At 61.1% G+C, this 55,455-nt stretch carries 59 protein-coding genes and 4 tRNA genes (1 of these 63 only partly in view); 54 read left to right on the top strand and 9 right to left on the bottom strand.

Annotated elements, in window-relative coordinates; all coding sequences use genetic code 11:
* Positions 1-243 precede the first annotated feature (243 nt).
* From BC443_RS04685 to rplQ, 45 genes are all read left to right on the top strand, one after another.
* A complete protein-coding gene (locus BC443_RS04685) occupies positions 244-1,224 on the top strand; it encodes a biotin--[acetyl-CoA-carboxylase] ligase (RefSeq protein WP_071230693.1) in 981 nt (326 codons plus the stop codon).
* Positions 1,225-1,398: 174 nt separating this feature from the next.
* Positions 1,399-1,482 (top strand) — tRNA-Tyr (locus tag BC443_RS04690).
* A 57-nt stretch (positions 1,483-1,539) separates the two neighbouring features.
* Positions 1,540-1,613, top strand: a tRNA-Gly gene (locus BC443_RS04695).
* 20 nt (positions 1,614-1,633) lie between these two features.
* Positions 1,634-1,708, top strand: a tRNA-Thr gene (locus BC443_RS04700).
* Positions 1,709-1,859: 151 nt separating this feature from the next.
* Positions 1,860-1,935, top strand: a tRNA-Trp gene (locus BC443_RS04705).
* A 71-nt stretch (positions 1,936-2,006) separates the two neighbouring features.
* Positions 2,007-2,375 carry a preprotein translocase subunit SecE gene (gene secE, locus BC443_RS04710; protein ID WP_071230694.1) on the top strand — a complete coding sequence of 123 codons (369 nt, stop codon included), beginning with the start codon at positions 2,007-2,009 and terminating at the stop codon, positions 2,373-2,375.
* 8 nt (positions 2,376-2,383) lie between these two features.
* Complete coding sequence (gene nusG / locus BC443_RS04715) at positions 2,384-2,917, top strand: transcription termination/antitermination protein NusG (RefSeq protein ID WP_071230695.1); 534 nt, start codon at positions 2,384-2,386, stop codon at positions 2,915-2,917.
* A gap of 115 nt (positions 2,918-3,032) precedes the next feature.
* Complete coding sequence (gene rplK / locus BC443_RS04720) at positions 3,033-3,464, top strand: 50S ribosomal protein L11 (RefSeq protein WP_071230696.1); 432 nt, start codon at positions 3,033-3,035, stop codon at positions 3,462-3,464.
* A gap of 2 nt (positions 3,465-3,466) precedes the next feature.
* Positions 3,467-4,159, top strand: a complete 693-nt coding sequence (gene rplA / locus BC443_RS04725) for a 50S ribosomal protein L1 (RefSeq protein WP_071230697.1) — start codon at positions 3,467-3,469, stop codon at positions 4,157-4,159.
* Between the two features lie 269 nt (positions 4,160-4,428).
* Complete coding sequence (rplJ, locus tag BC443_RS04730; protein WP_071230698.1) at positions 4,429-4,932, top strand: 50S ribosomal protein L10; 504 nt, start codon at positions 4,429-4,431, stop codon at positions 4,930-4,932.
* A gap of 93 nt (positions 4,933-5,025) precedes the next feature.
* Positions 5,026-5,397 (top strand): 50S ribosomal protein L7/L12, encoded by a 372-nt coding sequence (gene rplL, locus BC443_RS04735; protein ID WP_071230699.1) that lies wholly within the window; start codon positions 5,026-5,028, stop codon positions 5,395-5,397.
* Positions 5,398-5,668: 271 nt separating this feature from the next.
* Positions 5,669-9,745 (top strand): DNA-directed RNA polymerase subunit beta, encoded by a 4,077-nt coding sequence (gene rpoB, locus BC443_RS04740; protein WP_071230700.1) that lies wholly within the window; start codon positions 5,669-5,671, stop codon positions 9,743-9,745.
* A gap of 90 nt (positions 9,746-9,835) precedes the next feature.
* Positions 9,836-14,062 carry a DNA-directed RNA polymerase subunit beta' gene (gene rpoC / locus BC443_RS04745; RefSeq protein ID WP_071230701.1) on the top strand — a complete coding sequence of 1,409 codons (4,227 nt, stop codon included), beginning with the start codon at positions 9,836-9,838 and terminating at the stop codon, positions 14,060-14,062.
* A gap of 161 nt (positions 14,063-14,223) precedes the next feature.
* Positions 14,224-14,598 carry a 30S ribosomal protein S12 gene (gene rpsL / locus BC443_RS04750; protein ID WP_071230702.1) on the top strand — a complete coding sequence of 125 codons (375 nt, stop codon included), beginning with the start codon at positions 14,224-14,226 and terminating at the stop codon, positions 14,596-14,598.
* 118 nt (positions 14,599-14,716) lie between these two features.
* Positions 14,717-15,187: a 30S ribosomal protein S7 gene (rpsG, locus tag BC443_RS04755; protein ID WP_071230703.1), complete on the top strand. Its 471-nt coding sequence runs from the start codon at positions 14,717-14,719 to the stop codon at positions 15,185-15,187.
* Positions 15,188-15,205: 18 nt separating this feature from the next.
* A complete protein-coding gene (gene fusA / locus BC443_RS04760; RefSeq protein ID WP_071230704.1) occupies positions 15,206-17,326 on the top strand; it encodes an elongation factor G in 2,121 nt (706 codons plus the stop codon).
* Between the two features lie 29 nt (positions 17,327-17,355).
* The gene (gene tuf, locus BC443_RS04765; RefSeq protein ID WP_071230705.1) at positions 17,356-18,549 is read left to right on the top strand and encodes an elongation factor Tu; all 1,194 of its coding nucleotides are present in this window, start codon (positions 17,356-17,358) and stop codon (positions 18,547-18,549) included.
* A gap of 175 nt (positions 18,550-18,724) precedes the next feature.
* Positions 18,725-19,036 (top strand): 30S ribosomal protein S10, encoded by a 312-nt coding sequence (gene rpsJ, locus BC443_RS04770; protein ID WP_035470365.1) that lies wholly within the window; start codon positions 18,725-18,727, stop codon positions 19,034-19,036.
* 138 nt (positions 19,037-19,174) lie between these two features.
* Positions 19,175-19,813, top strand: a complete 639-nt coding sequence (gene rplC, locus BC443_RS04775; protein ID WP_071230706.1) for a 50S ribosomal protein L3 — start codon at positions 19,175-19,177, stop codon at positions 19,811-19,813.
* A 14-nt stretch (positions 19,814-19,827) separates the two neighbouring features.
* Entirely contained in the window at positions 19,828-20,433 is a 606-nt protein-coding gene (rplD, locus tag BC443_RS04780) for a 50S ribosomal protein L4 (RefSeq protein ID WP_071230707.1), read from the top strand.
* Positions 20,430-20,726 carry a 50S ribosomal protein L23 gene (gene rplW / locus BC443_RS04785; protein ID WP_071230708.1) on the top strand — a complete coding sequence of 99 codons (297 nt, stop codon included), beginning with the start codon at positions 20,430-20,432 and terminating at the stop codon, positions 20,724-20,726. The genes rplD and rplW overlap by 4 nt, the downstream gene beginning before the upstream one ends.
* 16 nt (positions 20,727-20,742) lie before the next feature.
* On the top strand, positions 20,743-21,570 hold the full coding sequence (rplB, locus tag BC443_RS04790; protein ID WP_071230709.1) for a 50S ribosomal protein L2: 828 nt from the start codon (positions 20,743-20,745) through the stop codon (positions 21,568-21,570).
* 22 nt (positions 21,571-21,592) lie between these two features.
* Entirely contained in the window at positions 21,593-21,868 is a 276-nt protein-coding gene (rpsS, locus tag BC443_RS04795) for a 30S ribosomal protein S19 (RefSeq protein ID WP_071230710.1), read from the top strand.
* A 17-nt stretch (positions 21,869-21,885) separates the two neighbouring features.
* Complete coding sequence (gene rplV, locus BC443_RS04800; protein WP_035470378.1) at positions 21,886-22,218, top strand: 50S ribosomal protein L22; 333 nt, start codon at positions 21,886-21,888, stop codon at positions 22,216-22,218.
* Between the two features lie 11 nt (positions 22,219-22,229).
* A complete protein-coding gene (gene rpsC / locus BC443_RS04805; protein ID WP_071230711.1) occupies positions 22,230-22,931 on the top strand; it encodes a 30S ribosomal protein S3 in 702 nt (233 codons plus the stop codon).
* Positions 22,932-22,945: 14 nt separating this feature from the next.
* A complete protein-coding gene (rplP, locus tag BC443_RS04810; protein WP_071230712.1) occupies positions 22,946-23,359 on the top strand; it encodes a 50S ribosomal protein L16 in 414 nt (137 codons plus the stop codon).
* A complete protein-coding gene (rpmC, locus tag BC443_RS04815; RefSeq protein ID WP_071230713.1) occupies positions 23,359-23,553 on the top strand; it encodes a 50S ribosomal protein L29 in 195 nt (64 codons plus the stop codon). The genes rplP and rpmC overlap by 1 nt, the downstream gene beginning before the upstream one ends.
* Positions 23,553-23,813 (top strand): 30S ribosomal protein S17, encoded by a 261-nt coding sequence (rpsQ, locus tag BC443_RS04820; protein WP_071230714.1) that lies wholly within the window; start codon positions 23,553-23,555, stop codon positions 23,811-23,813. The genes rpmC and rpsQ overlap by 1 nt, the downstream gene beginning before the upstream one ends.
* Positions 23,814-23,867: 54 nt before the next feature.
* Positions 23,868-24,239: a 50S ribosomal protein L14 gene (gene rplN / locus BC443_RS04825; protein WP_071230715.1), complete on the top strand. Its 372-nt coding sequence runs from the start codon at positions 23,868-23,870 to the stop codon at positions 24,237-24,239.
* Positions 24,240-24,253: 14 nt separating this feature from the next.
* Positions 24,254-24,571, top strand: coding sequence for a 50S ribosomal protein L24 (gene rplX / locus BC443_RS04830; protein WP_071230716.1), 318 nt, complete (start codon positions 24,254-24,256; stop codon positions 24,569-24,571).
* 18 nt (positions 24,572-24,589) lie between these two features.
* On the top strand, positions 24,590-25,129 hold the full coding sequence (gene rplE / locus BC443_RS04835; protein WP_071230717.1) for a 50S ribosomal protein L5: 540 nt from the start codon (positions 24,590-24,592) through the stop codon (positions 25,127-25,129).
* A 10-nt stretch (positions 25,130-25,139) separates the two neighbouring features.
* Complete coding sequence (gene rpsN / locus BC443_RS04840) at positions 25,140-25,445, top strand: 30S ribosomal protein S14 (protein WP_071230718.1); 306 nt, start codon at positions 25,140-25,142, stop codon at positions 25,443-25,445.
* Positions 25,446-25,476: 31 nt separating this feature from the next.
* Positions 25,477-25,869 (top strand): 30S ribosomal protein S8, encoded by a 393-nt coding sequence (gene rpsH, locus BC443_RS04845; RefSeq protein WP_071230719.1) that lies wholly within the window; start codon positions 25,477-25,479, stop codon positions 25,867-25,869.
* Positions 25,870-25,878: 9 nt separating this feature from the next.
* On the top strand, positions 25,879-26,409 hold the full coding sequence (gene rplF, locus BC443_RS04850) for a 50S ribosomal protein L6 (protein ID WP_071230720.1): 531 nt from the start codon (positions 25,879-25,881) through the stop codon (positions 26,407-26,409).
* A gap of 9 nt (positions 26,410-26,418) precedes the next feature.
* Positions 26,419-26,769: a 50S ribosomal protein L18 gene (rplR, locus tag BC443_RS04855; protein ID WP_071230721.1), complete on the top strand. Its 351-nt coding sequence runs from the start codon at positions 26,419-26,421 to the stop codon at positions 26,767-26,769.
* Between the two features lie 11 nt (positions 26,770-26,780).
* Positions 26,781-27,281, top strand: coding sequence for a 30S ribosomal protein S5 (gene rpsE, locus BC443_RS04860; RefSeq protein WP_071230722.1), 501 nt, complete (start codon positions 26,781-26,783; stop codon positions 27,279-27,281).
* A 6-nt stretch (positions 27,282-27,287) separates the two neighbouring features.
* Complete coding sequence (rpmD, locus tag BC443_RS04865) at positions 27,288-27,470, top strand: 50S ribosomal protein L30 (RefSeq protein WP_071230723.1); 183 nt, start codon at positions 27,288-27,290, stop codon at positions 27,468-27,470.
* Between the two features lie 3 nt (positions 27,471-27,473).
* Positions 27,474-27,908, top strand: a complete 435-nt coding sequence (gene rplO / locus BC443_RS04870; RefSeq protein ID WP_071230724.1) for a 50S ribosomal protein L15 — start codon at positions 27,474-27,476, stop codon at positions 27,906-27,908.
* The gene (gene secY / locus BC443_RS04875) at positions 27,909-29,243 is read left to right on the top strand and encodes a preprotein translocase subunit SecY (protein ID WP_071230725.1); all 1,335 of its coding nucleotides are present in this window, start codon (positions 27,909-27,911) and stop codon (positions 29,241-29,243) included. It begins immediately after the preceding gene.
* A gap of 30 nt (positions 29,244-29,273) precedes the next feature.
* A complete protein-coding gene (gene rpmJ / locus BC443_RS18115) occupies positions 29,274-29,387 on the top strand; it encodes a 50S ribosomal protein L36 (RefSeq protein WP_031384759.1) in 114 nt (37 codons plus the stop codon).
* A 129-nt stretch (positions 29,388-29,516) separates the two neighbouring features.
* The gene (gene rpsM, locus BC443_RS04880) at positions 29,517-29,873 is read left to right on the top strand and encodes a 30S ribosomal protein S13 (RefSeq protein WP_071230726.1); all 357 of its coding nucleotides are present in this window, start codon (positions 29,517-29,519) and stop codon (positions 29,871-29,873) included.
* A 36-nt stretch (positions 29,874-29,909) separates the two neighbouring features.
* Complete coding sequence (gene rpsK, locus BC443_RS04885; protein ID WP_009723883.1) at positions 29,910-30,296, top strand: 30S ribosomal protein S11; 387 nt, start codon at positions 29,910-29,912, stop codon at positions 30,294-30,296.
* A gap of 12 nt (positions 30,297-30,308) precedes the next feature.
* A complete protein-coding gene (gene rpsD, locus BC443_RS04890; RefSeq protein WP_071230727.1) occupies positions 30,309-30,929 on the top strand; it encodes a 30S ribosomal protein S4 in 621 nt (206 codons plus the stop codon).
* Between the two features lie 80 nt (positions 30,930-31,009).
* On the top strand, positions 31,010-32,008 hold the full coding sequence (gene rpoA / locus BC443_RS04895) for a DNA-directed RNA polymerase subunit alpha (protein ID WP_071230728.1): 999 nt from the start codon (positions 31,010-31,012) through the stop codon (positions 32,006-32,008).
* Between the two features lie 95 nt (positions 32,009-32,103).
* Positions 32,104-32,490: a 50S ribosomal protein L17 gene (rplQ, locus tag BC443_RS04900; protein ID WP_071230729.1), complete on the top strand. Its 387-nt coding sequence runs from the start codon at positions 32,104-32,106 to the stop codon at positions 32,488-32,490.
* Between the two features lie 162 nt (positions 32,491-32,652).
* Here the strand turns inward: rplQ and uvrA are convergent, their stop codons facing one another.
* Positions 32,653-35,505: an excinuclease ABC subunit UvrA gene (uvrA, locus tag BC443_RS04905; RefSeq protein ID WP_071230730.1), complete on the bottom strand. Its 2,853-nt coding sequence runs from the start codon at positions 35,503-35,505 to the stop codon at positions 32,653-32,655.
* A 162-nt stretch (positions 35,506-35,667) separates the two neighbouring features.
* Between uvrA and BC443_RS04910 the strand changes: the two genes are divergently transcribed.
* The 3 genes from BC443_RS04910 to BC443_RS04920 all read left to right on the top strand — a co-directional run bounded on the left by BC443_RS04910 (position 35,668) and on the right by BC443_RS04920 (position 40,070).
* Positions 35,668-37,050 (top strand): MFS transporter, encoded by a 1,383-nt coding sequence (locus tag BC443_RS04910; RefSeq protein ID WP_071230731.1) that lies wholly within the window; start codon positions 35,668-35,670, stop codon positions 37,048-37,050.
* Positions 37,051-37,084: 34 nt separating this feature from the next.
* Positions 37,085-37,678, top strand: a complete 594-nt coding sequence (locus tag BC443_RS04915; protein WP_071230732.1) for a single-stranded DNA-binding protein — start codon at positions 37,085-37,087, stop codon at positions 37,676-37,678.
* 304 nt (positions 37,679-37,982) lie between these two features.
* Entirely contained in the window at positions 37,983-40,070 is a 2,088-nt protein-coding gene (locus BC443_RS04920) for an oligopeptide transporter, OPT family (RefSeq protein WP_071230733.1), read from the top strand.
* A gap of 8 nt (positions 40,071-40,078) precedes the next feature.
* Here BC443_RS04920 and BC443_RS04925 read toward each other — a convergent pair whose 3' ends face one another.
* Complete coding sequence (locus BC443_RS04925) at positions 40,079-40,960, bottom strand: SMP-30/gluconolactonase/LRE family protein (protein WP_071230734.1); 882 nt, start codon at positions 40,958-40,960, stop codon at positions 40,079-40,081.
* Between the two features lie 196 nt (positions 40,961-41,156).
* Here BC443_RS04925 and BC443_RS04930 point away from each other — a divergent pair, with 196 nt between their 5' ends.
* Complete coding sequence (locus tag BC443_RS04930) at positions 41,157-42,071, top strand: sugar nucleotide-binding protein (RefSeq protein WP_083387222.1); 915 nt, start codon at positions 41,157-41,159, stop codon at positions 42,069-42,071.
* The gene (locus tag BC443_RS04935) at positions 42,068-42,826 is read left to right on the top strand and encodes a lysophospholipid acyltransferase family protein (protein WP_071230736.1); all 759 of its coding nucleotides are present in this window, start codon (positions 42,068-42,070) and stop codon (positions 42,824-42,826) included. Before BC443_RS04930 ends, BC443_RS04935 begins: the two co-directional genes overlap by 4 nt.
* A gap of 86 nt (positions 42,827-42,912) precedes the next feature.
* Here BC443_RS04935 and fabB read toward each other — a convergent pair whose 3' ends face one another.
* On the bottom strand, positions 42,913-44,130 hold the full coding sequence (gene fabB / locus BC443_RS04940; protein WP_071230737.1) for a beta-ketoacyl-ACP synthase I: 1,218 nt from the start codon (positions 44,128-44,130) through the stop codon (positions 42,913-42,915).
* A 13-nt stretch (positions 44,131-44,143) separates the two neighbouring features.
* Entirely contained in the window at positions 44,144-44,659 is a 516-nt protein-coding gene (gene fabA, locus BC443_RS04945; RefSeq protein WP_071230738.1) for a 3-hydroxyacyl-[acyl-carrier-protein] dehydratase FabA, read from the bottom strand.
* A gap of 234 nt (positions 44,660-44,893) precedes the next feature.
* On the opposite strand from fabA, the gene BC443_RS04950 reads away from it, so the two are divergent.
* Complete coding sequence (locus BC443_RS04950) at positions 44,894-46,729, top strand: GGDEF domain-containing phosphodiesterase (protein ID WP_071230739.1); 1,836 nt, start codon at positions 44,894-44,896, stop codon at positions 46,727-46,729.
* A 101-nt stretch (positions 46,730-46,830) separates the two neighbouring features.
* Here the strand turns inward: BC443_RS04950 and phrB are convergent, their stop codons facing one another.
* The 3 genes from phrB to BC443_RS04965 all read right to left on the bottom strand — a co-directional run bounded on the left by phrB (position 46,831) and on the right by BC443_RS04965 (position 49,989).
* Complete coding sequence (gene phrB, locus BC443_RS04955; RefSeq protein ID WP_071230740.1) at positions 46,831-48,267, bottom strand: deoxyribodipyrimidine photo-lyase; 1,437 nt, start codon at positions 48,265-48,267, stop codon at positions 46,831-46,833.
* Between the two features lie 112 nt (positions 48,268-48,379).
* A complete protein-coding gene (locus BC443_RS04960) occupies positions 48,380-49,297 on the bottom strand; it encodes a MerR family transcriptional regulator (protein WP_071230741.1) in 918 nt (305 codons plus the stop codon).
* Positions 49,298-49,617: 320 nt separating this feature from the next.
* A complete protein-coding gene (locus tag BC443_RS04965; RefSeq protein WP_071230742.1) occupies positions 49,618-49,989 on the bottom strand; it encodes a CbiX/SirB N-terminal domain-containing protein in 372 nt (123 codons plus the stop codon).
* Between the two features lie 142 nt (positions 49,990-50,131).
* On the opposite strand from BC443_RS04965, the gene BC443_RS04970 reads away from it, so the two are divergent.
* Entirely contained in the window at positions 50,132-51,037 is a 906-nt protein-coding gene (locus BC443_RS04970) for a TIGR01777 family oxidoreductase (protein WP_071230743.1), read from the top strand.
* A 48-nt stretch (positions 51,038-51,085) separates the two neighbouring features.
* Here BC443_RS04970 and rapA read toward each other — a convergent pair whose 3' ends face one another.
* A complete protein-coding gene (gene rapA / locus BC443_RS04975; protein ID WP_071230744.1) occupies positions 51,086-54,070 on the bottom strand; it encodes an RNA polymerase-associated protein RapA in 2,985 nt (994 codons plus the stop codon).
* A gap of 185 nt (positions 54,071-54,255) precedes the next feature.
* On the opposite strand from rapA, the gene BC443_RS04980 reads away from it, so the two are divergent.
* Complete coding sequence (locus BC443_RS04980; RefSeq protein ID WP_071230745.1) at positions 54,256-54,480, top strand: hypothetical protein; 225 nt, start codon at positions 54,256-54,258, stop codon at positions 54,478-54,480.
* A 112-nt stretch (positions 54,481-54,592) separates the two neighbouring features.
* Positions 54,593-55,120, top strand: coding sequence for a sterol desaturase family protein (locus BC443_RS04985; protein WP_244179930.1), 528 nt, complete (start codon positions 54,593-54,595; stop codon positions 55,118-55,120).
* Here BC443_RS04985 and crtB read toward each other — a convergent pair.
* Positions 55,059-55,455 carry the final stretch of a 15-cis-phytoene synthase CrtB gene (gene crtB / locus BC443_RS04990; RefSeq protein WP_071230746.1) on the bottom strand. 530 nt of this gene lie beyond the right edge of the window, so the window shows 397 of its 927 coding nt (coding positions 531-927); the start codon falls outside the window, past its right edge; it ends in the stop codon at positions 55,059-55,061. The genes BC443_RS04985 and crtB overlap by 62 nt on opposite strands.

Raw genomic sequence — 55,455 nt, forward strand, 5'->3', positions numbered from 1 at the left:
TCAGTAGTGAAACCGCTCAGCGCCGATGGTAGTGTGGGGTCTCCCCATGTGAGAGTAGGTCATCGTCAGGCATCTATCCGAAACCCCAGCCCAAAAGGCTGGGGTTTTTTCTTTATTGGTCAATGCAAAATCGGCCTAGGGGTGGTCTGTCGCTACCCAGTCGAGGGGAGCGGCTCCGCCTCGTTATCGGTGGCGCTGGAATTTCGCTAGAATGGCGCTTTTCTCGCTGGGCAATAATCCTTCATGAGCATCGGTGATCTGATACGCCTGCTGGGCGATGGCAATTATCACTCTGGTCAGCAGCTAGGCGAACATCTAGGTGTCTCGCGCACGGCTGTCTGGAAGCAGCTCAAGAAGCTGGAAGCAATGGATCTGCCACTGGAGGCAGTCAAGGGGCGCGGATACCGCCTGGTCAACTCGCTGGAGTCTCTTGATGGGGCCAGTATCGTTGCGCAGCTTCCTGCCGGGCCTCGGCGCCACCTCAAGCGGCTGTTCGTCGAGGATGTGCTCGATTCCACCAATACCTTCCTGCGAGATCGCTTCCGGCATGGTGCGGGCCATGGCGAGGTCTGCCTGGCAGAAAGTCAAACGGCAGGCCGAGGACGCCGAGGCAAGTCCTGGAGTACCAGTTGGGGGGGCAGTCTGATTCTTTCCCTGGGATGGCGATTCGAATCGGGTGTAGCTGCGCTCGAAGGGCTGAGCCTAGCCGTTGGCGTGGTGCTGGCTGAGGTGGTCGAAACGTTTGGTGCCAATGTTGCCTTGAAGTGGCCCAACGACGTTCTGATCGCCATCGACGACGAGTGGCGAAAGCTTGCAGGCATTCTGCTCGAGGTGACCGGGGACGTCGAAGGGCCTTGTGAGGTAGTCATCGGTATTGGGGTCAACGTCTCGCTGAATGACGCTGTGCGAAAGGCGGCAGGGCAGCCCATAGGGGCTCTCGCAGACGTGATCGATTCCCCCTCTCGCAATCATGTCGCTGCGGCTCTGATCGAATCCTTGTTGACGATGTTGCCTGAATTCGAGCGGCAAGGCTTCAGCGCCTGGCGAGCGGAGTGGAACCGTAGGCATGCTTATGCTGGTCATGCCATCCGTATTCACCAGGGCAGCACGTCCTATGCCGCCACGGCGATCGAAGTCGACCGGCAGGGCAATCTGGTAGTGATGACGGATACCGGTGAACGGGCGCTGACTGGAGGCGAGATCAGCATTCGCCTGGAGGAGTAGTCCGCTACGGAAAGCCATTGTCGAAAATGCATATTCACGCTTGCATTGAGTGCCTTCCTTTGACACAATGCGCCCCGCTTTGAACGCAAGGCCATCGGTGTGCGGCGCTGTTATTGTAGTAAAAAACAGATGCTTGACATTGATGAGTGGTAGGGTAAAATCTGCCGCCGGCATGGAGAGGTTCCCGAGTGGCCAAAGGGAGCAGACTGTAAATCTGCCGCGAAAGCTTCGAAGGTTCGAATCCTTCCCTCTCCACCAGATTTTATGACAGAGTTTTACCGGTCTGTCTCGGTAAACCAGAGTCAGAGCGGGTAGGCGGGTATAGTTCAATGGTAGAACCTCAGCCTTCCAAGCTGATGGTGTGGGTTCGATTCCCACTACCCGCTCCATGCTGTTGGTGATGATTTAAGCTCATGTAGCTCAGGGGTAGAGCACACCCTTGGTAAGGGTGAGGTCGACGGTTCAATTCCGTCCATGAGCTCCATTTTTTTGTTGTCGAAAGATGCGTGAAGGCGAGCATGAGCTCGCTTTTTTGATGGCGAAAGAAAATGTCGTGACGGGATTGATTTTCTCGACATTTCTCCGCTATCATAGCGCCCTCCTAATTTCCGGGTGATTCTCGGATGTGTAGTTGCAGGCCAGTAGCTCAATTGGCAGAGCAGCGGTCTCCAAAACCGCAGGTTGGGGGTTCGATTCCCTCCTGGCCTGCCAGTCTTCCCCAGGCTGGCTCGTATTGATACCTTGTCTTGTTCGGTTATCGCGCCTTGAGTTGAGGAGTTTTCATGAAGCACAACGCCGAGGTGCAGGAGTCACGCTACGACACCCCAAAATGGATTGTCGTGGTGTTACTGCTCGCGGTCGCGGTCGGCGGTAATGCCTGGTTCGCGGAGCAGGCCCTGCTGTATCGCGTGCTGGGTGTCGTCGTCGTTTGCGGCATTGCCGCAGCGATCGCATTGACCACGACCAAGGGGCGGGCGCTGATGGAGCTGGCGCGTGGCTCTAAGCGCGAAATTCAACGCGTTGTCTGGCCGACCCGACAAGAGACTATCCAAACGACATTGATCGTATTGGCGGCCGTCCTGGTTGTGGGTCTGTTGCTGTGGCTTATCGATACCGTCCTCGGTTGGGCGATGTCCGGAATCATTGGCTAGGAGTTTTCATGTCCAAGCGTTGGTACGTCGTTCACGCTTATTCCGGTTTTGAGAAGCAGGTTATGCGTTCGTTGATCGAGCGCGTCAAGCTTTACGGTGTCGAGGACCAGTTCGGTGACATCCTGGTGCCCACCGAGGAAGTCGTCGAAATGCGTGACGGCAAGCGCCGCAAGAGCGAGCGCAAGTTCTATCCCGGCTATGTGCTGGTCGAGATGGAGATGAACGAACAGACTTGGCATCTTGTCAACGAAACGCCGCGAGTCATGGGTTTCATCGGTGGTACGCCGGAAAAGCCCGCTGCGATCACCCAGAAAGAAGCGGATGCGATCTTGCGCCGGGTCCAGGATGGCACCGACAAGCCACGTCCCAAGACACTCTTCGAGCCAGGCGAGACCGTACGTGTCGTCGATGGCCCCTTCGCCGACTTCAACGGCGTCGTGGAAGAGGTCAACTATGAAAAGAGTCGCCTGCAGGTCAGCGTGCTGATCTTCGGGCGCTCGACGCCGGTCGAGCTGGAGTTCGTCCAGGTAGTCAAGGACTGACCGGCGCCGAAGCAGCATTCACCGCAGCGCCTTCTGGTGCTGCGTTATCGTTGCCGGTCGATGTGCCGGCTGAATAGGGGAGCCGCAAGGCGTCCGTACCCGACTGGAGTTCAAAATGGCTAAGAAAGTTCAGGCCTATATCAAGCTGCAAGTCGCAGCCGGCAAGGCCAATCCGAGTCCGCCCGTGGGCCCTGCGCTGGGTCAGCACGGCGTCAACATCATGGAATTCTGTAAGGCGTTCAACGCCGCGACTCAAGAAATTGAGCCGGGCTTGCCGACGCCGGTCGTGATCACGGTTTACAGCGACCGCAGCTTCACTTTCGTCACCAAGACGCCGCCGGCAGCTGTGCTGCTGAAGAAGGCCGCCGGTATCAAATCCGGTTCTGGTGTGCCGAACAAGACCAAGGTCGGCACCGTGACGCGTGAGCAGCTCGAAGAGATCGCCAAGACGAAGGAGCCGGATCTGACGGCTGCCAATCTTGAAGCCGCTGTTCGTACCATTGCTGGTAGTGCCCGCAGCATGGGCCTCAATGTGGAGGGCCTCTGATCATGGCAAAGCTGACAAAACGTGCTCAGATGATTCGCGAGAAGGTCGAGCCGGGCAAGGTCTACACCCTTGAAGAAGCCGTCGCTCTGCTTTCCGAGGTGTCCACGGTCAAGTTCAAGGAGGCTGTCGAGGTCTCTATCAACCTGGGTGTCGATCCGCGTAAATCCGACCAGGTCGTGCGTGGTGCTACCGTGCTGCCGAACGGCACGGGTCGTGACGTCCGTGTTGCCGTGTTTGCTCAGGGCGCTGCCGCCGATGCCGCCAAGGAAGCCGGTGCCGACATCGTTGGCATGGAAGATCTGGCTGATGACGTCAAGAAGGGCAACATGAACTTCGACGTCGTCGTGGCTGCTCCGGACGCCATGCGTGTGGTCGGTCAGCTGGGCCAGATCCTGGGGCCGCGTGGCCTGATGCCGAACCCCAAGGTCGGCACCGTGACTCCCGACGTTGCGACAGCAGTCAAGAACGCCAAGGCGGGCCAGGTCCGCTTCCGTACCGACAAGAACGGCATTATCCATGCCTCTATCGGTAAGGTGGATTTTCCGGCCGACGCGCTCAAGGGCAACCTCGAAGCACTGGTCAACGACCTCAAGCGTCTCAAGCCGAGCACGTCCAAGGGTATCTATCTCAAGAAACTGACCCTGTCCAGCACGATGGGCCCGGGTCTGACCGTCGATCACAGCACTTTTGCGTGATTGCCGGCAACTAGGCAGTAACTTTGCGGTCCCCGTGCGCTGCCAGGACGATTCGCGTCGTCCTGGCAGAGTGGGGCGGGGCACCGTCAAAGACCGCAGGTGTCGGCACCAGTCGTCGACTTAATGCCCTGTAGAGGGGCCTGCGCAGATGGTGTTGCTCGCCGATTCAGGTGTGCAGCCATCATCCAAGACTTTCACCGATGTCGGGTGAAAGAGATGGTAACCACCGGGTCGCGACGTCGTCGCCCCGGCACGAAGGAGTAACCACTGTGCCACTAGCACTCGAAGGCAAAAAAGCGATTGTTGCCGAGGTCAGTGAAGCCGCTAAGGACGCTCTTTCCGTCGTAGTTGCCGATTCTCGCGGTGTCACCGTTGGCGCAATGACCGATTTGCGCAAGCAGGCTCGCGAGAATGGCGTCCAGATTCGTGTTGTCCGCAACACGCTGGCTCGCCGCGCGCTGTCAGGGACTTCATGGGAGTGCCTGAACGAGACTTTCTCAGGCCCCACGCTGCTGGCCTTCTCCTACGATCACCCCGGCGCTGCCGCGCGGTTGTTCAAGGAGTTCGGCAAGTCGCAGAAGGAATTTGAAGTCAAGGCGCTGGCTTACGAAGGGGAGATGATCCCGGCCGCCGATATCGACCGTCTGGCTACGTTGCCGACTTACGATGAAGCGATCGCCAAGCTGATGTCCGTCATGAAGGAAGCTTCTGCCGGCAAGCTGGTTCGTACTCTTGCAGCTCTTCGCGACCAAAAGCAGGAAGAAGCCGCCTGATCGGTGCCTGCTCGCGTAGACTGAGTCGACTATTGAATCAACGAGCACTTGGCCGATGCCGGCTGGGGCTCCGCAAAGTTTAGGAATTTGAAAATGGCACTTTCTCAAGAAGACATCATCAACGCCGTTGCCGAAATGTCCGTGATGGAAGTTGCGGAACTGGTTTCTGCAATGGAAGAAAAGTTCGGCGTTTCTGCTGCGGCTGCCGTCGTCGCGGGACCGGCCGGTGGTGACGCTGGTGCTGCCGAAGAGCAGACCGAATTCGCCCTGGTCCTGACCGCTGCTGGTGACAAGAAAGTCAACGTCATCAAGGTCGTCCGCGAAATCACCGGTTTGGGCCTGAAAGAAGCCAAGGGTGCTGTCGATGGCGCACCTGCCACGCTGAAAGAAGGTCTGTCCAAGGACGACGCTGAAGAAGCCAAGAAGAAGCTGGAAGAAGCTGGCGCTTCTGTGGAGCTCAAGTAACTCTGTGCTCACGGCTTCACGCGCTGTGTAAGCGCCACGGCTGGTGGCGGGCCTACCCGCTGCCGGCCTTTTTCTGTTTTTGCTAGCCTGGCGTTAGTACACCTGACTCGGGGTCGACCTTCCGGGTTCAGGATTGTAGCCACTAGACGAATTCCGACGGCGAGCTCCCTTTTTCGGGAGGCTTGCCGTCAGCGCCTAACGGGGGTAGCCCGCGTTAGGAGAGCGCCGACCACGCACCGGTCACCCATGGTGAACAAGCTGGGGAATACAGATGGCTTACTCATACACTGAGAAAAAACGCATCCGCAAGGATTTCGGCAAACTGCCTCAAGTAATGGATGTGCCCTACCTGCTGGCCATCCAGCTTGATTCCTATTACGACTTCCTCCAGCAGGACCGGGCGCCGGAAGAGCGTCTCGAGACCGGTCTCCATGCGGCTTTCAAGTCCGTATTTCCGATCGAGAGCTTCTCGGGTAATGCGGCGCTCGAGTATGTCAGTTACCGCTTTGGCACGCCGGCTTTCGACGTCAAGGAGTGTCAGCTCCGTGGCGTGACCTATTCGGCACCGCTGCGTGTCAAGGTACGCCTGATCATCTATGACAAAGAGTCGTCGAACAAGGCCATCAAGGACATCAAGGAGCAGGAAGTCTACATGGGGGAAATCCCCCTGATGACCGAGAACGGTACCTTCGTCGTCAATGGTACCGAGCGTGTCATCGTTTCCCAGCTCCATCGTTCGCCGGGCGTGTTCTTCGATCATGACAAGGGCAAGAGCCACTCTTCCGGGAAGCTGCTCTATTCCGCGCGCATCATTCCTTATCGCGGCTCCTGGCTGGATTTCGAATTCGACCCGAAAGACAACGTCTTCGTGCGTATCGACCGTCGCCGCAAGCTGCCGGCGACCGTATTGATGCGCGCGCTCGGCATGAACGCCGAGGAAATTCTCGAGACGTTCTTCGAAACCAGCACCTTCCATATCGAGAGCGATGGTATTTACGTCGAGCTGGTGCCGTCGCGGCTGCGTGGTGAGACCGCAACCTTCGACATCAAGGATGGCGATGGCAATATCGTCGTCGAGGAAGGTCGCCGGATCACCCAGAAGCACATCCGCCAGCTGGAAAATGCCGGACTCGAGCGTCTTCAGGTGCCGCTGGATTACCTGTTCGGCAAGACGCTGGCCAAGGATCAGGTCGACGCCAACACCGGTGAACTGATCTGCGAGTGCAACTCCGAGCTGACGCCGGAGCTGGTCGAGAAGCTGGGCCAGGGCGGCGTTACCAAGCTGGAAACGCTTTACACCAACGATCTCGACGCGGGCTCGTTCATCTCCGATACGCTGAAGGTGGACTCCACGCGCTCCGGCCTGGAAGCACTGGTCGAAATCTATCGCATGATGCGCCCCGGCGAGCCGCCCACCAAGGAAGCGGCCGAGACGCTGTTCCACAACCTGTTCTTCTCCGAAGACCGCTATGACCTGTCTGGCGTCGGTCGGATGAAGTTCAACCGTCGTCTGCGTCGTGATACCGATACGGGTTCCGGCGTGCTCGACAATCAGGACATCCTCGATGTCCTGAAGGAACTGATCAATATCCGTAACGGCTTCGGTGAAGTCGACGATATCGACCACCTTGGCAACCGTCGCATCCGTTGCGTCGGCGAGATGGCGGAAAACCAGTTCCGTGTCGGCCTGGTGCGCGTCGAGCGTGCGGTCAAGGAGCGTCTCTCCATGGCGGAGAGCGAAGGCCTGATGCCGCAGGATCTGATCAATGCCAAGCCGGTGGCGGCAGCAGTGAAGGAGTTCTTCGGCTCCTCTCAGCTGTCCCAGTTCATGGACCAGAACAACCCGCTTTCAGAGGTCACGCACAAGCGTCGTGTGTCCGCGCTCGGGCCGGGCGGTCTGACCCGTGAGCGCGCCGGCTTCGAGGTGCGCGACGTTCACGCCACGCACTACGGTCGTCTTTGCCCGATCGAGACGCCGGAAGGTCCGAACATCGGCCTGATCAACTCGCTGGCGACCTACTCCAAGACCAACAGCTACGGTTTCCTCGAGACACCGTACCGCAAGGTCGTGGATCGTCAGTTGACCGACGAGATCGTGCATCTGTCGGCGATCGAGGAAGGCGACTACATCATCGCCCAGGCTTCGGCGACGGTCGACGAAAGCAACAAGCTGATCGACGACCTGGTCCAGGTTCGCCACAAGGGTGAAACCACCTTCATGGCACCGGACAAGGTCACGCTGATGGACGTGTCGCCGCGTCAGGTCGTATCGGTCGCCGCTGCGCTGATTCCGTTCCTCGAGCACGATGATGCCAACCGCGCCCTGATGGGATCGAACATGCAGCGTCAGGCGGTACCGACCCTGCGTGCCGACAAGCCGCTCGTAGGTACCGGCATGGAGCGATTCGTCGCCCGTGACTCCGGCGTCTGCGCCGTGGCGCGCCGCGGTGGCGTGATCGACTCCGTCGACGCCAAGCGCATCGTTGTGCGTATCGACGAAGACGAGATCATCGGCGGTGAAGCCGGCGTCGATATCTACAACCTGACCAAGTACGTGCGTTCGAACCAGAACACCTGTCAGAACCAGCGTCCGATCGTGCGCCCGGGTGACAAGGTGGCGCGGGGCGACATCCTGGCCGACGGCCCGTCCGTCGACATGGGTGACCTGGCACTGGGTCAGAACATGCGTCTCGCGTTCATGCCGTGGAACGGCTACAACTTCGAGGATTCCATCCTCGTCTCCGAACGCGTGGTCGAGGACGATCGTTTCACCACGATCCACATCCAGGAACTGACCTGTGTCTCTCGCGACACCAAGCTGGGCGCGGAAGAGATCACTTCCGATATTCCCAACGTGGGCGAGTCGGCACTGGGCAAGCTGGACGAAGCGGGTGTCGTCTACATCGGCGCCGAAGTCGGCGCTGGCGACATTCTGGTGGGCAAGGTCACGCCGAAGGGCGAAACCCAACTGACGCCGGAAGAGAAACTGCTGCGCGCGATCTTCGGCGAGAAGGCGTCCGACGTTAAGGACACCTCGCTGCGTGCGCCGACCGGCATGCGCGGTACCGTCATCGACGTCCAGGTGTTCACGCGCGACGGCGTCGAGAAGGATTCGCGTGCACTTTCCATCGAGCAGCAGCAGCTCGACGAAGTGCGCCGTGACCTGCAGGAGACCTACCGGATCGCCGAGGAGGCGACCTTCGAGCGTCTCAAGCGCACCCTGGAAGGTCAGGCGGTCAACGGCGGCCCGAAGCTGAAGAAGGGCGACGTGCTGAGCGAGGATTACCTCGACGAGCTGCCGCGCCAGCAGTGGTTCAAGCTGCGCATGCAGGACGAGTCTCTCAACGAGCTGCTGGCCCAGGCCGACGAACAGCTCGAGAACCGTCGCAAGGAGATGGACGAACGCTTCGAAGACAAGAAGCGCAAGCTCACTCAGGGCGATGACCTGGCACCGGGCGTGCTCAAGATCGTCAAGGTCTATCTGGCGGTCAAGCGTCGTATCCAGCCGGGTGACAAGATGGCCGGCCGTCACGGCAACAAGGGTGTCATCTCCGCGATCATGCCGATCGAGGACATGCCGTTCGACGACTATGGTCAGCCGGTCGACGTCGTGCTCAACCCGTTGGGCGTACCCTCGCGCATGAACGTCGGTCAGATTCTCGAGACGCACCTGGGCATGGCGGCCCACGGTCTCGGTGTCAAGATCGACCGGATGCTGCGTGATGCCCGCGAGCAGCAGGTCAGCGAGATTCGCGGCTTCCTCAAGCAGGTCTACAACACCCAGGAAACCCGTCAGGAAGACATCGACTCCCTGACCGATGACGAGATCATCACCCTGGCCAAGAACCTGCGTGGCGGTGTGCCGATCGCGACGCCGGTATTCGACGGTGCGAAAGAGCACGAGATCAAGCATCTGCTGAGGCTTGCCGATCTGCCGGACTCCGGCCAGATGACGCTTTATGACGGGCGTACCGGCGAAGCCTTCGATCGTCCGGTGACCGTGGGCTACATGTACATGCTGAAGCTCAACCACCTGGTCGACGACAAGATGCATGCGCGTTCCACCGGCTCCTACTCGCTGGTCACGCAGCAGCCGCTGGGTGGCAAGGCGCAGTTCGGCGGACAGCGCTTCGGTGAGATGGAAGTGTGGGCACTCGAGGCGTACGGCGCCGCCTACACCCTGCAGGAGATGCTCACCGTCAAGTCGGATGACGTCGAGGGTCGTACCAAGATGTACAAGAGCATCGTGGACGGCGACCACACCATGCAGGCCGGTATGCCGGAATCCTTCAATGTGCTGGTGAAGGAAATCCGCTCGCTGGGTATCGACATCGAATTGGAAAGCTAAGACCGGCACAGTCGATCGATAGCGACGGTTTGCGGGGCGAGCGAGTGATTCGCGGCCCCGCTCATGACAACTCCGCAACGGAGCGATCCCATGAAAGATTTGGTGAAAGTCCTCAAGTCACAGGCGCAATCTGACGAGTTCGACGCGATCAAGATCACGCTCGCGTCGCCGGAAATGATTCGCTCCTGGTCATACGGCGAAGTCAAGAAGCCGGAGACCATCAACTACCGTACGTTCAAACCGGAACGTGACGGGCTGTTCTGCGCCAAGATCTTCGGGCCGGTCAAGGATTACGAGTGCTTGTGCGGCAAGTACAAGCGCATGAAGCATCGCGGCATCATCTGCGAGAAGTGCGGCGTCGAAGTGACCAAGGCGGCGGTTCGTCGCGAGCGCATGGGTCACATCGAGCTGGCCTCGCCGGTTGCCCACATCTGGTTTCTGAAGTCGCTGCCTTCTCGCATCGGCATGTTCCTGGACATGACGCTGCGCGACATCGAGCGCGTGCTCTACTTCGAATCGTTCGTCGTGATCGATCCGGGCATGACCACCCTCGAGCGTGGCCAGTTGCTCAACGACGAGCAGTATTTCGAAGCGCTGGAAGAGTTCGGTGACGACTTCGACGCGCGCATGGGCGCCGAGGCGATCCAGGCGCTGCTGAAGGACATCGATCTGGAAGAAGAGATCGATCGCCTGCGCGAAGAGATCCCGCAGACCAACTCCGAGACCAAGATCAAGAAGCTTTCCAAGCGCCTCAAGCTGCTGGAAGCCTTCTACAAGTCCGGCAATGCGCCGGCCTGGATGGTCATGGAAGTGCTGCCGGTACTGCCGCCGGATCTGCGTCCGCTGGTGCCGCTGGACGGTGGCCGCTTCGCGACCTCTGATCTCAACGATCTGTACCGCCGCGTCATCAACCGCAACAACCGCCTCAAGCGTCTGCTCGACCTCAATGCGCCGGACATCATCGTGCGCAACGAGAAGCGCATGCTGCAGGAATCGGTCGATGCGCTGCTCGACAACGGTCGTCGTGGTCGCGCCATCACCGGTTCCAACAAGCGTCCGTTGAAGTCGCTGGCCGACATGATCAAGGGCAAGCAGGGACGTTTCCGCCAGAACCTGCTGGGCAAGCGTGTCGACTACTCCGGCCGTTCGGTCATCACCGTCGGTCCGACGCTGCGTCTGCACCAGTGCGGTCTGCCGAAGAAGATGGCGCTCGAGCTGTTCAAGCCGTTCATCTACTCCAAGCTGCAGGGCAGCGGTCAGGCGTCCACGATCAAGGCCGCCAAGAAGATGGTCGAGCGTGAGCTGCCGGAAGTGTGGGACATCCTCGCCGATGTCATCCGCGAGCATCCGGTCCTGCTCAACCGCGCGCCGACGCTGCACCGCCTGGGTATTCAGGCATTCGAGCCGCTGCTGATCGAAGGCAAGGCGATCCAGCTCCACCCGCTGGTATGTGCCGCCTACAACGCCGACTTCGACGGTGACCAGATGGCCGTTCACGTGCCGCTGACGCTGGAGTCCCAGCTCGAAGCGCGTGCGCTGATGATGTCGACCAACAACGTGCTGTCGCCCGCCAACGGCGAGCCGATCATCGTGCCGTCTCAGGACGTCGTGCTGGGTCTCTATTACATGACCCGCGAGCGCATCAACGCCAAGGGCGAAGGCAAGGCGTTCGCCAACCTCAACGAGCTGGATCGCGCCTTTGCGACTCAGAACGTGTCGTTGCACGCTCGGGTCAAGGTGCGCCTGACCGAGTGGCTGTCCGACGAGAAGGATGGCGAGGTGACCGAACTGACCGAGACGACCTCGATCAAGGACACCACCGTCGGCCGTGCGCTGCTGTTCCGCATCCTGCCGAAGGGGATGCCGTTCGAGCTCGTCGATCGCCCGATGAAGAAGAAGGCGATCTCCGGCCTGATCAACGAGGTCTACCGTCGTACTGGCCTGAAGGATGCGGTCATTTTCGCTGACCAGCTGATGTACACCGGCTTCCGTCTGGCGACATGGTCCGGTGCTTCCATCGGCGTCAACGACTTCGTCATTCCGGACGCGAAGGCGGAGATCGTCGATGCGGCCGAGGAAGAGGTCAAGGAAATCGAAGACCAGTTCTCCTCCGGTCTGGTGACCGCGGGCGAGAAGTACAACAAGGTCATCGATATCTGGTCCAAGGCCAACGACAAGGTGGCCAAGGCGATGATGGCGGGTATCTCGAAAGAGACCGTGACCGATCGCGACGGCAACGAAGTCGAGCAGGACTCGTTCAACAGCGTCTTCATCATGGCGGACTCCGGCGCCCGTGGTAGTGCGGCCCAGATTCGTCAGTTGGCGGGTATGCGCGGCCTGATGGCCAAGCCGGACGGCTCGATCATCGAAACGCCGATCACCGCCAACTTCCGTGAAGGTCTGAACGTACTGCAGTACTTCATCTCGACCCACGGCGCTCGTAAGGGTCTGGCGGATACGGCACTCAAGACGGCCAACTCCGGTTACCTGACACGCCGTCTCGTCGATGTTGCCCAGGATCTGGTCATCACCGAAGAGGACTGCGGTACCCAGGAAGGGCTGACGCTGCACCCGGTGATCGAGGGCGGTGACGTCATCGTCTCTCTGGCGCAGCGCGTACTCGGCCGCGTCGTGGCGCAGGATGTCATCGATCCTCAGACCGAAGACGTGCTGATCGCCCGCGGCACCCTGCTGGACGAAGCCTGGTGCGAAGAGCTCGATACCATGGGTGTCGACGAGATCATCGTGCGCAGCCCGATCAGCTGTGAAACCGCTCACGGCGTCTGTTCGGCCTGCTATGGTCGCGATCTGGCTCGCGGCCACCAGGCCAACATCGGCGAAGCGGTCGGCGTCATCGCGGCACAGTCCATCGGCGAGCCCGGCACGCAGCTGACCATGCGTACGTTCCACATCGGTGGTGCGGCATCTCGTGCCTCGGCAGTGGATAGCGTGCAGGTCAAGCACGGCGGCAGCGTACGCCTGCACAACATCAAGTCGGTCGAGCGTGCCGACGGCAAGCTGATCGTGGTTTCTCGCTCCAGTGCCCTGGCCGTCGCCGACGATCATGGTCGTGAGCGCGAATACTACAAGCTGCCCTACGGTGCCGAGCTCTCCGTCAAGGATGGCGATCACGTCGAGGGTGGTCAGATCGTGGCGAAGTGGGATCCGCACACGCACCCGGTCGTTGCCGAAGTTCAGGGCAAGGCGCAGTTCACGGACATGACCGAAGGTCTGACCATGACGCGCACCGTCGATGAGATGACGGGTCTGTCGAACATCGAGGTGATCGAATCGGCCGCTCGCCCGGCATCTGGTCGCGACAAGCGCCCGATGATCATGCTGGTCGGCGAAGACGGTCAGCACGTGACGCTGCCGGGCTCCAACACGCCGGTACAGTATCTGCTGCCGGGCCGCGCCATCGTCTCTGTCGAGAATGGTGCCGAGATCGGCGTCGGTGAGGTCATTGCCCGTATCCCGCTGGAGGCGTCCGGCAACAAGGACATCACCGGGGGTCTGCCGCGCGTCGCTGACCTGTTCGAGGCGCGCAAGCCGAAGGAGCCGTCCATCCTGGCCGAGATCAGCGGTACGATCAGCTTCGGCAAGGAGACCAAGGGCAAGCGTCGTCTGACGATCACGCCGGAAGAGGGCGATCCGTTGGAGATGCTGATCCCGAAGTGGCGTCAGATCGGTGTGTTCGAGGGCGAAACGGTCGAGAAGGGCGAGGTCATCTCCGACGGCCCGAGCAACCCGCACGATATCCTGCGGCTGCTGGGCGTGGCGGAACTGGCCAAGTACATCACCGTCGAGATCCAGGACGTCTATCGTCTGCAGGGCGTCAGCATCAACGACAAGCACATCGAAGTCATCGTGCGTCAGATGCTGCGCAAGGTCGAGATTACCGACGCCGGCGACTCGACGTTCATTCCGGGCGATCAGGTCGAACTGGTTCGCGTGCTCGAAGAAAATGCCCGTCTCGAGCAGGAAGAGAAGTTCCCGGCCAAGTACGAGCGTCTGCTGCTGGGTATCACCAAGGCATCGTTGGCGACCGAGTCGTTCATCTCCGCGGCTTCGTTCCAGGAGACGACTCGCGTGCTGACCGAAGCCGCCGTGACCGGCAAGCGCGACTATCTGCGCGGTCTGAAAGAAAACGTGGTGGTGGGTCGTCTGATCCCGGCCGGTACCGGCCTTGCCCACCATGACGAGCGGCGTCGCAAGCGCGAGGAATCCGAGCGCACGCTGCAGCCGTCGGCGTTCGATGTCGAGCAGGAGCTGGGCGCCCAGCTCACCGCGCTCGATGCCGATGACGACGATCTCTAAGTCGCGATTCCCTGGCCACCTGCCTCTCGGGGCGGGTGGTCTTGACGGGTCTCACGACAACTGATTAGAATGCGCAGCCTTTATGTTGGGGTGGTGCAACCAATCCATGCACAATGCTCCCGGCATAAGGCAAGGCAACCCATTGGAGTCAGCTAAACACTATGGCAACGATTAACCAGCTCGTGCGCAAGCCGCGCAAGCGCCCTGTCGCTACCAGCGACGTGCCGGCGCTGCAGGCTTGTCCGCAACGCCGTGGGGTCTGCACCCGCGTCTACACGACTACGCCCAAGAAGCCGAACTCGGCTCTGCGTAAGGTGTGCCGCGTGCGCCTGACCAACGGCTATGAAGTCAGTTCCTACATCGGCGGTGAAGGTCACAACCTGCAGGAGCACTCCGTGGTCCTGATCCGTGGCGGCCGAGTCAAGGATTTGCCGGGTGTGCGTTATCACACCGTTCGTGGCGCCCTTGATACCTCCGGTGTCCAGAATCGTAAGCAGGGCCGTTCCAAGTACGGTACCAAGCGTCCCAAGTCCTGATCTCGGTCGCTTTTCATCATCCATTAACGGTCCGATAAGAGTAAGGTCGGCTCTTTTCGCTCACTAGCGAAAAGCGGTGCCGGGTTTACCTGAACGACCCTTAACTAGAGGGCTTATCATGCCAAGAAGAAGAGTCGCCGCTAAGCGCGAGATCCTTCCCGATCCCAAGTTCGGAAGTGAGCGCCTGGCCAAGTTCATGAACCATCTGATGGTCAGCGGCAAGAAGTCCATAGCTGAGCGCATCGTCTACGGTGCGTTGGACAGGGTTGCCGAGCGTAACAACGAGGCGCCGCTGGACGTCTTTGATAAAGCGCTGGAAGCCATCCAGCCGATGGTCGAGGTCAAGTCCCGCCGTGTCGGCGGCGCGACTTATCAGGTCCCGGTCGAAGTTCGCCCGTCGCGTCGCCAGGCGCTTGCCATGCGCTGGCTGGTCGACGCTGCGCGCGGTCGCGGGGAAAAGACCATGGTGCAACGTCTCGCCGGCGAAATGCTGGATGCCGCCGAAGGCAAGGGCGCTGCTGTGAAGAAGCGTGAAGACGTGCACCGCATGGCAGATGCCAACAAGGCCTTCTCTCACTACCGCTTCTAAACAACGGGGACTTCCATCGTGGCACGAAAGACACCACTCAAGCGTTATCGCAATATCGGTATCGTTGCCCACGTCGACGCTGGTAAGACGACCACTACCGAGCGTGTCCTGTTCTACACCGGCCTTTCCCACAAGGTAGGCGAGGTTCATGAGGGCGCTGCCGTCATGGACTGGATGGAGCAGGAGCAGGAGCGTGGCATTACGATCACCTCTGCTGCGACCACCTGCTTCTGGCAGGGCATGAACAAGCAGTTCGACGAACACCGTATCAACATCATCGATACGCCGGGACACGTCGATTTCACTATCGAAGTCGAGCGTTCCTTGCGCGTTCTGGATGGCGCCGTTGTCGTACTGTGCGGTTCTTCCGGCGTTCAGCCGCAGACCGAAACCGTCTGGCGTCAGGCCAACAAGTACGAAGTTCCGCGCATGGTGTTCGTCAACAAGATGGACCGTGCCGGGGCTGATTACTACATGGTGCTGGACCAGCTGAAGAATCGCCTGGGCGCCAACGTCGTTCCGATCCAGATCAACTGGGGTGCGGAAGACGACTTCAAGGGCGTGGTCGATCTCATTCAGATGAAGGCCATTTTGTGGGACGAAGACAACTTCGGCATGAACTACGACCTGGTCGATATCCCGGCCGATCTGCAGGAAACCGCCGAAAAGTATCGTGAGCAGATGGTCGAGGCTGCCGCCGAAGCCAACGAAGAACTCATGGACAAGTACCTCGAAGAAGGCGACCTGTCCGTCGAGGAGATCAAGGCTGGCCTGCGTGCGCGCACTCTGGCCAACGAGATCGTTCTCGTCACCTGTGGCTCCGCGTTCAAGAACAAGGGCGTTCAGGCCGTTCTGGATGGCGTCATCGAGTACCTGCCGTCGCCGACCGAAGTCAAGGCGATCGAAGGTGAGCTCGACGACAAGGACGGCACCATCGCGACGCGTGAAGCCGACGACAATGCACCGTTTGCGGCGCTGGCGTTCAAGATCGCGACCGACCCGTTCGTCGGTACGCTGACCTTCATGCGCGTCTACTCGGGCGTTCTGAAGTCTGGCGACAGCGTCTTCAACTCCGTGAAGTCGAAGAAAGAGCGCGTCGGTCGTATCGTTCAGATGCACGCCAACTCGCGCGAAGAGATCAAAGAGGTCTACGCTGGCGATATCGCAGCGTGCATCGGTCTCAAGGACGTCACGACAGGCGACACGCTGTGTGATCTGAACGACAAGATCATCCTGGAGCGTATGGAGTTTCCGGAGCCGGTCATCTCCGTCGCCGTCGAGCCGAAGTCCAAGCCCGACCAGGAGAAGATGGGCGTCGCCCTCGGCAAGCTGGCGCAGGAAGATCCGTCTTTCCGCGTGCAGACCGACGAAGAGACTGGCCAGACCATCATCTCGGGCATGGGCGAGTTGCACCTCGACATCATCGTCGATCGCATGCGTCGCGAGTTCAAGGTCGAGGCCAACATCGGCAAGCCGCAGGTTGCCTACCGCGAGACCATCCGTCAGTCGGTGGAACAGGAAGGCAAGTTCGTTCGTCAGTCTGGTGGTCGCGGCCAGTACGGTCATGTCTGGTTGCGCATCGAGCCGCTGACGGCCGAAGACAAGGGCGAGGACGAGGAGATGACCTTCAAGTTCGCGTCCGAGATCGTCGGTGGTGTCGTACCGAAAGAGTACGTGCCGGCCGTCGAAAAAGGGGCTTACGAACAGCTCAAGAACGGCGTCATCGCGGGTTACCCGATGATCGACGTCAAGGTCACGCTGTTCGACGGTTCCTACCACGACGTGGACTCCAACGAGACTGCGTTCAAGGTTGCCTCTTCCATGGCGATCAAAGAAGGTGCTCGTAAGGCTAAGGCCGTGTTGCTCGAGCCGGTGATGAAGGTCGAAGTCGTGACGCCCGAAGATTTCATGGGTGATGTCATGGGCGACCTCAACCGCCGTCGTGGCCTTGTGCAGGGCATGGATGACTCGTCTTCTGGCAAGGTCATTCGCGCCACGGTTCCGTTGGCTGAGATGTTCGGTTATGCAACCGATCTGCGTTCTCAGACCCAGGGACGCGCAAGCTACACCATGGAGTTTGCGAATTACGAAGAGGCGCCATCCAGCGTCGTTGATGCCGTCATCAATCAGAACGGTTAACCGTTAGCTAACGTAAAGAGGTTATAGCAGTGGCTAAGGAAAAATTTGAACGCTCCAAACCGCACGTCAACGTCGGCACCATCGGTCACGTCGACCACGGTAAAACGACTCTGACGGCAGCGCTGACTCGTGTTTCCGCCGAAGTCTTCGGTGGCGAATGGCGTCAGTTCGACACCATCGACAACGCGCCGGAAGAGCGCGAGCGCGGTATCACCATCGCGACCGCTCACGTCGAGTACCAGTCCGAAGTTCGCCATTACGCGCACGTCGACTGCCCGGGACACGCTGACTACGTCAAGAACATGATCACCGGTGCTGCCCAGATGGACGGCGCGATCCTGGTCTGTTCCGCTGCCGACGGCCCGATGCCGCAGACTCGCGAGCACATCCTGCTGTCTCGCCAGGTTGGCGTTCCGTACATCGTCGTGTTCCTGAACAAGGCCGACATGGTCGACGACGAAGAGCTGCTCGAGCTGGTCGAGATGGAAGTTCGCGAACTGCTGAGCGAGTACGACTTCCCGGGTGACGACACCCCGATCATCATTGGTTCTGCACTGATGGCGCTGGAAGGCAAGGATGACAACGGCATGGGTACCACCGCCGTTGCCAACCTGATCAAGTCTCTGGACGAGTACATTCCGGAGCCGGAGCGTGCCATCGACCAGCCGTTCCTGATGCCGATCGAAGACGTGTTCTCCATCTCTGGTCGCGGTACCGTCGTGACGGGTCGTGTCGAGCGCGGCATCGTCAAGACTGGCGACGAAGTCGAAATCGTCGGTATTCACGACACCACCAAGACGACCGTTACTGGCGTCGAGATGTTCCGCAAGCTGCTCGACGAAGGTCGTGCTGGCGAGAACGTCGGTGCGCTGTTGCGTGGTACCAAGCGTGATGACGTCGAGCGTGGTCAGGTTCTGGCCAAGCCGGGTACGATCAAGCCGCACACCAAGTTCGAAGCCGAAGTCTACGTGCTGTCCAAGGAAGAAGGTGGTCGTCACACGCCGTTCTTCAAGGGCTATCGTCCGCAGTTCTACTTCCGTACCACTGACGTCACCGGTACTTGTGAACTGCCGGAAGGTGTCGAGATGGTCATGCCGGGCGACAACGTCCAGATGGTCGTGACCCTGATCGCCCCGATCGCCATGGAAGACGGCCTGCGCTTCGCTATCCGCGAAGGTGGTCGTACCGTTGGCGCCGGCGTGGTTGCCAAGATCATCGAGTAAGCTTTTTCGATGATTGCCAAAGAAGGGGCGCTTGCGCGCCCCTTTTTCTGTGTGGGTTTGATAGTCCCGATAGATGGTGTGTTTGACTCTCAATCGGGGCTCTCCTATAATGCGCGTCCTTTGAACGCGTGGGTCGACGGCTCGCGCCGTCAGCATCCAGTGGAGCATAAGGTAAATGCAGAACCAGAAGATTCGCATTCGGCTGAAAGCGTTTGACCATCGGCTGATCGATCAGTCGGCTCAGGAGATCGTGGATACAGCCAAGCGCACTGGCGCTCAGGTGCGTGGTCCGATCCCGCTGCCGACCAACCGCGAGCGTTACACCATCCTGATTTCACCGCACGTCAACAAGGACGCGCGCGATCAGTATGAGATTCGCACGCACAAGCGCGTTCTCGACATCGTCGAGCCGACGGAAAAGACCGTCGATGCGCTGATGAAGCTCGATCTTGCCGCTGGCGTAGACGTGCAGATTAAACTCGACTGAAACTAACACTAGACACTAGCGGACGTTGAGTTCACCAGCTTCCGCCGCGTCGTGAGACGCCACACAATGTGCTAGTGGAATGCTCTGGAAAGGGCAGCCATAGCGGGTGATAGCCCCGTACACTAAAGGAGACTGAACATGACTATCGGTTTGGTCGGTAAGAAGGCGGGCATGACCCGTGTCTTTACCGAAGATGGCGCATCCGTGCCCGTAACCGTTATCGAGGTTGAGCCTAACCGTATCGCTGGCGTCAAGACCGTTGAGTCTGACGGCTACCGCGCGGTGCAGGTTACAACTGGCTCCCGCAAAGCCAAGCACCTCTCCAAGGCGATTGCTGGTCAATACGCCAAGGCAGGTGTCGAGGCAGGCCGTTCCCTGATGGAGTTCCGTCTGACAGAAGACGATGAGACTCCGGAAGTGGGCGGTTCCTTCACCGTATCCCTCTTTGAAGCTGGTCAGAAAGTCGATGTGACCGGTACCTCCAAGGGTAAAGGCTTCCAAGGCGCCGTTAAGCGCTGGAATTTCCGTACCCAGGATAATACCCACGGTAACTCGCTGTCTCACCGTGCGCCGGGTTCCATCGGTCAATGCCAGACTCCGGGTCGCGTTTTCAAGGGCAAGAAAATGGCCGGTCAGCTGGGTAACGAGCGTGTCACTGTCCAGACGCTGGAAGTGGTACGTGTCGATGCCGAGCGCAATCTGCTGTTGATCAAGGGCGCCGTGCCCGGTGCACCCGGCAGTGATGTCGTTGTGCGCAGTGCCGTGAAAGCTCGCTGAGGGGACTGAGACCGATGAATCTGAATCTCGTAGGTGCCGCAGGCACCGTCGAAGTGTCCGAAGAGACCTTTGGCAAAGACTTCAACGAAGCGCTGGTCCACCAGGTCGTTACCGCTTATCTGGCGGCGGGCCGTCAGGGTACCCGCGCTCAGAAGAACCGCTCCGATGTCCGTGGTGGCGGCAAGAAGCCGTGGCGTCAGAAGGGTACTGGTCGTGCACGTGCCGGCACCATTCGTTCGCCGCTGTGGCGTAGTGGTGGCGTAACGTTTGCCGCTCGTCCGCAGGACTACACGCAGAAGGTCAACCGCAAGATGTATCGTGCGGCCATGCGTTCGATCCTGTCCGAGCTGGTTCGCCAGGAACGTCTGGTACTGGTCGAGGAGTTCGTCGTCGAAACCTCCAAGACCAAGCAGCTGGTCGGCAAGCTCAAGGAGCTGGAGCTCGAGAAAGTGCTGATCGTCACCGAAGAAATCGACGAGAAGCTCTATCTGGCAGCGCGCAACATCCCCAACGTCGATGTCGTCGACGCTGCGGCCGCTGATCCGGTCAGTCTGGTCGCCTTCGACAAGGTGCTGATGACCGTCTCCGCTCTGCGTAAATTCGAGGAGAAGCTGGGATGAACCAGGAACGCGTATACAAGGTTCTGCTCGGACCTCACATGACCGAGAAGGCCGCTCTCGCCGCTGAGAACAATCAGTACGTGTTCAAAGTGGCCCAGGACGCGACCAAGCCCGAGATCAAGAAGGCAGTTGAAGCGCTTTTCGGCAAGAAGGTTGCCGGCGTTCAGGTGCTCAACGTCAAGGGCAAGACCAAACGCACTCGCTTCGGTATTGGTCTGCGCAAGGGTTACCGCAAGGCGTACGTGACCCTGGCTGCGGGCGAAACGCTCGAAGACTTCTCTGGCGCCGAGTAAGGCAGGAGTACGGATCATGGCAGTAGTCAAGACAAAACCCACGTCCGCCGGTCGTCGTCACCTCGTCAAGGTCGTCAACGACGAGCTCTACAAGGGCCGCGCCTATGGTGCGCTTGTCGAGAAGCAGTCGAAGTCGGGCGGGCGTAACAACAATGGCCGTATCACCACGCGTCACGTGGGTGGTGGTCATCGTCAGCATTATCGTTTGATCGATTTCAAGCGCATCAAGGATGGCGTCAAGGCCACCGTCGAGCGTATCGAATACGATCCGAACCGTAGCGCCAACATCGCGCTGCTGAAGTACATGGACGGCGAGCGTCGTTACATCATCGCGCCCAAGGCCCTCAAGGTCGGCGACGTGGTGGAGTCCGGTGTCAACGCCGCCATCAAGCGCGGAAACGCGCTGCCGCTGCGCAACATTCCGGTCGGTTCCACGGTGCATTGCATCGAGCTGAAGCCGGGCAAGGGTGCGCAGATTGCCCGTAGTGCCGGTGCCAGCGCTCAGCTGGTTGCACGTGAAGGCAACTACGCGACTCTGCGTCTGCGTTCTGGCGAGATGCGCCGCGTACTGTCCGAGTGCCGCGCTACATTGGGCGAAGTGGGCAACTCCGAGCACAGCCTGCGTCAATTGGGCAAGGCCGGTGCGAAACGTTGGAGAGGGGTGCGCCCGACTGTTCGCGGTGTCGCAATGAACCCGGTGGACCACCCGCACGGTGGCGGTGAAGGCCGCACCAGTGGCGGTCGTCACCCGGTCAGCCCGTGGGGGATTCCCACCAAGGGCCACAAGACCCGCAAGAACAAGCGTACCGACAAGCTCATCGTTCGTCGCCGCAAGTCCAAGTAACAGACATTAAGAGGTAACGGCTGTGCCACGTTCACTGAAGAAAGGTCCTTTTATCGACCTTCATCTGTTGAAGAAGGTCGAAGTCGCAACGGAAAAGAACGATCGCAAACCGATCAAGACCTGGTCGCGTCGTTCGATGATCCTGCCCAACATGGTCGGGCTCACCATTGCGGTACATAACGGTCGCCAGCATGTCCCGGTGCATGTCTCCGAGGAAATGGTCGGCCACAAGTTGGGCGAGTTCGCTGCCACCCGCACCTATCGCGGTCACGCAGCGGACAAGAAAGCCAAACGGTAAGCCAAGAGGAATAAGAGATGGAAGTCGCTGCTAAGTTGCGTGGCGCGAGCTTATCCGCCCAGAAGGCCCGTTTGGTGGCTGACCAGGTGCGCGGTAAGCCGGTCGCCGAAGCGCTCGACGTGCTGACCTTCTCACCGAAGAAGGCCGCCAAGCTGGTCAAGAAGGTGCTGCAGTCCGCGATCGCCAATGCGGAAGAAAACAACGGCATGGACATCGACGAGCTGCGTGTCTCGACCATCTGTGTCGATGAGGGCATGACGCTCAAGCGCATTCAACCGCGCGCCAAAGGCCGTGCGGATCGCATTCTGAAGCGCACCTGCCACATCACCGTCAAGGTAGCCGAGAAGTAGGAGTCGACCAGATGGGTCAGAAAGTCAATCCAGTCGGTATCCGACTGGGCATCGTCAAGGATCACACCTCGGTCTGGTATGCCGAGCGTGGAGCCTATGCCGACAAGCTGAACAGCGATCTGGAAGTGCGTAGCTATCTCGAGGAGCGTCTGAAGAACGCTTCCGTGAGCCGCATTACCATCGAGCGTCCGGCCAACAACGCCCGTATCACCATTCACACTGCCCGTCCGGGTATCGTGATTGGCAAGAAGGGCGAGGACGTCGATCGTCTGCGTCAGGATGTCACCCGCATGATGGGTGTGCCGGTGCATGTCAACATCGAAGAAGTCCGCAAGCCGGAACTCGATGCCGCTCTGGTCGCGCAGAACATCGCCGGTCAGCTCGAGCGTCGCGTGATGTTCCGTCGCGCCATGAAGCGTGCCGTCCAGAACGCCATGCGTCTGGGCGCCGGCGGCATCAAGGTGCAGCTCTCCGGTCGTCTGGGTGGTGCCGAGATCGCACGTACCGAGTGGTATCGCGAAGGCCGCGTGCCGCTTCATACACTGCGTGCCGATATCGATTACGCCACCTATGAAGCCCACACCACCTACGGCGTCATCGGCGTCAAGGTCTGGGTCTTCAAGGGCGAAATCCTCGGGGGCATCGAAGAGGTGCGTGCCAAGCAGAAGCAGCAGGCTCAGGCACCCGCACCGAAGAAGAAAGGTTCCAGGTAAGGGGAGACTGATCGATGTTGCAACCCAAGCGTACAAAGTTCCGCAAGGTGCAGAAAGGTCGTAACCGCGGCCTGGCGCATCGCGGCAGCAAGGTGAGCTTCGGGGACTTCGGTCTCAAAGCTACCGATCGCGGCCGTATCACCGCACGTCAGATCGAGGCGGGTCGTCGTGCCATTACCCGTCACGTCAAGCGTGGTGGCAAGATCTGGATCCGTGTATTCCCGGACAAGCCGATTACCAACAAGCCTCTCGAGGTTCGTATGGGTAAGGGTAAGGGTTCCGTCGAGTACTGGGTCGCTCAGATTCAGCCGGGCAGAGTACTTTACGAAATCGAGGGCGTCTCCGAAGAGCTGGCGCGTGAAGCCTTCTCTCTGGCAGCCCAGAAAATGCCCATCTCCACCACCTTTGTGAAACGGACGGTGATGTGATGAAAGCCAACGAAATGCGTGAAAAGTCAGTCGATGCGCTGCAGGAGCAGCTCTTCGAACTGCTCCGTGAGCAGTTCAATCTGCGCATGCAGAAGGCCACCGGCCAGCTGAGCCAGACGCATCTGCTCAAGCAGGTGCGTCGCGACATCGCTCGCGTCAAGACTGTGCTCAACCAGAAGGCAGGTGACCAATAATGGCTGAAGCAAGCAAAGCACGTACGCTCACCGGCAGGGTGGTGAGCGACAAGATGGAAAAATCGATTGTCGTATTGATCGAGCGCCGCGAGCGCCATCCGATCTACGGCAAGTACATGAAGCGCTCCACCAAGCTGCACGCCCACGACGAGTCGAATCAGGCCAAGGCCGGCGATCTGGTATCCATTCAGGAATGCCGCCCGCTGTCCAAGAAGAAGGCCTGGACGTTGGTCGAGGTGGTCGAGCAGGCCAAGGGCTGAGCCCGACAGGCGCCTTCTGAACCAGTGCAGTCAGATTAGGTTTGGAGAAAACCAATGATTCAGACGCAGACAATGCTGGATGTCGCGGATAACAGCGGCGCGCGCCGGGTGCAGTGCATCAAGGTGCTGGGTGGTTCACACCGCCGTTACGCTCGCGTTGGCGACATCATCAAAGTGACGGTCAAAGAAGCCATCCCGCGGGGCAAGGTCAAGAAAGGCCAGGTCCTCAAGGCGGTGGTCGTGCGTACGCGTAGCGGTGTCCGTCGTAACGACGGTTCGCTGATCCGCTTCGACGGAAATGCGGCAGTTCTGTTGAATAACGCCAACGAACAGCCGATCGGCACCCGTATCTTCGGACCGGTAACTCGTGAACTTCGTAACGAGAAATTCATGAAGATCATTTCCTTGGCGCCCGAAGTGCTGTAAGGAGCGAGGCGGATATGCACAAGATCAAACGTGACGACGAAGTCATCGTCATCGCCGGCAAGGACAAGGGCAAGCGTGGCACGATCAAGCGCGTCCTCGACAACGACCGTTATGTCGTTTCGGGCGTGAACATGATCAAGCGCCATACCAAGCCCAATCCTATGGTTGGCAACCCGGGGGGTATCGTCGAGCGTGAGGCTCCGATCCATGCGTCCAACGTAGCCATCTTCAATGCGGAGACCGGCAAGGCGGATCGCGTCGGCTTCCAGCTACAGGAAGACGGTACCAAGGTACGTATCTACAAGTCGACGCAGAAGCAGATCGACGCCTAACGCGAGTCGGGTAGCAAAATGGCGAACTTGAAAGAACGTTATCAAAACGAGGTCATGGCTCAGCTCAAAGAGCAGTTCAGCTATGCCAACGTTATGCAGGTGCCCCGGATCACCAAGGTGACGCTGAACATGGGCATCGGCGAAGCGACCAGCGATAAAAAGCTGATCGACAACGCCATCGGCGACCTGGAGAAGCTCTCCGGTCAGAAGCCGGTGGTAACCAAGGCGCGCAAGTCCATCGCTGGCTTCAAGGTCCGCGAAGGCTGGCCGATCGGCGTCAAGGTGACGCTGCGCCGCGAAAGGATGTGGGAATTCCTGGACCGCCTGGTCAACATCGCGATTCCTCGCGTGCGTGACTTCCGCGGCCTGAACCCGAAATCCTTCGATGGCCGTGGCAACTACTCCATGGGCGTACGTGAGCAGATCATCTTTCCGGAGATCGAGTATGATAAGATCGACCGGATCCGGGGTCTGGATGTCACCATCACGACCAGCGCCATCACCGACGAAGAAGGTCGTGCGCTTCTCAGCGCGCTGAACTTCCCGTTCAAGCAATAAGGGTGGATTCATGGCAAAGAAAAGCATGATTGAGCGTGAGCTCAAGCGCGCAAAGCTGGTCGACAAATACGCCGCCAAGCGTGCCGCGCTCAAAGCCGTCATTTATGACGTCAACGCTTCTGACGAAGAGCGCTTCGACGCTCAGCTGAAGCTGCAGCAGTTGCCGCGTGACTCCAGTCAGGTCCGTCAGCGCAACCGCTGCCGCATTACCGGTCGTCCGCACGGTTACTACAACAAGTTCGGACTGGCCCGTAACAAGCTGCGCGAAGCTGCCATGCGTGGCGATGTCCCTGGGCTGAAGAAGTCCAGCTGGTAAGCCACGTCGAGGAATTCAGGAGCGCAATGTAATGAGCATGCAAGATACTCTAGCGGATATGTTTACCCGTATTCGCAATGCGCAGATGGCCACCAAGGAGACGGTTACCATGCCGTCTTCCAAGCTCAAGGTTGAAGTGGCCCGCGTACTCAAGCAGGAAGGCTATATTACCGACGTATCGGTCACCGAAGGCGCCAAGCCCGAGCTGACCGTGACCCTCAAGTACTTCGAGGGCAAGCCGGTTATCGAGCACCTCCAGCGTATGTCCAAGCCGTCACTGCGGATCTACAAGGGCAAGAGCGAATTGCCCAAGGTCGCGGACGGTCTGGGTGTGGCGATCGTTACCACCTCTCAAGGTGTCATGACCGATCGTGCCGCACGCCAGGCGGGTGTCGGTGGTGAAGTCATCTGCACCGTATTCTAGGAGTGAGTAATGTCTCGCGTAGCCAAGTATCCGGTTAAACTGCCCAGCGGCGTCGAAGTGAAATTCGACGGCGACCAGCTGTCCGTCAAGGGTAGCCAGGGCACGCTTGAACTGACCGTGCATCCCGACGTGAAGATCACTCAGGAAGACGGCCAGCTGGTTTTCGCCCCGAGCGAAACGGCGAAAACATGGGCCATGGTTGGTACGACTCGTGCCTTGGTCCAGAACATGGTCACCGGCGCTTCCGAGGGTTTCACTCGGTCGCTGGAAATCAATGGCGTCGGCTATCGTGCCCAGGCTAGTGGCAAGACGCTGAACCTAACACTCGGTTTCTCACACCCGATCGACTACACGCTGCCCGAAGGTGTCACGGCGGAAACGCCCAAGAACACCGTGATCGTGCTGAAAAGCGCGGACAAGCAGAAGCTCGGTCAGGTGGCAGCGGAAATTCGCGCGTTCCGTCCGCCGGAGCCCTACAAGGGCAAAGGGGTTCGGTACAGTGACGAACGTGTCCGCCGCAAAGAAGCCAAGAAGAAGTAAGGCAGGGTTATGAACGCGAAGAAAGAATCTCGTCTCCGTCGTGCCCGCCGCGCCCGTGCCAAGATCCGCGATTTGGGTGTGTTTCGCCTGTGCGTCAACCGCACCCCGCGACACATCTATGCGCAGATCATCTCGCCGGACGGCGGCAAGGTCCTGGCCAGCGCTTCCACGCTGGACAAGAGCCTGCGCGAAGGTGCCACGGGCAACGCTGACGCGGCTGCCAAGGTGGGTGCTCTGATTGCCGAGCGCGCCAAGGATGCCGGCATCTCTCAGGTCGCCTTTGACCGCGCTGGGTTCCAGTACCACGGGCGTGTCAAGGCATTGGCTGATGCCGCACGCGAAGGCGGTCTGCAATTCTAAAGGGTTTAACGATGGCGAATAACGAACAGAAGGGCGGAGATCTGCAAGAGAAGTTGGTGCAGGTCAACCGCGTCGCCAAGGTGGTCAAGGGTGGCCGTATCTTCGGCTTCACCGCGCTGACCGTCGTTGGCGATGGCAACGGCCGGGTCGGCTTCGGTCGCGGCAAGGCACGTGAAGTGCCGGTCGCGATCCAGAAAGCCATGGACCAGGCTCGCCGCAACATGGTCAAGGTCAGCCTCAGCGGCAGCACGCTGCAGTACCCGGTACGCGCCCGTCATGGCGCGTCCAAGGTCTTCATGCAGCCGGCTTCCGAAGGTACCGGCATCATCGCCGGTGGCGCCATGCGCTCCGTGCTGGAACTGGCCGGTGTACATGACGTTCTGGCCAAGTGCTACGGTTCCACCAACCCGGTGAACGTGGTTCGCGCCACGATCAAGGGTCTTGAATCCATGCAATCTCCGGAAGACATCGCCGCCAAGCGTGGCCTGTCTGTCGAAGAGCTGGCGGGGTAAACGACCATGGCACAGACGATCAAAATCACTCAGACCCGCAGCACCATCGGTGTCCTGAAGAAGCACAAGGCGACAATGACCGGTCTCGGTCTGCGTCGGATCGGGCATTCGGTCGAGCTGGAAGACACCCCCGCCGTTCGCGGCATGATCAACAAGGTCAACTACCTTGTTCGAATCGAGGGAGAGTAATCCATGAAACTCAATAGCTTAAGCCCGGCTCCGGGCTCCAAGCACGCCGAAAAGCGTGTCGGGCGCGGCATCGGCTCCGGTCTGGGCAAGACCGGTGGTCGTGGTCACAAGGGCTTGAAGTCTCGCTCTGGTGGTTCGGTCAAGCCGGGCTTCGAGGGTGGTCAGATGCCCTTGCAGCGCCGTCTGCCGAAGTTCGGTTTCACCTCGGCCAAGTCGCTGGTGTCCGAAGAAGTCCGCCTGGCCGAGCTGGCCAAGGTCGAGGGCGATGTCGCCGATCTCGCTAGCCTGAAGAAAGCCAACGTACTCAAGAATGCTACCGAGTACGCCAAGGTCGTTCTGTCCGGCGAGCTGAGCAAGGCGGTTACCGTGCGTGGCCTCAAGGTCACCAAAGGTGCGCGTGCTGCGATCGAAGCGGCCGGTGGCAAAGTAGAGGACTAAATGGCTAAGTCAGGAAACATGCCGGCGAACATGGGTAGTGGTCTCAGCGAGCTGTGGGCACGCCTGCGTTTCGTCTTCATCGCGATCGTGGTGTACCGCATCGGTGCCCACATCCCCGTCCCCGGCATCGATCCTGACCAGCTGGCTGCCCTGTTTCGGGAGAACCAGGGCACCATCCTGGGCATGTTCAACATGTTCTCGGGGGGTGCGCTGCAGCGCATGAGTATCTTCGCGCTGGGGATCATGCCGTATATCTCCGCGTCGATCATCATGCAGCTTCTGACCGCGGTATCGCCTCAGCTCGAAGCGCTGAAGAAGGAAGGCGAAGCCGGGCGCCGCAAGATCAACCAGTACACACGCTACGGCACGGTGTTGCTGGCGCTGATCCAGGCGACGGGCATGTCAGTTGGTCTGGTCAGTCAGGGCGTGGCCTATTCGGGCGACATCAGCTTCTACTTCACGGCAGTCGTGACGTTCGTGGCCGGTGCCGTATTCCTGATGTGGCTGGGCGAGCAGATTACCGAAAAGGGAATCGGCAACGGTATTTCGCTGATCATCTTCTCCGGTATCGTAGCGGGTTTGCCGAGCGCGATTGGTCAATCTTTCGAGCTGGCTCGTAACGATGGGGCCTGGAATGTGCTCCCGTTGCTCGCGCTATCGATTCTCGGGATTGCGACAGTCGCCTTCGTGGTATTCATCGAACGCGGCCAGCGTCGCATCACGGTGAACTATCCGCGTCGCCAGGTAGGCAACAAGATGTATGCCGGCCAGAGCAGCTATCTGCCGCTCAAAGTCAACATGGCAGGTGTCATCCCGCCGATCTTCGCCTCCAGCATCCTGCTGTTTCCCGGCTCTATCGGGCAGTGGTTGGGTCAGGGCGACGGATTCGAGTGGCTGCAGGTGGCTTCGCAGCAGCTCGCTCCCGGTGCGCCGCTGTACATCATTCTGTTCGCCGCGGCGGTGCTGTTCTTCTGCTTCTTCTACACGGCGTTGGTGTTCAATCCCAAGGATGTCGCCGACAACCTGAAGAAGTCCGGCGCTTTCCTGCCGGGCATTCGTCCGGGAGAGCAGACGGCTCGCTACGTCGACAAAGTGATGACGCGTCTGACACTGTTCGGGGCGCTCTACATCACACTGGTCTCGTTGATGCCGCAGTTCCTGGTGGTGGCCTGGCAGGTGCCGTTCTACTTCGGGGGTACCTCGCTGCTGATCGTGGTCGTGGTAATCATGGACTTCATGGCCCAGGTTCAGTCTCATCTGATGTCTCACCAGTATGAGTCAGTGATGAAGAAATCGAACCTGAAGGGCTACGGTAGCGGCGGCCTGACGCGCTGAGCCTCCGCGAGAGAGCATTTGGAGAGAACGATGAAAGTTCGAGCTTCTGTAAAGAAAATGTGCCGTAACTGCAAGATCATTCGGCGCAACGGCGCGGTTCGTGTTATCTGCACGGAACCTCGCCACAAGCAGCGTCAGGGTTGATTCTACCCCGAAGCTGCGAGTAAAAGCGGGCCGTGGCATATCCCTTGCCTCGAGAGAGGTTAGGGGGTATGCTATTGCGCCCTTTGTGGACGACTAACGAGCAAGCCGCTCAACATTCGGAGTAAGCTGATGGCCCGTATTGCAGGCGTCAATATCCCGGACAACAAGCATGCGGCGATCTCGCTGACCTACATCTACGGGATTGGCCGCACGCGTGCACAGAGTATCTGTGCTGCTGCCGGCATCGCACCGACCACCAAGGTTCAGGATCTGTCTGGCGAAGAGCTCGACGTTCTGCGTACCGAAGTGGGCAAGTACACCGTAGAAGGCGACCTTCGCCGTGACGTGACGCTGAACATCAAGCGTCTCATGGACTTGGGTTGTTACCGTGGTCTGCGCCATCGTCGTGGTCTACCGCTGCGTGGTCAGCGTACCAAGACCAATGCGCGTACCCGTAAGGGACCGCGTAAACCGATTCGTAAGTAATTAACATTCCGGCGTTTAAGATCAGGATACATCAACATGGCTAACCCGCGTAGTAACCGTAAAAAGGTTAAAAAGCAGGTCGTGGATGCGGTAGCGCATATCCATGCCTCTTTTAACAATACGATCGTGACGATCACAGACCGCCAGGGCAATGCGCTTTCTTGGGCAACTGCCGGTGGTTCGGGTTTTCGTGGTTCTCGCAAGAGCACCCCGTTCGCAGCTCAAGTGGCGAGTGAACGTGCAGCGACTGCTGCAGCCGAGTATGGTGTGAAAAACGTCGACGTGCTGGTCAAGGGCCCAGGTCCTGGCCGTGAGTCTGCCGTGCGCGCGCTCAATGCCGCCGGCTTCCGTGTACAGAGCATTACTGACGCGACGCCGATTCCGCACAACGGATGCCGTCCGCCGAAGAAACGCCGCGTTTAAGGAGACAGACTCATGGCTCGTTATCTTGGACCCAAGTGTAAGTTGTCTCGTCGTGAAGGAACCGACCTCTTTCTCAAGAGCGGTGTCACTCCCTTCGAGAAGAAGTGCAAATCCGAGCAGATCCCGGGTGTGCATGGCCAGCGCCGTCAGCGTCTTTCCGACTACGGCTTGCAGCTTCGCGAGAAGCAGAAAGTGCGTCGTATCTACGGCGTGCTCGAAAAACAGTTCCGCAACTACTACAAGGAAGCCGCTCGCCTGAAAGGTGCGACCGGCGAATCCCTGCTGCAGTTGCTGGAATGCCGACTGGACAACGTGGTCTATCGCATGGGCTTCGGCTCCACGCGTAACGAATCACGTCAGTTGGTCAGCCACAAGGCGATCGCGGTCAATGGCCGTACCGTCAACGTGGCGTCCTATCAGGTGCGTCCCGGCGACGTCGTGTCTGTTCGCGAGAAGGCCAAGAACCAGGCCCGTATCCAGCAGGCCCTGTCCATCGCTGCCAACCGCGGCGACGTGACGTGGATCGACATCGATTCGAAGAAGATGGAAGGCACTTTCAAGGCTGTCCCGGAACGCGGTGACCTGTCTGCCGACATCAACGAAAACCTGATCGTCGAGCTGTACTCCAAGTAAGTCTGAGCTCGGGTCGCGATTGCGGCCCGAGACCAGCATTGGGTACCGATATTCGTTTGGCAGCCTGGGAAGGTGTTCATATGCAGCGTTCAGTGACAGAGTTTCTCCGTCCCCGCGACATCAAGGTCGAAGAGGTCAGTGCACATCACGCAAAGATCGTGCTGGAACCCTTCGAACGTGGTTTCGGCCATACCCTGGGGAATGCGCTGCGTCGCATCCTGCTCTCTTCGATGCCCGGCTGTGCCGTGATCGAAGCCGAAATCGATGGCGTGTTGCATGAATACAGTGCCATCGAAGGTGTTCAGGAAGACGTCATCGAGATTCTTCTGAATCTCAAGGACGTGGCCATCAGGATGCACGGCCGCGACGAAGCCGTCTTGACCCTGAACAAGCAGGGCCCCGGTGTGATGACCGCAGGCGATATCGCCGTCGGTCATGACGTCGAGATCGTCAATCCGGATCACGTGATCGCTCACCTCAACGATGGCAGCGAGCTGAAAATGCAGCTCAAGGTCGTCCGGGGTCGTGGTTACGAACCGGCGGATGCGCGACTCTCTGACGAGGACGAATCCCGTGCCATCGGTCGTCTGCAGCTGGATGCCACTTTCAGCCCCGTACGCCGCGTCTCCTATGCGGTAGAGGCTGCACGTGTCGAACAGCGCACCGACCTCGATAAGCTGGTCATCGATCTCGAAACTGACGGCACTCTGGACCCCGAAGAAGCCATTCGTCGCAGTGCGACCATTCTTCAGGAACAGCTGGCCGCCTTCGTCGACCTCGAAGCTGACAGAGAGCAGGAAACCGAAGAAGAGGAAGATCAGATCGATCCGATTCTTCTGCGTCCCGTGGATGATCTCGAACTCACGGTTCGCAGCGCCAACTGCTTGAAGGCCGAGAATATTTACTACATTGGCGATTTGATTCAGCGCACGGAAGTCGAGCTGCTCAAGACGCCGAACCTTGGCAAGAAGTCCTTGAACGAGATCAAGGACGTGTTGGCTTCGCGCGGTCTTTCACTCGGCATGCGGTTGGAAAACTGGCCGCCGGCGAGTCTGAAAGACGACAAGGCTTCTGCCTGAGGAAGATAGCGCCGAGGCTCAGTCTTCGGTGTCGTCGCCTAGCGTCGAATCCAGTGTGCCGACTCGAATCACCAGTTTGGTAAGGAATAGCAATCATGCGTCATCGTAAGAGTGGTCGTCATCTGAATCGGACCAGCTCGCATCGGCACGCCATGTTCAAGAACATGTGCATCTCGCTGGTCGAGCATGAAGTGATCAAGACTACCCTGCCCAAAGCCAAGGAACTGCGCCGTCATATCGAGCCGCTGATCACCCTGGCCAAGCAGGATAGCGTGGCGAATCGCCGTCTGGCGTTCAGCCGCACCCGCTCCAAGGAAGCCGTTGGCAAGCTCTTCAACGAGCTTGGCCCGCGTTACGTCAATCGCCCGGGCGGTTACGTCCGTGTGCTCAAGTGCGGCTACCGCACTGGCGACAACGCGCCGATGGCTTACATCGAGCTGGTCGATCGTCCGGTCGTCGAAGAAGCCGCTGGCGACGAATAAGTCCCAAGCTTCTTGCACGACAAAAAAACCGGCTGCCCAATCACTTGGGCAGCCGGTTTTCTTTTGGCTGGATTTCAGAGTCTTGGCCAAGGCCCGGTAAAAAGAGGAGAGGAAAACGCTTGAGATGGCGACACCCTGTACCCGGATGCCGCCCATGCAATCTCAAGCGCGTTTGGCCTTGCGTGCCTTGGGCTCGGGCAGTAGCGGCGCCAGAAAATGGCCCGTATGAGAGTGTTCGAGCGCGGCAACCTGTTCCGGTGTTCCTTCGGCGATGATGCGTCCGCCGCCGGAGCCCCCTTCCGGCCCGAGGTCGATGATCCAGTCCGCGGTCTTGATCACGTCCAGGTTATGCTCGATCACTACCACGGTATTGCCATGGTCGCGTAGCCGATGCAGCACGCCGAGTAACTGACGAATGTCTTCGAAATGCAGCCCCGTCGTCGGCTCGTCCAGAATATAGAGCGTCTGGCCGGTATCGCGCTTGGCCAGTTCGCGCGCGAGCTTCACGCGCTGTGCCTCGCCGCCGGAGAGCGTCGTGGCGCTCTGGCCAAGTCGCACGTAGGAGAGGCCCACGTCCATCAGCGTCTGCAGGCGTCTGGCGATCGCCGGCACCGGGCTGAAGAATTCCAGCGCCTCCTCGATGGTCATCTCCAGCACCTCATGGATGCTCTTGCCCTTGTAGTGGATCTCCAGCGTCTCGCGATTGTAGCGCTTGCCCTTGCAGACATCGCAGGGGACATAGATATCCGGCAGGAAGTGCATCTCGACCTTGATCATGCCTTCGCCCTGACACGCCTCGCAGCGGCCGCCCTTGACGTTGAAGCTGAAACGCCCCGGTTTGTAGCCGCGCGCGCGGGCTTCCTGAGTACCCGAGAAGAGCTCTCGAATCGGGGTGAAGATGCCGGTGTACGTGGCGGGGTTGGAGCGCGGCGTACGGCCGATCGGGCTCTGGTCGATGTCGATGATCTTGTCGAGCTGATCGAGACCCTCGATGCTGCGATAGGGCGCTGCCGTCAGCGTCGTGGCGCGATTGAGTTCACGCGCAGCGATCGGCATCAACGTCGAGTTGATCAGGGTGGACTTGCCGGAACCGGAAACGCCGGTCACGCAGACGAACAGGCCCAGCGGCAGCGCCAGATCGACATCCTGGAGATTGTTGCCATTCGCGCCGCGCAGATGAAGCTGCTTGTCCGGATTGACCGGAATGCGATGTGGCGGCACTTCGATACAGCGCTTTCCGGAAAGGTACTGTCCCGTCAGCGATTCCGGCGTTGTCTCGATCTGCTGGGGCGTACCCTGGGCCACAATGGTGCCGCCATGCACGCCGGCCCCCGGCCCGATATCGAGGACATGATCGGCGGCGCGAATCGCGTCTTCGTCATGCTCGACCACGATCACGGTGTTGCCCAGGTCGCGCAGGCGAATCAAGGTGCGCAGGAGGCGGTCGTTGTCGCGCTGATGAAGGCCGATCGAGGGCTCGTCCAGAATATACATCACCCCGACCAGGCCGGCGCCGATCTGGCTGGCCAGGCGGATGCGCTGGGCCTCGCCGCCGGAGAGCGTGTCGGCACTGCGCTCCAGCGTCAGGTAGTCGAGCCCGACATTGACCAGGAACTCCAGACGCGCATGGATTTCATGAACGATCTTGACCGCGATCTCGCCCTTGCGGCCGGGTAGCGTCACCTGGCCGAAGTATTCCCAGGCTTCGCCCACCGGCATTTGGGTCAGCGTCGGCAGATTATGACCGTCGATGAAGACATGGCGCGCCTCCCGCTTGAGGCGGGTGCCATGGCAGGTCGGGCAGGGGCGTACGGCCAGGTATTTGGCGAGGTCGTCGCGCACCATGGAGGATTCGGTCTCGCGATAGCGCCGCTCGAGGTTGGGCAGCACACCCTCGAAAGGGTGTTCGCGGGTGACCTTGCGCCCCCGATCGTTGACATAGCTGAACGCGATCTCGTCTTTGCCGCTGCCGTTGAGCAGCAGGTCGCGTTCGTGACGGGCAAGTTCGTTCCAGGGCGTGTCCAGTGTGAAGCGGTAATGGTCGGCGACGGCCTGCAACTGGCTGAAATAGTAGATGCTACGGCGATCCCAGCCTTTGATCGCGCCTTCGGCCAGCGACAGTTCCGGATGGCTGATCAGCTTGTCTGGGTCGAAAAACTGGCGCACGCCGAGGCCGTCGCAGGTCGGGCAGGCGCCGGCCGGGTTATTGAACGAGAACAGCCGCGGCTCGAGCTCGGAAAGCGAGTAGCCGCAGATCGGGCAGGCGAAGCGTGAAGAGAACGCCAGATCTTCCTGCTCTCCATCCATGAAGTGGATGATCGCGGTGCCATCGGCCAGGTTGAGCGCGGTCTCGAAGGATTCCGCCAGGCGCTGCTGCAGGTCGTCGCGCACCTTGATGCGATCGACGACGACGCTGATGTCGTGCTTGCGCTTCTTGTCGAGCGCCGGTACGTCGTCCAGCTCGACGGTATCGCCGTCGATCACTGCACGCACGAACCCCTGGGCTCGCAGCTCGCTGATCAGCTGCTGATGCTCGCCCTTGCGGCCCTTGACCACCGGCGCCAGCAGCATCAGCCGGGTGCCCTCGGTCAGCGCCAGCACCTGATCGACCATCTGCGACACCGTCTGGGCCTCGAGCTCTTCGTCGTGGTCCGGGCACCGCGGCGTCCCGGCGCGGGCGAACAGCAGGCGCAGGTAGTCGTAGATCTCGGTGATCGTGCCGACAGTGGAGCGGGGATTGTGCGAGGTCGATTTCTGCTCGATGGAAATGGCGGGCGACAGTCCTTCGATATGGTCGACGTCGGGCTTTTCCATCATCGACAGGAACTGGCGGGCGTAGGTTGACAGGGACTCGACGTAGCGTCGTTGCCCCTCGGCGTAAAGCGTGTCGAATGCGAGCGAAGATTTACCCGAACCGGAGAGACCGGTTACCACGATCAACTTGTCGCGCGGCAGTTCGACATCGATGTTCTTCAGGTTGTGGGTCCGTGCGCCCCTGACCAGAATGCTGTCCATGACTACCTCGTGCTGCGACGCGGGAAACGACCATTATAGGTCGCGGATCAAATGACCGGCAAAGCCGGCTGCTTTCACTGGCGGAAGGCGAGCGGTAAAATGTGTCGCTCATTCCGAACCATCCTCGGCCCTGGCCGAGTTCACCCAACGTTGTGACCCCCCATGAATTCTCGTTTTCTCGTCACCGAACGACGTGCCATCGTCGGGCTGGCAAGCCTCTATGCTTCGCGCATGCTGGGCCTGTTCATGGTCCTGCCGGTTCTGGCGCTGTATGCCGATCATCTCGATGGTGCCACTCCTCTGCTGGTCGGCATGGCGCTGGGCGGCTACGGCCTGACCCAGGCCATCCTGCAAATTCCCTTCGGGCTGCTGTCCGATCGTATCGGCCGTAAAGCCGTCATTGGCGGCGGCCTCGTGCTTTTCATCATCGGTAGCGTGGTCGCCGCCAACGCTACCTCCATCACCGGAATCATCATCGGCCGCTGCCTGCAGGGCAGCGGCGCCGTTGCCGGGGCAATCATGGCGCTGCTGGCCGATCAGACCCGTGAAGAGATCCGCACTGCGGCGATGGCGACCATCGGCCTTTCCATCGGCGTGGCATTCGCCGTTGCCATGGTGGCAGGCCCGCTGGTCGCGGATATCGGTGGGCTCGCCGGCGTGTTCTGGTTCACCGCCGCGCTGGCCGCCTGCGGACTGCTGGTCCTGTGGAAACTGGTGCCGAAAGCGCCGAGGCGCATGCCGCACCGCGATGTCGGGATCGACCGGCGTCAGCTGCGTGCGACGCTCGCCCAGGGCGATCTGTTACGACTGGATTTCTCGATTTTTGCGTTGCATCTGATTCTGACTGCCTGCTTCACGGCGCTGCCGTTCCGACTCGAGGCATTGGGATTCGCGCCGGCGGACCATGGCTGGGTCTACCTGCCGGTGATGGCGCTGGCCTTCGTCGGCATGATTCCGCTGGTCATCGTGGCCGAGAAGTATCGCAAGATGAAGCCCATTTTCATCGGTGCCGTCGCGGCGATGACGTTGATCCTGCTAGGCTTCGGTGAACTGGCAAGCGACCGGGTCTCGTTACTTGCCCTACTTTGGGGCTTTTTCGTCGTCTTCAATCTATTGGAGGCGACGCTGCCGTCGATGATCAGCAAATTGGCGCCGGCAGGTGCCAAGGGGACGGCCATGGGCGTCTACTCGACCAGCCAGTTTCTGGGGGCTTTTCTCGGCGGCACACTGGGCGGGGCGCTATCACAGGGCTTTGGCGTTCAGAGCGTGTTTCTGGGAGCGGCTGTCGTGGGGACGATCTGGCTGGCCGTGGTCTGGAAAATGCCGGCGCCACGTCACCTTTCGAGCGAGATCATCGCACTCGACAAGCAATCCATGGACATGCTCGATACACTACTCGACCGCTTTGCCTCGGTGACCGGTGTCGAGGACGTCATGGTCGTACCCGAAGAGCAGGTCGCCTATCTCAAGGTCGACCGCCAGCGTCTGGATGTCGAGATGCTGGCCAGTATCGCAGGTAAACAATGGCAACGAACCGACGCCTGAAGGCGTCGCAACGCAGGAATGCGAGGAGACAACGATGGCCAGAGGTGTAAACAAAGTCATCCTGATCGGCAACCTGGGACAGGATCCGGAAGTCCGCTTTCTGCCTTCGGGGAATCCGGTGTGCAACCTGCGCATCGCCACGACCGATAGCTGGACCGACCGTCAGAGCGGCCAGCGCCAGGAGCGCACGGAATGGCACACCGTGGTGCTGTTCAACAAGCTGGCGGAGATCGCTCAGCAGTACGTGAAGAAAGGGTCGCGTATCTATATCGAAGGCCGCCTGCAGACCCGTAAATGGCAGGGGCAGGACGGTCAGGATCGCTACTCGACCGAAATCGTCGGTAACGACATGCAGATGCTCGATTCCCGCGCCGGTGGGCAGGGCGGCGGTGATTATGCGCCGCAAGGGCAGTATGGCGGCGCGCCGCAGGGCGGCTACGATCAGCAGCCGCAGCAGGGCAACTATGGCGGCAACCCGCAGCCACAGCAGCGTCCGCCGCAGTCAGGACAGCCGCAACAGCGTCCACCGCAGCAGGGGCAGCCAGCGCCACAACCCAACCAGAACCCTAACTACGGCGCCCCCAATCCGGGCAGCTTCGACGATTTCGACGACGAAATCCCGTTCTGACGGACGTTCCAGCCAGATGCGACGGACGATTGCCGGCCGTCATCAACGCCCCGCCAAGCGGGGCGTTTCCGTTTTTGTCGGGGGCCGACGGCGCCCCCGGATTCGCAGGAAGCTCTTCCGGGTTTCGTGGTCGGTCGGCCTCGACGCCAGCCCCGGGGGACCCTAGAATACCGATCGCTATCGATAGTCATCTAACGATTTGCCTGTGTCCTCCATTCCATATCGCGACGGTTCCATGCCGTGATGTCATCCCGCCGCGACAGGCGTGCTGTTTCACGCCGTTCCCTATACCAAGAGTGTCGTCATGCCACAACGCATTCCAGATGAAGCTCGCCTTCCCGAGTTGACGCTGCGAGGCATCATCCTCGGTGCCATCATTACGCTGCTGTTCACTGCATCGAACGTCTACCTCGGCCTGAAGGTCGGGCTGACATTTGCCTCGGCGATTCCTGCTGCGGTGATCTCGATGGCGGTGTTGCGGCGTGTGGCCGGTGCCAACAAGCTCGAGAACAACATGGTCCAGACCCAGGCTTCCGCGGCGGGAACGCTGTCGGCGATCATCTTCGTATTGCCGGGGCTGCTGATGATCGGCTACTGGCAGGGGTTTCCGTTCTGGCAGACCACGGCGATCTGCGCCATTGGCGGCATACTCGGGGTGCTCTACACGATTCCGCTGCGCCGGGTGATGGTGGTGCAGAGTGATCTTCCCTATCCCGAAGGCATCGCCGCCGCCGAGATTCTCGAAGTCGGTAGCCGCGATTCGCGGCATCGGAAGGTGGAGCGTAGCGCGGAAGATGGCGATCACCACGACGTCGCGGACGATGAGGGGCCGGGAGCTCGAGAAATCCTGCTGGGCGGCATCGTTGCGGCAGTGTTTTCGATCGCCAGTGGCGGATTGCGGATATTGGCGGACAGCGTCAGCGTCTGGTTCTCGGCCGGACGTGCGGCATTTCAGCTCTCTACCGGATTTTCGCTGGCGCTGGTCGGTGCAGGCTATCTGGTCGGTATCGTGGGTGGCGTGGCGATACTGATCGGTACGCTGATCGCCTGGGGTGTCGCGGTGCCCTGGCTGACCAGCGTCACCCCGCCGGAAGCCGGTCAGTCGTTGGCCGATGCCGGTATGGCGCTATGGTCGGACAAGGTGCGTTTCATCGGCGCCGGCACCATCGGCATCGCGGCGGTATGGACCCTGGCAACGCTGTTCAAGCCAATGGTGATCGGCATTCGTACTTCGTTCGGGGCGATGCGAGGGGATCATGGTGCCTTCAGCGAACAGCCGCGCACCGAACGTGACCTGCCGGCGGCGATCATCATGTCACTCACCGGCGTGCTATTACTGCTGCTGACCGCGGTATTCGCGATCTTTCTGCATGACGCGGCACCGGAATTGGCCGGCGGTGCGTTCTGGACGCTGACGCTGGGCAGCGTGCTGTTCGCCGGCATGTTCGGCTTTCTGATCGCGGCAGCCTGCGGTTACATGGCGGGTCTGGTGGGCTCTTCGAGCAGTCCGATTTCGGGGATCGGTATCGTGGCGGTGATTCTGGTATCGCTGTTGCTGCTCGGCTTTACCGCTGTCAGCGACGCCTTCGATGCGCTGGATCCCGAGGTCGCGCGAATGCTGCCTACCGCGCTGGCGCTGTTCGTGACCTCCGTCATTCTTGCCGTGGCCGCAATCTCCAACGACAACCTGCAGGATCTCAAGACGGGATATCTGGTCGGTGCCACCCCCTGGCGGCAGCAGGCGGCACTGATCATCGGCTGCCTGGTGGGCGCGGCGGTGATTCCGCCAGTGCTGTCGCTGCTCTATAACGCCTATGGATTCGTGGGGGCGATGCCTCGGGAAGGCATGGATCCGTCCCAGGCGCTGGCAGCGCCGCAGGCATCGCTGATGACCGCCATCGTGCGCGGGGTGTTCTCCCACGATCTGGAGTGGACGATGATCCTCATCGGCCTGGCCATCGGTGTCGTGCTGATCGCCGTCGACGAGTTTCTGCGCAAGCGTGGCGGGATAGCGCGATTGCCGGTACTGGCCGTAGGCATCGGCATCTATCTGCCGCCGAGCGTCAACATGCCGCTGGTGATCGGTGCCGTACTCGCTTGGGCGATAGATCGCCGTCTGCGCGCCCGTGCACTGGCACGCGGCGAAGACATCGAGCACGCCTCGACGCGGCCTCGCCAGCGCGGCGTGTTGCTTGCCTCCGGAATGATCGTCGGCGAGAGCCTGGTGGGCGTGCTGATGGCCGGTATCATTGGGTTGAGTGGAGCACCGGCACCGTTGGCGCTGGTCGGCGACGGCTTCGCCGACACCGCCCGGTGGTTGGGGCTGATCGTGTTCGTTGCCGTGTGTTTCGGTTTCTACCGGCGGGTGCTGGCGAAACCGAGCGTGGCGTGACGGCCGGCTTAGAGTGTCGAATCGTTGGGCATGACCACGGGCGTGGTCGCGATACCGCCGATCTCGACATCGACCTCGAACAGCGCACCGGCCAGTGGTTCGTCGTCGCAGCCGGTGGCTGCCGAAGTGACGAAGAGACGATCCAGCGCATCGCCGCCGAAGATGCAGGAGGTGGGGCGGGAAACCGGGAGCGTGACTTCGCGATCGAGCGAGCCATCGGCGCGGTAGCGGGCAATGCGGCCGCCATCCCATAGGGCGATCCATAACCCGCCTTCGCGATCGCAGGTCATGCCATCCGGATAGCCGGCGCCCTCCGGCAGGCGAATGTGCTCGCGGCGGTTCGACAGCTCGCCGTCGTCGTCGAGATCGAAGGCGAAGACGATCTGGCGCGCACTGTCGTTGTGATAAAGTGTGCGACCGTCGGGGCTGATGGCGGGGCCGTTGGTCACGTGGTATTCGCTGTCCATCTCGACCAGCCCGCGGCTGTCGAGGCGGAACAGGAAGCCGTGAATCTCGGCTTCGGCATTATCCATGGAGCCGAACCACAGCCGGCCGTGGGCATCGCTGTTGGCGTCGTTGAGGCGATCGCCGTCCGGCAGCCATTTGATGGGTGTGAGTCTCTTGCCGATACGAGGGCCATCGGCATCGAGGTCGAGTTCAGCCACACCGGAATGCAAGCCGGCAACGAAGCCGCCGTCCTCGCGGGGGAGCAGCCAGCAGCAGGCTTCTTCGAGATCCCAGCTCTGGCGCTCGCCATTGTCGGGGTGATAGGCATGCAGTCTGGCCTGCCGGATGTCGACGAACAGCAGAGCTTGAAGGCTATCGGACCAGATGGGGCCTTCGCCGAGTTCGGCGCCGACCTCCCAAGCCACAGTGACGTCCTTGTTCATGATGACCCTCCATAGACTAGCGAAGTGTGCCGGTACCGATGTCCGTCAATATCAATGTCTGTCACTATCGATACCCTGATTATCAGTGCTTCCGTTGTCGCGGCTTTCATTATCATAGTGCCGATACCGACAATGGAAATATGATTCTCCCAATGAGTAAGGATTCCAAAGCGATGATACGTGTCGAGGTGCCATCGTGAAGTGTCTGGTGTTGCAAGCAGAGCACTGTTTGAGTCTGGCGCTGCGCGATGTGGCTGTGCAGCGTAGCGATATCGAATATTGGCCGGCACCGGAGCTGGTGGATGCCGATGTGCTGGCCACGATCGGTCCGGATGCCGTGATCGTGCCGCCGCTGGCGGATCCTGGTCGCTGCGAACCGGCGGTGGTCTATGCCCACGCCAGTCAGGTCGAAGCGCTGCTCGAAGCGTGCCAGGCTCGCCGGATTCCGCTGATCTGGTGCGTCTCGGACACGCTCTACGAGGATGGGGCGGAAGGCCCGATCGACGAGGACGTTCTGCCACGACCGCGGGATGAGGCATTGCGCCGACTGATCTCGGTCGGCGAACACGTGCGCCGCCATCCCCAGCATCTGATCCTGCGCCTGGGGCCGCTGTTCGGGCTCGAAGGCGAAGGCGCCTGGTTGAGCGAACTGATCGAATCGCTGATGCGCGGCGAGTCGGTTCGCGCGGCCCAGGATCTGGTGCTCTGTCCGACATCGGTGACAGCCGCCGCGCGCGCGCTGACGGGCGTGCTGCTGCAGCTCGATAGCGGTGCCGGCGCCTGGGGCACCTATCATCTCTGCGGTACGGAACCCGTCAGCGTGTTCACTTTCTGCTCTGTGGTCCGGACACAGCTGGCGACACGCCTCGAAGGCGTCGGGGCCTCGCCGGCGCCGGGTGAGTTGCTGGCGCTCAACCAACACCACGACACCCCGCTGCGACGCGTGCTCAACTGTCGTCGGCTGCTCGATGTCTTCGGTATTCATCAGAAGTCTTGGCGGCTGGAGCTGGGGCTGATGCTGGATGCCTGGTGCCAGCAGCACTATCCCGATCGTGATGAGGCCGATAACGGCAGCCGAGACAGTCGCAAAAGGGAAACGTCCCGCGCATGAAAGTCTTTCGTAGTGTGATCTTCTATATCGGTTATTTCCTGGCGATCCTCGTATCCGGCTTGCTGATGTTGCCCATCGGTTTCGCCCTGCCGACCCGCTCGCGGTTCCGCCTGTTCAATTGGCATAACCGGTTCATCATCAAGTGGCTCTCCTTGACTTGCGGCATTCGCTACCACATTCGAGGCCGTGAGCGGGTTCCCGAGGGGCCCTGCGTGGTCCTGGCCAATCACCAGAGCGAATGGGAAACGGTTTATCTGCAGCTGCTCAAGACACCGATCTGCACCGTGCTCAAGAAGGAGCTGCTCGAGATTCCGCTATTCGGCTGGGGCGTGCGTCTGCTGCGGCCAATCCCGCTGGATCGCTCGAAGCCGTCGGCCGCCATGCGCCAGGTACTTTCTCATGGCAAGCAGCGTCTGGAAGAAGGGCTGTCGGTACTGATCTTTCCCGAAGGGACGCGCGTACCGCCGGGACAGCGACGTCGCTTCAACAAGAGCGGTGCGGTGATCGCGTGTCGTACCGGCGTTCCGGTGCTGCCCGTCGCTCACAATGCCGGCGAGCGCTGGGGTCGCCATTGGGTCAAGCAGCCTGGCGTGCTCAATGTGGTCGTGGGCGAGCCGATCGGGACTGTCGGCCGCAGCCCCGAAGAGGTGATGACGGAGCTGGAAGCCTGGATCGAGCGCACCCTCGACGAGATATCCGAAGTGCCGCGTCCACCGCTGCCGGAGAAAGCTCCGCCAGCGGAGCTGCCGTCCTGACCCGATTCGCTGGGATGGATGGAAAACGAGCCAAAAAAAGGCGCCCCGCGGGACGCCTTTTGCATTGGCAACGATGACGCCAGCGATCAGCTTTCGAAGCGATCCAGTACCAGGCAGGCATTGGTGCCACCGAAGCCGAAGCTGTTGGACAGCACGCGCTTGACGTCGACATCATCGCGACGCTGGCGAACGATATCGAAACCGTTGGCCTGTTCGTCGAGCGTGTCGATATTGGCCGACGCGCAGATGAACCGGTTCTGCATCATCAGCAGCGCGTAGATCGCTTCCTGCACGCCGGTCGCGCCCAGCGAGTGACCCGTCAGCGACTTGGTCGAGCTCATTGCCGGCGTGGTGTCGCCGAATACCTCACGGATGGCCTTGAGCTCGGCCACATCGCCTACCGGCGTCGAGGTGCCGTGGGTATTGATGTAGTCGACCTTGCCTTCCAGTCCTGCGAGCGCCTGGCGCATGCAGCGTGCCGCGCCTTCGCCGGAAGGGGCGACCATGTCGTGGCCGTCGGACGTCGCGCCGTAGCCCGTGATCTCGGCGTAGATCTTGGCGCCGCGAGCCTTGGCGTGTTCGAGCTCTTCGATCACCAGCATGCCGCCACCGCCAGCGATGATGAAGCCGTCACGATCCACGTCGTAGGGGCGCGAGGCCTTTTCCGGCGTGTCGTTGTAATGGGTGGTCAGCGCACCCATGGCGTCGAACAGGCAGGACAGCGTCCAGTGCTCTTCCTCGCCGCCGCCGGCGAAGACCACGTCCTGCTTGCCCATCTGGATCTGTTCCACGGCACTGCCGATGCAGTGGGCCGAGGTGGCACAGGCAGAGGAGATCGAGTAGTTGACGCCCTTGATCTTGAACGGCGTCGACAGACAAGCCGAAACCGTGCTGCCCATGGTGCGCGTCACGCGGTAGGGGCCGACACGGCGCAGACCTTTTTCCCGCATCACATCGGCGGCTTCGACCTGGTTGGCGCTGGACGCGCCGCCGGAACCCGCGATCAGGCCGGTGCGCGGGCTGGAGATGTCGCTGGCCTCGAGCCCGGCATCGTCGATCGCCTGCTGCATGGCGATATAGGCGTAGGCGGCTGCATCGCCCATGAAGCGCAATTGCTTGCGATCGACCAGAGATTCGATGTCGATATCGACGACGCCGGCAACCTGGCTGCGAAAGCCAAGTTCGGCATATTCCGGCTTGAAGCGAATGCCGGAGCGCCCCTGACGCAGAGAGTCGAGTACCTGTTGGGCGTCGTTGCCCAGGCAGGAAACGATGCCCAGGCCGGTGACTACCACTCGTTTCATGGAAGCCTCCCGCTCAGAATTTCTCAGTATTGGTGAACAGGCCGACACGCAAGTCCTTGGCCTCGTAGATGGCCTGACCGTCGACCGACAGCGTGCCATCGGCGATGCCAAGTACCAGGCGCCGGGTAATCACGCGCTTGATCTCGATATGATACGTAACCTGGCCCGCGCTTGGCAGGATCTGTCCGGAGAACTTGACGTCGCCGCAACCCAGGGCCCGACCACGACCGGGGTTGCCCAGCCAGCCGAGATGGAAGCCGACCAACTGCCACATGGCGTCCAGGCCGAGACAGCCGGGCATCACCGGGTCACCAGGGAAATGACACTGGAAGAACCACAGGTCCGGATGGATATCCAGCTCGGCGATGATTTCGCCCTTCTGGTACTTGCCGCCTTCCTCGTTGATCTGCGTGATGCGGTCGAGCATCAGCATGTTGGGAGCGGGCAGTTGGGCGTTACCGGGGCCGAACAGTTCCCCCCGGCTGCATTTCAGCAGATCGTCTTGGCTGAAAGAGTGCTGTCTGGTCACTGGATCGTTCCGAGAATCGAAAATAGAGTTTGCCTCGTCGTCTGCAAGGCGCGGCCAGTCTAATGGCTGCGCGCGCTGATTGCACGCCAGCCAAAGCCTAGTCTTGTGCTACCTGTGGCGCAATGATCGGAGTGAAGCTTGCCCTGGCGAATGCCCCCGGGGCATGATGCGGACGGAAATGGGGGGCTCTGCAATAGCCGCCAGTCAAACGATGACGACGACAAACGACAACCTATGTGGCCTTTCTTTACGCTGAATCGACCGCTGATCTGGTTGGCCCTGGCGGCTCTGGCTGCTGCCAGCGTGCTGCCCATACTGGGGCTGAGGCTGGCAGCGCTGGCGGTGGTGATCATTGGCATGCTCGATGGCTGGCGCCAGATCCGGCTCGAACATCAACGTCGCCGCCTCAGCGAGCACGCGCTCGGGCTTTCACAGGATGGCGTGATCATTACCAATACTGCCAATCGTATCGTGGCCGTCAATCCCGCATTCACTCAGATCACCGGTTACACGCTGGAGGAAATCCGGGGTCATGATCCCTCCGTACTGTCGTCGGGGCGTCACGACAAGGCGTTCTACGATCTCTACTGGAAAACGCTGAAAAGCACCGGCCGCTGGGAAGGCGAGATCTGGAACCAGCGCAAGTACGGCGACCAGTTCCCCGAATGGTTGCGGGTTCAGGCCTTTCAGGATCACAAGGGCCGGGTTTCCCATTATGTGGGGCTGTTCACCGATATCAGCCGGCACAAGGCACGAGAGCAGGATCTGAGTCGTATCGGGTTCGAGGATCCGCTGACCGGCTTGCCCAATCGGCGACGTCTGCACGACCTGCTGGCGTCTCGCTTGCAGCATCTGCGCGCCGGAGAAGGGCTGGACCTGGCACTGATCGATATCGATGCCTTCAAGGCGATCAACGATAACCTGGGCGTCGAGAACGGAGATCGCCTGCTGTCGCGCTTCGGCCAGCGCCTGGCCGATCACATCGTCGGTGGTGTCGTCGGACGGTTGGGCGGTGACGAATTCATGGTCATCCGCACCACGACATTCGACGATCATGAGCAATGGGTCGCGAGCCTGCGCGAGCAGCTGAGCGAGCCGTTCGAGATCGAGGAGAGGCCGCTGCATCTGGGGTTGACCATCGGCAGCTGCCGGGCGCCGGAAGATGGCACCGACCCCAATGTGCTGTTCCAGCGGCTCGAATCCGCGCTTTACAGCGCCAAACGTCACGGCAGCAATCATGATCGACGCTTTCGTCCTTCCCTGGAAGTCGAAACCGATCGCCATCTGACCATTCTCAACGAACTACGCCAGGCGCTGGCCCATGGATCGCAGCTGGAAATCTATTACCAGACTCAGCACCGGCTGGACGACGGCAAAATGGTGGGGATGGAAGCGTTGCTGCGCTGGCATCACCCCGAGCATGGCCTGATCCTGCCGAGCGAGTTCATTCCGCTGGCGGAGCGCTATGGCCTGATGCCGGCGCTGGGAGGCTGGGTCATCGACCAGGCCGTGGCGCAGCTGGCGACCTGGCGAGGGCTGGGGCTGGAAGTCGTGCCCATCTGGGTCAATCTCTCGGCGCTGCAACTGATTCAGGGCGACCTGGAATCCCACCTGATCTCGACATTGGCACAGTATCGAGTGCCGGCTCAGCTGCTCGGCCTGGAGTTGACCGAATCCGTCTTGATCGACGAGCGTGCCGGCGATATCTCGTCACGACTGGAGGCGTTGCGGCAGGAAGGTCTGCAGATCGCGATCGACGATTTCGGCACGGGCTATTCGTCGATGGCTTATCTCAAGCGTCTGCCGATCGACAAGCTGAAACTGGATCGAGAGTTCATCCGGGCATTGCCCCACGATCATGCCGACGCCGCGATCACCTCGGCGGTACTGGCAATGGCGCAGGGGTTGCACATGGACGTGATCGCCGAAGGCGTGGAAACCGCCGAGCAGCGGGATTTCCTGCTGGCCAGAGGATGCCGCCACGTACAGGGCTATCTCTATGCCCGGCCCCAGCCGGCCGACGAGGTGGAAAGCCGGCTGCGCGAGGCAGTGGAAAGCGTCCAGTCCTGAAGTGACGCCGCCGTTCGCGTCGTTCCGTAAAAGCGTGCATGCCCTCTTCGGCAAGGCGTCGACCGCGCGGTGGACGCATGTAGACACCACTGAGACCAGCATTAGCCCAAGTTCTTGAATGCCTCCAGGGCCCGCTCTCTGGCGCGTCCATGATCGACGATCGCTGGCGGATAACCCGTTTGGCGGCGCTGCTCCGCGTTGGGCTGATGGCGGGATTTGGCCGGCAGGCCGGCGAGCTCCGGCAGCCAGCGGGCGATGAATTCGGCCTCCGGATCGAAACGCCGGGACTGGGTGGTCGGATTGAATATCCGGAAATAGGGGGCGGCATCGGTGCCGGTCGAGGCTGCCCACTGCCAGCCGCCGTTGTTCGATGCGAAATCGCCATCCACCAGGTGTTGCATGAAGAAGGCTTCGCCGCGGCGCCAGTCGAGCAGCAGATGCTTGCTCAGGAACATGGCCGTTACCATGCGTAGCCGGTTGTGCATCCAGCCGGTCGTGACCATTTGGCGCATGGCGGCATCGACGAGCGGGAATCCGGTGCGGCCCTCGCACCACGCTTCGAAATCCCTGTCGCTGTGGCGCCAGCTCAACCTGTCGGTTGCGAGCTTGAACGGGCGATGGCGACAGACGCGGGGAAAGCCGACGGCAATGTGCTGGTAGAACTCGCGCCAGATCAGCTCGTTGACCCAGCTCGTCAGACCGGCGTCGCCATCGCCGAGATGGCCGCCGTTATGGGCCATCACGGCCTGCAGGCACTGCCTGTGGGAGATCATCCCGGCCGAAAGGTAGGCGGAGAGTTCGCTGGTGCCGGCGATGGCGGGGAAGTCGCGATCATCATTGTAACGGCGCGCCCGCTGCTGCAGGAATCGGGACAGCCGGTCGGCGGCGGCCTCCTGACCAGCCGGCCAGGGCTCATCTTCTGCGCTGGCAGAGTCGGTGAAGACCACGGCGGAGCGATCCCGCTCGGGTAGCTCGGGAATCGAATCGCTGGAAATCTCCAGCCTGGCCTGGCGCTGTGGCGTTTCACGCAACGCCAGCTGGTCTGCGGTGACGCGCTGGTGCCAGGCTTTGGCGAACGGGGTGAAGACCTTGTAGTACTCGCCCTGACCCGTCAGCAACTCGCCCGGCTCGAAGGCAATAGAGTCGGTGTAGCCATGGGCCGCGAGCCCCTCGTGAGCGAACGCCTCGGAGACCCTGGCGTCACGCTCCCGCTCATCCAGCGGATACTCGCGGTTGAAATGGAGCGCTTGCGCCTCGTAACGCCTGGCTGCTTCCAGCAGTGCCTTGGGCGCCGCATCAAAGTCGCCGATATCGCGGTAGAGCAGCGGGATATCGAGTTCGGCCAGCGCTTTCCGTAGCGCGATGACGCCGCGATGCAGAAACGAGATCTTGCTGGCACCATGATCGTGACTGCGCCATTGGTGACGACAGGCGAGATAGATGCCGATCACCGGACCCTTGCTGGCAGCTGCGCTCAATGCGGAGTGGTCGAACGTTCTCAGGTCGTTGCGAAACCAGACGAGTTGCGTGGGCGACATAGACACGTCCCTGTTACCGATGACTGGGCGACGCGTCCCTGCGTCGCGGGCTATTCACCCTATTGCGCTGTCACGGCGGACCTGACGATCGCGCCGTGCGTCCATGCCCGGCTCAACTGCCGGCTTCGATCGTCGCTCGCATCCGGCTCAACGCCTGGCTCATGTCCTCTCCCAGCACGGCGACCGAAGTGTTCTCGAAATCGCTGGCCCGGATGCGGGCGACGGGCCCGACCAGACATACCGGCGCCTGGGACTGTTCGGCAAGCCGCGGCAGCTGGCGTCGAATGACATCACTGCGCTCTGCGTGGCTGCTGGCGAGCAGCAGCGCTTTGGCGCCGAGACGCTCGACGGCCAACGGAAATTCGCTCAGCGGCAGATCACCATCGATCAGCTGGACGCGATAGCCTGCGGCGGATGCGGCCAAGCCCATCAGCAGCGCCCAGAATCCGCTGCTGTCGTCCGGCAATCGGGCGACCAATATCTCCCCCGCATTGCTCAACTGGTTGGTGTGGTAGATCCGGGTACCGATCCGCGTACGCAGGAAAGTCTCCAGCACCCGGCGTTGGAGCGTGGCGCCGAACTGGTCGCCCCAGCGCTCTTCCAGCTGCGAGATGACGGGCTGCCAGAGTTCCGCGATACACAGGCTGACCGGATACAGCGACAGGCTCTGGTTGAACAGCACTTCCAGCCGGCCAGTGTCGAGAGACTCCACGGCGTGGATCAGATGCTGGCGCTGGCTGGCCCAGTCTCCCATCTGCGGCGCCGGCGTCTCGACCGCTTCCGGCTGATCCAGAAGTTCCCGTACCTGGCTGACCGGGACGCCCCGGTTGAGCCACTGCAGAATGCGCTCGACGCGCTCGATATCGTCACGGCCATAGAGCCGGTGGCCTTTTGGCGTGCGCTGGGGACGGATCAGGCCGTAGCGGCGCTCCCAGGCACGTAAAGTGACGGAGTTGACTCCAGTGAGGCGCGATACTTCACGAATCGGGTAGAGCGGCGCGGCACTGGAATCCATTGCCTTGTAAGTCATGCAAGTCCTCCTGCGAGGTCTCTGCGTGCGCCGTCTCGTCGAATGAGATAGGTCATGTCAATGCTGCGAGTCATCACTACGGCTTCGAAAGTGTCAGGACGTCGGTTACGGTCATCTGTCGCGATCCGCACCGGTGTAACCTGCGATAGTGCCCTGATGCCTTGAGGACGTCACCTCGGTTCGGTGACGATCGCTAGAGAGCGATGACTTCGACGAGTCGTGACGAGACGGATACTACCGTCTCGATACCTCAAGGATGGGTGAAGATATTGTACGTTTCAAGTGGTTTGTACAATATCCATGTAAGACGTAGACAGGTTTTACAGATCCTGCGCCTGCGATTCGACGATACTGGCGAGGGCGTCGACGAAAGCCGGGTGCTGGCCGACCGGATCCAGCAGATGCAGCGAAACCGGATGTTGCCGAGCGATCTCCTCGAGCTGGCCGGGAACGCCTTCTCGCAGGTGCCGGCCCGCCGCGAAGAACAGCGGCAGGATCTCTATTCGCGAGATGCCTTGCGCTGCCAGTTCGGCCACCCGGGGCTCGAGTGAAGGCTCGCTCAACTCCGTGAAAGCGAGAACGACAGGCTTGCCGTCGCTAGGCTGCAGGTTCTGCTCCAGCGTTTCGAACGGGGCACGCCAGCGAGCATCGCTGGAACCGTGGGCCAGCAGAATCATGGCGGACTGTGTCATGCTGCTCCCTGAAAAGGGGTTGAATGCCGGGGGCGGAGTCGAGTTGTCACGCGACCATGGAAAGGACGCGCTGGGACGGCTCGCCGTCGGATGGCCAGACTCAACGTATTGTACAATATCCGTATAACTTGGAGCATCCATCATGCGTCTATTGATCACGGGCGGTACGGGATTCGTCGGACGTCGACTGGTCGAGCGGGCTCTGGCGGCCGGCCACGACGTCATGGTGATCTCTCGCGACCCGGAACGGGCTCGCCGGCAGTTGCCGCAGAGCGTGCGCATCGGTGACGATGCCATGGATTTTGCATCGTCTCTACCGGAGGCCATCGTCAATCTGGCCGGGGAACCGATTGCCGACCGGCGCTGGAGCGACCCGCAGAAGACCCGGCTGGTCGAATCGCGCCGCCACGCGACACGCGACGTCGTCGCGCTATGCGAGGAGCTGGCGCGGCGGGAACAGCCGCCGGAAGTGCTCGTCTCCGGCTCGGCCATGGGCTACTACGGCGATCAGGGCGATCGTGACGTGACCGAGGAGACGCCACCCCACGACGAATTCGCCCACCGCCTGTGCCAGGCCTGGGAGGCGGAGGCGCTCAAGGCCGAAGCTTTCGGGGTAAGGGTGGCCTGTCTGCGTACCGGGCTGGTGCTGGATGCCGGCGGCGGCACCCTGGCCAAGATGATGCCGGCGTTCAAGCTGGGGCTGGGCGGTCGCCTGGGGGATGGGCGCCAGTACATGCCGTGGATTCATCGGGAGGATCTGGTCGCCATGATCGAGTTTCTGCTCGAGAAAACCATGCTCAGCGGCCCGTTCAACGGCTCCGCGCCGCAACCGGTGACCAATGCCGAGTTCACCAGGGCGCTGGGACGACACCTGCATCGGCCGGCGGCGCTGTTCGTGCCCGCGCCGCTGCTGAAACTCGGACTGGGGGAGATGTCGCGCCTGCTTCTGACTGGCGCTTGCATGCGTCCCAGGCGCTTCCAGGAGGCCGGCTTCACCTTTCGCTATCCGACGCTGGACGACGCCCTGGCGGCAATCGTGTCGCATTGAGAGCGCCCGCGGCTTGCCGCGGACGCGGATCCTCGATGCGCTGGCGAACTAGCGTGCATCCTTGTCGACGGTGACGATCACGCGCACCGCGTCGAGGCGCAGCGACGCGCTTTCGATGGCGGTATCGAGGGCGCGACGTTCGTCTTTCAGGGCCTGCAGCTCGTCGTCGCGAATAGCGCCGTTGTGCTGGGCAAGGGCCTTGAGACGCGACAGCTCCAGATCGAGCGTCTCCCGCATCTCCTGCTGAGCGCGTTCGACCAGCGACGGCAATTCGCGTTGGGCCTCCTGCTCGCCCTTCTTCAGCAGCTCGCGCAACGCGTCATGCCGGGATTTCAGCAGCTCGCGCGCGACGCCTTTCTTGACTCGCTGCAGGTTGCGGGAGAGCCCGCTGAAGGTGACCTTATCCGACAGGTTGGCGCCGCTCTCGTCGAGCAGCACGCGAATGCCGGTATCCGGCAGGAAGCGGCCCAGTTGCAGCCGCTTGGGCGCCGGGCAGTGCGTGCGGAAGATCAGCTCCAGCATCAGCCGGCCGCCGGGAATGTTGGGATGCTTGAGCAGGGCGAGGGCGGTGTTGCCCAGGCTGGAGTCGAGAATGCGCTCCATCACCGTGGTCACCAGCGGATGCTCCCAGGAGAGACGCTGGATATCGTCACGCGCCAGCGCCTGGGTGCGCGAGTAGGTCACGGTGAACCCCTCGTCGCCCTGGGCCAGCCCCGGCAGGCTGTCGATCATGTGCGAGCCGGGCGTGAGATGCATCTGACCGTTGCCGAGATCCCGGCTATCGACGCCGAAGATGTCCAGAGCCTGATCGACGTAGCGGGGCAGGGCGCTGTCGTTGTCCTGCTCCACGATCGCGCTGATCACGGCATCCGCCCGCTCGGGGCGGCAGGCGTTCCACTCCAGCAGACGATTGCGGCCCGCTTCGCGCTCGGCCAGACGAGCGTCGTTGAAGGTGCGGGTCTCTGCGATCAGCGAATCAAGGCCGCTGTTTTCATCGAGAGAGTCGTCATCGAGAGAGCCGTCATCGCGATAGTCGTCATCGAGACTTTCACGCAGCGCATCGCCGAAAGCCTCGAGGACGTCGCCGCCCGCCGCGTGCGGTGCCTCGAACGCGGCGAGGCCATCGTGATACCAGCGCAGCAGCGTGGCGGTGGGGCTTTTCTCGATCACCGGCACGTGGATATCGATCGGGTGCAACTGGCCGATACGATCGAGTCGCCCGATGCGCTGCTCGAGCAGATCGGGATGCCAGGGCAGATCGAACATCACCAGATGATGGCAGAACTGGAAGTTGCGCCCTTCGGAGCCGATTTCCGAGCAGATCAGCACCTGACAGCCGCCATCGTCGTCGGCAAAGGCGGCGGCCGCACGGTCGCGTTCGACCAGGCTCATCTCTTCGTGGAAGACCGGCGCCTGGATACCGGCGCGCACGCGCAGCGCCTCGGCCAGGTCCACGGCGGTCTGGCGCCAGTGGGCGATCACCAGCACCTTCTGCTGGTTGCCCAGTGCCTCGAGCTGGCCGATCAACCACTCGACGCGGGGATCGAAACGCCACCAGGGCGTGTCATGCTGGATCGCGGCATCGTGCAGGGCGCGATAGGCCGCTTCGGGATAGAGGCGGGCGTCGTGCGTGCTCAGGTCCGCGGCGGTCAGGCGGGCGGCGAAGTGATCGTTGCCCTGTCTGAGCTCCTCGAACTGATCCTGGTAGGCCGTCGGCATCGCCAGCGAGGCAACGTGCAGGTGGCGCTCGGGAAAGCCGCCGACATGACGGCGGCTGTTGCGGAACATGACCCGGCCGGTGCCGTGGCGATCCAGCAGCTGTTCGCGCAGCTGGCGGCGGGCGCTGTCGCGCTGGGCCTCGTCGCTTTCGGCGTCCAGCAGGGTGTCGAGCAGCGCGCGGCTGTCGCCGTCATCGATGATGGCGCCGAGACGGTCGCGGTCGGCGGCATCGCCCGGCAGCCGCTCGAGTGCCTCGATCGCTTCGGCCACGGCGGTATAACCGGCTTCTTCTTCCCGGAAGCGTTCGAGATCGTGATAGCGGTCGGGGTCGAGCAGGCGCAGCCGGGCGAAGTGGCTCTCCAGACCCATCTGCTCCGGTGTCGCGGTCAGCAGCAGAAGACCGGCGATATGCTTCGACAGGCGCTCGACGCAGGCATAACCCGGGCCTTCTGCCTGTGGCGTCCAGTCGAGATGGTGCGCCTCGTCGACGATCAGCAGATCCCACTCGGCGCTCTCGGCCTGACGCTGGCGATGCGGGTTGGCGAACAGCCACTCCTGGCTGGCCAGGATGCACTGGCCGCTGTCGAAGGGGTTGTCCTCGTCGAACGCTTCGCTCTGGGCTTCGTCCAGCAGCGTGACCGAAAGCGAGAAGCGGCGCAGCAATTCGATCAGCCATTGGTGGGTCAGGCTGGCGGGCACCAGAATCAGCGCCCGGCTGGCGCGCCCGGTCAGCAGCAGGCGATGCAGGATCAGCCCGGCCTCGATGGTCTTGCCCAGGCCGACTTCGTCGGCCAGCAGAACGCGCGGGGCATGGCGCCGGGAGACTTCGTCGGCGATATAGAGCTGGTGCGGAATCAGATCGATGCGCGGCCCGGCCAGGCCCAGTGCGGGGCTACGGGCGATGCGCTGGTGGTGATGCAGCGAGCGATAGCGCAACTGGAACCAGTCGTTGCGGTCGACCTGGCCGGTCAGCAGACGATCCTGTGCCTGATGGAAGCGCATGTTGTCGGAGAGCCTGGCTTCGCTGAGCGACACGGATTCGCCGTCATCGGTCTGGCCGTGGTAGATCACGCAGCCATCGCGTTCTTCGATACGCTCGACGGTCAACTGGTCGCCGTCGGCGGTGTCGATGCGATCACCGGGGCCGAACACCACGCGGGTCAGCGGTGCCTGACGGGCGCTGTAGGTACGGGTTTCCTGACTGGCGGTGAACAGCACGGTGACGCTGCGTGCATCGACGGTGAGAATGGTGCCGAGTCCAAGCTCGGTTTCGCCGTCGCTGATCCAACGCTGGCCGGGAGAGAAGTCGCTCATGGTGCCTCGGTCGTGTGTACGCTGCGGGAACGGATCGAATGGGCGACGCATTCTAGCGTAAACCGCGTGCGGCCTTAAGCACTGAACGGTTCGGCGTGTTCCGGCATTGGCGTTACACTGCCTCGGCGTGGGTCCGGGCGTCGCGGACTCGGATACGGGCGCGAAGCATCTTACGAGGAGAGATCATGGCGGGAGCAGGGCCAAGAGACGGTCTGCGTCGGATCGCGATCGCCAGCCAGGCGATCGGATTCATTCTGATCATCACCCTGGAAACGGTGATGGGAGACGGTGCCAGGCCCTGGCAGGGGGTGATGCTGGCGCTGATGCTGGCGACCGCGGCCTGGCTGGCGCTGGTGCGACGTTATCGGCGTAACCGAAAGCAGCGCCGCAAGCGCGAAGACGACGATTGATGCCGCCGGCCAATACCAGTCGATTCCTGACGGCCATCGATCGAATGTCGTCCATGGCATCCACGTTCGGATGCATTAAGCTTGGCCATATCCCCGCGCCCGGAGCGTGCCTGTGCTACTGAACAGCCTGATCCTGATATTGACCGTTGCGGGCATGGAGATCGCGGCGGCGCTGATCCATCGCTACGTCATGCACGGCTTTGGCTGGGGCTGGCATCGCTCGCATCACGAGCCGCACCAAAAACGGTTCGAGCTGAACGATCTCTACGCCGTGGTCTTCGCCGCCATCGCCATCGTGCTCATCGCACTGGGGACCCAAGGCGTCTGGCCGCTGCAGTGGATCGGTGCCGGCATGACCGCCTACGGGCTGCTCTACTTCATCGTTCACGACGGGCTGGTGCACAAGCGCTGGCCGTTTCGCTACATTCCGCGGCGCGGCTATCTCCAGCGCCTTTACCAGGCCCACCGCCTTCATCATGCCGTCAAGGAGCGCGAGCACGGAATCTCCTTCGGCTTTCTCTATGCGCCGCCGACGGACAAGCTGAAGGCGGAGTTGCGTCGCCGTCGGCCATCGTCCGCTAGCGAGGGCGCTGCCAGAGATGCGCGGGCCGAGGATCGGGTCGCCGTCCGCGAGCGCTGATCGCCTGCCCCGCCCCGGCCAACAGCAACCCGATCTTCTCTCCCTTGCCGGTGCCCTGGCGTCGATCCCAGGCGTTTTTGCCAGCACCGGCGACCTTGACGCCGATCCGCCGATAGACGCCCCGCGCCGTGGCGATCGCCCAGGCCGAACGCAGCGGTAGAGCGGGCAGCCCGTCCCGCGCCGAGTCGTAGTAGGGCTCCGCCACGGCCACCAGCCGGCTGGCGAGAACGGCGAGGCGGTCGCGATGGCGCGACGCCGTGAGTTCATCGAGCGGTATGCCGACCTCGTCGAGCCAGGCCAGCGGCAGATAGCAGCGTCCGATCCGGGCGTCGTCG

Source organism: Salinicola sp. MIT1003 (assembly GCF_001858555.1).
GTDB classification, from domain to species: Bacteria; Pseudomonadota; Gammaproteobacteria; order Pseudomonadales; family Halomonadaceae; genus Salinicola; species Salinicola salarius.

Excerpts from the sequence above, each read along its gene's own strand:
- BC443_RS04685 (WP_071230693.1), top strand. The coding sequence starts at position 244 with ATGAGCATCGGTGATCTGATACGCCTGCTGGGCGATGGCAATTATCAC.
- secE (WP_071230694.1), top strand. The coding sequence starts at position 2,007 with ATGAAGCACAACGCCGAGGTGCAGGAGTCACGCTACGACACCCCAAAA.
- nusG (WP_071230695.1), top strand. The coding sequence starts at position 2,384 with ATGTCCAAGCGTTGGTACGTCGTTCACGCTTATTCCGGTTTTGAGAAG.
- rplK (WP_071230696.1), top strand. The coding sequence starts at position 3,033 with ATGGCTAAGAAAGTTCAGGCCTATATCAAGCTGCAAGTCGCAGCCGGC.
- rplA (WP_071230697.1), top strand. The coding sequence starts at position 3,467 with ATGGCAAAGCTGACAAAACGTGCTCAGATGATTCGCGAGAAGGTCGAG.
- rplL (WP_071230699.1), top strand. The coding sequence starts at position 5,026 with ATGGCACTTTCTCAAGAAGACATCATCAACGCCGTTGCCGAAATGTCC.
- rpoB (WP_071230700.1), top strand. The coding sequence starts at position 5,669 with ATGGCTTACTCATACACTGAGAAAAAACGCATCCGCAAGGATTTCGGC.
- rpoC (WP_071230701.1), top strand. The coding sequence starts at position 9,836 with ATGAAAGATTTGGTGAAAGTCCTCAAGTCACAGGCGCAATCTGACGAG.
- rpsL (WP_071230702.1), top strand. The coding sequence starts at position 14,224 with ATGGCAACGATTAACCAGCTCGTGCGCAAGCCGCGCAAGCGCCCTGTC.
- rpsG (WP_071230703.1), top strand. The coding sequence starts at position 14,717 with ATGCCAAGAAGAAGAGTCGCCGCTAAGCGCGAGATCCTTCCCGATCCC.
- rpsJ (WP_035470365.1), top strand. The coding sequence starts at position 18,725 with ATGCAGAACCAGAAGATTCGCATTCGGCTGAAAGCGTTTGACCATCGG.
- rplC (WP_071230706.1), top strand. The coding sequence starts at position 19,175 with ATGACTATCGGTTTGGTCGGTAAGAAGGCGGGCATGACCCGTGTCTTT.
- rplD (WP_071230707.1), top strand. The coding sequence starts at position 19,828 with ATGAATCTGAATCTCGTAGGTGCCGCAGGCACCGTCGAAGTGTCCGAA.
- rplW (WP_071230708.1), top strand. The coding sequence starts at position 20,430 with ATGAACCAGGAACGCGTATACAAGGTTCTGCTCGGACCTCACATGACC.
- rplB (WP_071230709.1), top strand. The coding sequence starts at position 20,743 with ATGGCAGTAGTCAAGACAAAACCCACGTCCGCCGGTCGTCGTCACCTC.
- rplV (WP_035470378.1), top strand. The coding sequence starts at position 21,886 with ATGGAAGTCGCTGCTAAGTTGCGTGGCGCGAGCTTATCCGCCCAGAAG.
- rpsC (WP_071230711.1), top strand. The coding sequence starts at position 22,230 with ATGGGTCAGAAAGTCAATCCAGTCGGTATCCGACTGGGCATCGTCAAG.
- rplP (WP_071230712.1), top strand. The coding sequence starts at position 22,946 with ATGTTGCAACCCAAGCGTACAAAGTTCCGCAAGGTGCAGAAAGGTCGT.
- rpmC (WP_071230713.1), top strand. The coding sequence starts at position 23,359 with ATGAAAGCCAACGAAATGCGTGAAAAGTCAGTCGATGCGCTGCAGGAG.
- rpsQ (WP_071230714.1), top strand. The coding sequence starts at position 23,553 with ATGGCTGAAGCAAGCAAAGCACGTACGCTCACCGGCAGGGTGGTGAGC.
- rplN (WP_071230715.1), top strand. The coding sequence starts at position 23,868 with ATGATTCAGACGCAGACAATGCTGGATGTCGCGGATAACAGCGGCGCG.
- rplX (WP_071230716.1), top strand. The coding sequence starts at position 24,254 with ATGCACAAGATCAAACGTGACGACGAAGTCATCGTCATCGCCGGCAAG.
- rplE (WP_071230717.1), top strand. The coding sequence starts at position 24,590 with ATGGCGAACTTGAAAGAACGTTATCAAAACGAGGTCATGGCTCAGCTC.
- rpsN (WP_071230718.1), top strand. The coding sequence starts at position 25,140 with ATGGCAAAGAAAAGCATGATTGAGCGTGAGCTCAAGCGCGCAAAGCTG.
- rpsH (WP_071230719.1), top strand. The coding sequence starts at position 25,477 with ATGAGCATGCAAGATACTCTAGCGGATATGTTTACCCGTATTCGCAAT.
- rplF (WP_071230720.1), top strand. The coding sequence starts at position 25,879 with ATGTCTCGCGTAGCCAAGTATCCGGTTAAACTGCCCAGCGGCGTCGAA.
- rplR (WP_071230721.1), top strand. The coding sequence starts at position 26,419 with ATGAACGCGAAGAAAGAATCTCGTCTCCGTCGTGCCCGCCGCGCCCGT.
- rpsE (WP_071230722.1), top strand. The coding sequence starts at position 26,781 with ATGGCGAATAACGAACAGAAGGGCGGAGATCTGCAAGAGAAGTTGGTG.
- rpmD (WP_071230723.1), top strand. The coding sequence starts at position 27,288 with ATGGCACAGACGATCAAAATCACTCAGACCCGCAGCACCATCGGTGTC.
- rplO (WP_071230724.1), top strand. The coding sequence starts at position 27,474 with ATGAAACTCAATAGCTTAAGCCCGGCTCCGGGCTCCAAGCACGCCGAA.
- secY (WP_071230725.1), top strand. The coding sequence starts at position 27,909 with ATGGCTAAGTCAGGAAACATGCCGGCGAACATGGGTAGTGGTCTCAGC.
- rpmJ (WP_031384759.1), top strand. The coding sequence starts at position 29,274 with ATGAAAGTTCGAGCTTCTGTAAAGAAAATGTGCCGTAACTGCAAGATC.
- rpsM (WP_071230726.1), top strand. The coding sequence starts at position 29,517 with ATGGCCCGTATTGCAGGCGTCAATATCCCGGACAACAAGCATGCGGCG.
- rpsK (WP_009723883.1), top strand. The coding sequence starts at position 29,910 with ATGGCTAACCCGCGTAGTAACCGTAAAAAGGTTAAAAAGCAGGTCGTG.
- rpsD (WP_071230727.1), top strand. The coding sequence starts at position 30,309 with ATGGCTCGTTATCTTGGACCCAAGTGTAAGTTGTCTCGTCGTGAAGGA.
- rpoA (WP_071230728.1), top strand. The coding sequence starts at position 31,010 with ATGCAGCGTTCAGTGACAGAGTTTCTCCGTCCCCGCGACATCAAGGTC.
- rplQ (WP_071230729.1), top strand. The coding sequence starts at position 32,104 with ATGCGTCATCGTAAGAGTGGTCGTCATCTGAATCGGACCAGCTCGCAT.
- uvrA (WP_071230730.1), bottom strand. The coding sequence starts at position 35,505 with ATGGACAGCATTCTGGTCAGGGGCGCACGGACCCACAACCTGAAGAAC.
- BC443_RS04910 (WP_071230731.1), top strand. The coding sequence starts at position 35,668 with ATGAATTCTCGTTTTCTCGTCACCGAACGACGTGCCATCGTCGGGCTG.
- BC443_RS04915 (WP_071230732.1), top strand. The coding sequence starts at position 37,085 with ATGGCCAGAGGTGTAAACAAAGTCATCCTGATCGGCAACCTGGGACAG.
- BC443_RS04920 (WP_071230733.1), top strand. The coding sequence starts at position 37,983 with ATGCCACAACGCATTCCAGATGAAGCTCGCCTTCCCGAGTTGACGCTG.
- BC443_RS04925 (WP_071230734.1), bottom strand. The coding sequence starts at position 40,960 with ATGAACAAGGACGTCACTGTGGCTTGGGAGGTCGGCGCCGAACTCGGC.
- BC443_RS04935 (WP_071230736.1), top strand. The coding sequence starts at position 42,068 with ATGAAAGTCTTTCGTAGTGTGATCTTCTATATCGGTTATTTCCTGGCG.
- fabB (WP_071230737.1), bottom strand. The coding sequence starts at position 44,130 with ATGAAACGAGTGGTAGTCACCGGCCTGGGCATCGTTTCCTGCCTGGGC.
- BC443_RS04950 (WP_071230739.1), top strand. The coding sequence starts at position 44,894 with ATGTGGCCTTTCTTTACGCTGAATCGACCGCTGATCTGGTTGGCCCTG.
- phrB (WP_071230740.1), bottom strand. The coding sequence starts at position 48,267 with ATGTCGCCCACGCAACTCGTCTGGTTTCGCAACGACCTGAGAACGTTC.
- BC443_RS04960 (WP_071230741.1), bottom strand. The coding sequence starts at position 49,297 with ATGACTTACAAGGCAATGGATTCCAGTGCCGCGCCGCTCTACCCGATT.
- BC443_RS04965 (WP_071230742.1), bottom strand. The coding sequence starts at position 49,989 with ATGACACAGTCCGCCATGATTCTGCTGGCCCACGGTTCCAGCGATGCT.
- BC443_RS04970 (WP_071230743.1), top strand. The coding sequence starts at position 50,132 with ATGCGTCTATTGATCACGGGCGGTACGGGATTCGTCGGACGTCGACTG.
- rapA (WP_071230744.1), bottom strand. The coding sequence starts at position 54,070 with ATGAGCGACTTCTCTCCCGGCCAGCGTTGGATCAGCGACGGCGAAACC.
- BC443_RS04980 (WP_071230745.1), top strand. The coding sequence starts at position 54,256 with ATGGCGGGAGCAGGGCCAAGAGACGGTCTGCGTCGGATCGCGATCGCC.